Raw genomic sequence first — 56,871 nt, forward strand, 5'->3', positions numbered from 1 at the left:
GAGAATCAAATTCGTTCGGATTTTTTTATGAGCAGAGTGAATGTAGGTTTCATATATGCAGTTATGCAGTGATTTTGTTATGTCTCGGCCTCTTTTTATTCATTCGTTAATTGTTCAAACCTTTTTACCGCTTCGCTTTTATCAAATGAACTAAACCATCGATAGTCTTGGTCATCTAAAATGCGATAGTGCTGACTAATCATATTTTGCTGCAGACGAAAAGAGCCTTCTTTTTGAATTTCTTTCCACCATACTCTTCCTCCGAGCGTTTTATCTTTTGGAGAAGATACGCCGTTATGAGCAATGATTTCTACTACTTCTAAAGGAACATCTCCTAAAACCGATTGAAGGATTTCACTGTCACCAAACAAACTGCATACTGCCACAGTAGTCGTCCACCCTGCTTCCGTGCGCCCTTTTTCAATTTGAACCAATGTTTTTTTGGAAATACCAATGACTTCAGCCATTCTGTCTTGTGAATAGTTTCTTTCTAAACGAATTAATCGTATTTTATCCGATACTGATTTAATCACTTCTTGTTTATTCATTTTCACAGCCCTTTCTTTCTATACACGCACATTTCTTTAGTGTAATATTACACCTAATTAAAGAAGAGTTTCAAGCGTTTCCCTTCGTCACAAGACGGGGAAATATACTTAAATGATTTTTGTACACTAAAACAATTAAAAGGAGTTGAGAATATGTATATCATTGTATGGGCTATGCTTGTACTATACGCCTTTCTGCTAGCTCCGGGAGCAAGCGCCTCTGATGATTTGCTGTTTAAAAAACTTATCACAGGAAATTTTCAACAGGTAGATCCGCTCGTGGTTATGGTATTCTCTTTTTTAGGACTTTTCCCAGTATTGTTTATGATAATGATCTGTAAAAAAGATACATATAAACTGCCTGGATGGCCATTTTCTCTTCTATCATTTGCGCTTGGAGCTTTTTCTCTTTTGTTCTATTATCATTGGACAGGACAAAAAGTTCGAACACGTTCGCGTATTCCTTCACGTTTCATTGCTATCATTTCTTCTCGTCTATGGATCGGACTATGCTTAGCGCTCACGATTGCAGGTTACGCATACGGACTATCCGTAGGTTCAATAAAAGCTTATGGAGATGCTTTTATGCAGTCACAGCTTGTTAGCGTGATGACCGCTGATTTTTTTGTTTTAACGTGGCTTTCTTACTCCGTTATGACAAAAGAAAGGATCGCATCCCGGCCTTACCTTCTTTTATGTTTCATTCCAGTTGCCGGCCCTTTTCTTATTTTGTTACTGGATAACCGCCAAGATATTAGAGAAGAAAAACGTTAAATAAAAGTCTTGCGTTCCATTCATTATTCCGTTATAATCATTTCTTGTACGATGAAAGTTGATTAATTAGAAAACATTTATATATCGGCATCTTATTTACATTTGTTATACATACCTGCGCTGTGCGTATACTCATGTTGTCTTAAACCTTTGAGTGTTAAAAGGGAGCTCAAAATTTAGCTGCAGATAGCACGCCCTTCTTGGGACGCTAAACCCGGCTATGAGGGCACCCACCTAGTAGATCTGGGTATTTAAGACACTTAGGGTTACGGCAGTGCGGGCTTATTTTTTAGTTAGCTGTAGCTAGCTTTTTTTATTTTTTATTTTATTAGTTTACATAATTATTTTATTGTTAACTTATATTTTTTTTAGACATGTATGTTTTATTTATCTTTGATTGAGGAACATAAAAAGTAATAAAGGAGATGGATAAAATGAATGAACAAAAAATTGCTAAAAAAGTAAACGAAGTATTAGAAGGAAATCGTGTAGGAACATTAGCCACAGTTGTAAACAACAAACCCCACTCTCGCTATATGACATTCTTTAGCGATGAAGATGGTATCGCTCTTTACACACCAACAAATATCAATACACATAAGGCAGAAGAAATCGAAGCCAATCCGAACGTGCACGTACTATTGGGCTATAGCGGCGAAGGATATGGCGATCAATACTTAGAATTATCTGGTACAGCTGTCCTTCGTACTGGTGATCAATTAAAAGGACGTATATGGAACGATCACATGAAAGAATGGTTTGACGGTCCAAATGACCCTGAGTATGTTGTTCTTGAAATTACGCCGAACGAAATTCGCTTTATGAATGAAGGCGAAGAAACTCCTCAAACTGTTCAGCTATAATAAAAAAAGCGCACACTGTGCGCTTTTTTTATTTTCCTACCGCTTCTTTCAATTGAGCTGCTTTTTCTTTTGGAGACGCTGCTAAGCTAATCGCGGTAATAATAGAAACGCCATCTGCACCTGCTTCTACTACTTGTTTGGCATTTTCAGGCGTGATCCCGCCGATTCCTACAATTGGAAAGTCAATATTCTGGTTTCGCACTTCTTCAATTAACTTTGTACCTTGCACTGCTTTTGCGTCTTTTTTTGTAGAAGTAGGAAAAACAGGTCCCATTCCTACATAATCCGCCCCGTCTTTCATCGCTTGCTGCAGCTCTTGTACATTATGAACAGAGACGCCTACAATTCCTTTTCCTATTTTCTCTCGAACAATATGAGCTTTTTCATCTTCTTGGCCAATATGAACGCCATCTGCTTGTAAGCGGATCGCTAAGTCAAGATCATCATTCACAACAAAAGGAACGCTGTGCTGCTGACAAATTTGCTGAAGTTCCTTCGCCAGCTGATATTTCGCTTCTCCTGTTAGGGCACCTTCGCCTTTTTCACGGAATTGAAACACAGTAACGCCGCCTTCAATTGCTTCTTTCAACACTTCTCTCGGATCTTTTGTACAGTTATTGCTGCCCATTATAAAATAAACTTGCAGCAGCTTTTTGATTTCTTCATTTGTCATTTTCCCGCTCCTTTTAACGTTGATGTACTCTTGCATATGATTCAATATCCTGCCCAGATAAAAGATGAAGCTGATTTAACAGCTCAATTTGAAAGCTTCCCGGCCCTTCTTCACCTTTTTTCTCTGCGGCGATTTCACCCGCCACTCCATAAAAACTTAAAGCAGCAACGCTTGCCTCGACATATTCTTTTTCTACAGCAGCGAAAGCTCCTATAATTGATGTCAGCAGACATCCAGTCCCCGTCACTTTCGTAAATAACGGGTGACCGTTGTCTACTGTATACGTTGTGTTTCCATCTGTGATTACATCTTGTTTACCCGTGATAACAATCACTGTATCTAATTTGTTCGCTGCTTTCTCAGCAAGTTCAATGACGTCTCCTTGCCCTTCTAATGAATCAACGCCTTTAATGAGCCATGACTCGCCTACTACATTCGCAACTTCAGCAGCGTTACCACGAATAACTGCCATATTTAATTCTTCTACAAGCTGACGTGCTACTTCTGTACGAAACGGTGTCGCTCCGGCTCCTACAGGATCGAAAATAACCGGCACGCCATTTTCATTTGCTGATTTTCCTGCTATTCTCATCGCTTCTACTTCTTGAGCCGTCAGTGTACCCATATTTAAGACAAGCGCTCCAGCGATTCGTGCCATGTCAGCCACTTCTTCTTTCGCATAAGCCATAACAGGTGAAGCTCCTAGTGCAAGCAGTCCATTTGCTGTAAAGTTGGTTACCACAACATTCGTAATATTATGAACAATCGGACTTATGTCTCTTACTTTCTCTAATTGAGCTGAAATTTTACTAATATCCATGTTTTTTCACTCTTTTCATTTAGTTTTAACACTGCAAAAAAGACAAAAAAGCACCTTGCATGCGCAAAGTGCTTTGGTATGTACTCACATTCCCTGCGCTGGCATTATCCAACAGGTTCAAATGGTCAACAGGCGGCCCTGTACTCTCAGCCTGCCCCGCGCAAGCTCCCATACTATTCTTGTTACGTTTAAAGTTTACTATTAACCTTTTTTATTTGCAACCATTTCATTGTTTTGCCGATAAAATAAAGCTTCTCTATAGACTGAGTGGCGCTTTAAACCTTACACCATTCCTAAAAGAATAATCAAAAGACCTCCAGTAAGCTACTGGAGGTCTTCTATTCCCTAAGAATTCTATCATTTTTCCTTATCGTTATTTCTCTTGAACCGCTTGATTTCTCACAGCTGTTTTTCTGTCCTTCCCTGCTCTTAAAGATAAAAGAAAACAAAGAAGCAGTACAAGTGCAGCTGATACGTACGGATAATTAATGTTTATATCAAAAAGAAAGCCTGCTACAACGGGGCCAATAATATTTCCAAGACTTGTATAAGCAGAATTTAGTCCGGCTACATATCCTTGGTCGTCTTGTGCCATCATCGACATTTGCGTGCTGATTGCCGGACGTAAAATATCTGTTGCTAAAAAAACGATAAATGTCACAACAATAATAAGCCAGTACGTGTGCACAAATAGCGTAAGTAAAATAAAAAGTCCCGTCATCATCAAGCAAAAAGAAATCACTCTTTTTTCACCAAATTTATTTAAAATCCACCCGAAAATCGTAACCTGCACTACAGCCCCCGCAATAGAGCCGAACGTAATAACAAACGCAATATCTTTTGGCGTAAAGCTAAATTTATGATCAACGAATAGTGAAAAAATCGTTTCATAATTGGATAATCCAAACGATGTCACAAAAACAATAATTAAACTTAAAAAATAAGGTTCTTTATAAGAATTCATAAGCTGCAGTAGCAGCCGCTCTTCTTTTGGATTCTCATGGTTTGAAACAGCAGGATTTTGTACAGGGCGAGACTCTGGCAAAACAAGAAGCGTAATCACTGCAGCCAAGCCTCCTGCTACTGCGGCCATATAAAATGGTACACGCATGCCGTATTCAGCTAAAAAGCCGCCGATACCGGGTCCAATAATAAATCCTGTTGTAATCGCCGCCGTCACATAGCCCATTCCTTTAGCACGTTCTTTAGCAGACGTCACGTCCGCTGTATAGGCCATAACAGCAGGCATAATGAGCGCGGCCCCAACCCCGCCTAACATTCTCGATACAAATAATAAAAGAGGTGTACTCACTGAACCAAAGAACCATTCAGACAGGGCAAAAACAATCATTCCCGCTACAATAATTTTCTTTCTCCCTAACGAATCTGATAACCGTCCTGCTAAAGGTGAAAACAAAAATTGAGTTAGTGAAAACACCGCTACTAAAAGCCCCATCACGCTACCGTTGATATGAAGCTCTGTCATATACGTTGGCATAATTGGAATTACAAGACCGATTCCTGTAAAAACAATAAAAATATTTAGCATGAGCAGCAAAATCGCCGCTCGATTTCTTAACAATAATGACATATAAACCTCCTGATTACAAAAATACTGAACGTTCGGTCTATAAAAATACAAAATAATGAGGGATTACTCATTACCTCAATAAGCATCCCCGATTATTTAAGAAGACCTTGGTATAATTCCGTTTAAAAATACATCGATTGCTGAATGGTAAAGCTGCAGGGCATTTTCGGTGTTCGTTTTTCGAGACATGCGGCTCATTCCAACAAACAGCCCTTCTAAAATCACTGCAAGCTGTTCTGCATTTTTAGGAGAAAACTCTCCTTCATCAATGCCTTTTTGCAAAAGTTCTCGGTTAAACTCTACGTGTCGTCTCACCATCTCATCAATTCGCTCTTCGATGTCGCTGCCCTTTTCCTCGTTGTTAAAAAACTCATCGGCAGCTTTCGTAAGAGGATGATTTAGATCATCTAAAATGATTTGCTCCGCAATTCCAAAAAGCTTATCTCTTGTTGTTTTGTAAAGAGACTCTCTTTCTTTCCAGTTTCGTTCCCACTCGAGATCCCATTCGTCTATTAAATAAAGAAAAAGCCCTTCTTTACTTTTAAAGTGATAATAAATATTCCCTTTACTGCTTCCCGTAGCTTCTACAATTTCCTCAATAGACGTAGCTTTATAGCCTTTTTGAGAAAACAACGCTTTAGCGGCATCTGCCACTTTTCTTTTGGTTTGTTCACTTTGAAGCTTTTTTTTATTCAAGCTATTTCCACCGCCCGGCACATTTATTATTTATACTGAACATTCGTTTTGTATTATCTGACACCTATACTACATAGGAAAAACCCTTTTGTCTAGTGAGAAAACCTAGTTTATACCTTTTTATATGAATCGTGACAAAATAAAAAAACAAAGAGATTGTGACTTAACGAAATGAATCCAATCTAAAGACGAACAAATGGGATACATGAAACCTACCACCATTACCATGAAAAAATCCGAACGAATTTGATTCTCCATCAAGAATCTCAATTCCTCGTTCGGATTTTCCTTCAACGAAACTACTTTTGCCCCAGCCTTGTTTAATCATTCAATTTCTTTGTCATAAATACACTGTATGGATCTTCTTTGTAGGTAGAAAACGGTTCGCACTCGTAAAATCCAAAACTGGCGTATAGCTTTCTAGCCGGTTCAAAAGCGGGTGCGGATCCTGTTTCTAAGCTTAAGCGTCGGTACCCTCGTTTTTGTGCTTCATTTATTATGTACTGCAGCAGCTCTCTAGCAATTCCTTTCCGCAAATGAGCCGTGGCTGTTCGCATCGATTTAATTTCTCCGTGATGCTCATCTAGCTCTTTTATAGCCCCGCATCCTGCTAGCTGACTGCATTCCCACACGCTCCAAAACGTAATGTCCTGTTGTTTTAAGCTTTCAATATCTAGAGCATGAATACTTTCAGGCGGCGAATGTAAGTTCATTCCTTGAAGGTGTGAACTTACTAATTCAATAACTTCATTGTTCGTTAAGTGGTCTCTTTTTATTTTAATCATTTTCTCTTCCTTCCTGCTACTAACGGGTGGTCAACTACAAACCTACTTATGAATAAATTCACTGTCAACCTTTAAAAATCCTTTTATACACTCCCTTCTTTTTCTCAGTTATTAAAACCGACTTTGCCAAGCAGATGTTTCATACATTGTTAAACGGAGGTGAAATTCGTTGAAGAAGGTTTTATTTTGTCTTGTCCCTCTTTTGTTTTTATTATCCGCCTGCTTTAGTGATCCTGTTCAAGATGATTTAATCAACTATAACAATCAAGATTTAAAAAAAGCCGCTCAGCTTGAAAAAGAAGCGATTGACGCATATGATTCTGTTACGGGCGCTAACTACACAAGTGACGCAGTGATGTATGATACGATGACGAGTGAAGTCATTCCTACCTATCGTAAATTTGTCGACGAACTGGAAAACATCGATGTAGAAACCGACGAGCTTCGAAAGGTTCATGAAGGCTATATAAAGGCTGCCAATACCCAGTATAATGCTTTCATTAAAATTGTCAGCGCTTTAGAAAAGCAGGACCGCAACCTTATTGCTGAGGCAAACGCTATGCTTGATGAGGCACGAAAAGGGATACGCGATTACAATGCAGCTATTAAAAAGTTGGCTAAAGAACATGATGTGAAAATTGAAGAACCAAAAACACAGCGAGAAAACAGCCTATAGTTTTGATGCAAAAAGAAGGTCTCTAAAAATAGTAAGAGACCTTCTTTCGTATGGTGTTTCACTTTTTCTACGTTCAATAAATAAAGATGAGTGTTAAGAAATATTGCTTAAAGAAGCATAATAAGAGGCAATAATTTCTTCGTCTGAATGCGGAATTTCCTTTCCTTTTACAAGCTGAGCGCCGTTAATACAGCCGCTTGTAAGTAAAATAATATCATTCGGCTTTCCTAAAGAAAGCGACTTTAATACTCCTTCCGTTCGAGTAGGGGCGCGGTGAATATTGCTTGCGCTCGGATTCGAAAAACCTGTCATCACTTGATCTACGATTATGTTCGGATCATGATGACCTGGATGATCAACCGTTACGATAATTTCATCAGCTTTTCCTTCAATGGTGCGCGCCATTTTAGGCATTTTGTTAAAATCTCGAATGCCGATCCCTGCAATCATGACAATCAGCTGGTTGTACTCCATTTTTTTTACTTCTTCGACCAAACGAGTAAGAGCAACAGGCGTATGGGCATAGTCTAAGATCACTTTTTGGTTATTAGGACCTTCTATCACTTGAAAGCGCCCTTCTGGACTTTCCAATTGAGGAAGCACGCTAATAATATCTTCAATGTGGTATTCAAAGTAAAGGGCTGTACCAATGGCCGCTAACACGTTGGCAATGTTGTAATCGCCATATACAGGCACTGCTACTTTGTATGACTGTCCTTTATAAAGTAAATCAAAGAAAGAGCCTCCTTCTTTGACAATAATGTTTTCTGCTTGCAGAGTTGCTTCCGCATTATTTAATAAACTATACGTGACTTTAGGTCCTTTAAATACCCTGCTTAAGTCTTTACCCATGTCCTGATCATCTATATTAATAACGGCATGTTTGGCCTGTTGAAATAATTTCATCTTGCATTTTTTATAGTGCTCAAACGTTTTATGATACTCTAAATGCTCTTCGGATAAGTTTGTGTGAATGGCTACATCAAAATAAATATTTTCTACTCGCTGCTGATCAATCGCAATTGACGACACTTCCATCACTGCTGCTTCATCACCTCTTGTATACAAATCATTAAAGATTTTATGCAAGTCTACCGATTCCGGCGTTGTAGGCGTACTTTTTTTATAAACTAACTTCTCCTTCGATGACCAAATCCCAGTCGTTCCAATCGCTCCTGTCGGCAATTTTAAAAGAGTTAACAGCGACCTCACGTAAGCTGCTACGGTTGTTTTACCATTTGTACCTGTAACGCCAATTGTCTCAATTTTTTCATCCGTATAATCAAAATACATTTTAGAAAAAGATGCCATTACTTTACGGACGTCGTCAACAGCTAAAAACGTACAGTGAGCATACTGAGTGCTTAAAAGACGAAGCTGCTCAACGCTTGTCCCAAATACTGCTACCGCTCCTCTAGATATAGCTTCTTTAATATATTGATGTCCATCTTCATTTTCACCTTTTATACTAAAAAATACGGATCCGTCGTGAACTTGCTTTGAATGATATGTGAGATGGGTGATTGTTTGAGATGCAGGCCCAAAAATATGTTTAATTGATAAGTCGGTTAATGTATCAAAGTGGATGTTCATAGCTATTCCTCACAGTATATAAATTTTATTTTTAATATGTTCTAAAATCCCTTAAATACTCTTTGAAGGATATTTTTTCTTTATTTCCATTTATAAAGAACTTTCTACAATTCAATCTTTTTATTTTGCTTTCATGTGTAGAACGAAAATAAAGAAAAGACGGATCACTATTTTTTAAAACTAAAAGCATGTAAAATATGGATGAACTGTGTATACCATACCAGCAGAAAAAGCAAAGCATTGTAGTAAAATATTCCCCCTATACGTGCAAAATGAAACTCTTCTTTAAAATAACTTCATAGAGTGAGTTGAATCATGATAAATACTTGAACGTGGGATAAGAAAGGTTACTGTATTAATCGGCCCCTCCTTTTGCAAAATAATAAAGAAAACATCATAATAAAAGGTGCGCATAACAGCGTGAATGACTCTGTTTTGAAAGGATGGACTACAGCAAATGACGCGTTCTCTTTTAGCAATTGAACCACTTCCTCTTTTATTTTATCAACAGCCTACACTTGAATTAGCTCAGTCGCTGTTAGGATGTCTTCTTGTTCACGAAACGGCAGAAGGAACTGCATCTGGTTTTATTGTAGAAACGGAGGCTTATAAAGGGCCTTTCGACCGAGCAGCTCATAGCTTTAATAACCGGCGCACAAAAAGAACGGAGGTAATGTTCGGTCCTCCTGGTCATGCCTATACGCATACAATGCATACACATTGTTTACTCAATGTTGTAAGTAGCGACATCGATTGCCCAGAAGGCGTCCTCATTCGAGCTATTGAGCCATTTAGCGGAAAAAATTTGATGAAAAATAGACGTCGAGGGATGGAAAATGAAATAAATTGGACAAACGGTCCTGGGAAACTAACAAAAGCACTAGGGGTTTCAATGGATTTGTACGGTCATGATTTAACTAGCCCTCCTCTTTATATTGCTCGTGGCTTCACTCCTTCAGAGATTTCCGCCGGACCTCGCGTTGGCATTGATAATTCTGGTGAAGCGAAGGATTACCCTTGGCGCTTTTGGGTTACCAATCACCCGTTTGTATCGAAGTTCAGGTGAACAAAAAACGAAGTGATTTATTAACGAAAATAAAAGAAGCACCTCTTTTTAGAGATGCTTCTTTTTGCTTACGCCCACCACATTTGTGAGGGAGTTTCTTCAATTAATACACTTTGTAAGTTTGTAACCGCGCGTTTAAATCCTTCTTCAATCGACATGATTGGATCTTCATGCTCGATGCTGACTACATAGTCGTATCCGTATGTGCGGAGTGCACTCATCATATCAGACCACTCTTTCACATCATGTCCGCATCCTACGGATCTAAACGTCCATGCACGCGTTTGGACTTCTCCGTATGGCTGCATATCCGTCAGTCCATACATATTAATATTATCCTGGTCCAAGTACGTATCCTTTGCATGGAAATGATGAATCGCATTTTCTTTTGCTAAAATTTTAATAGCTCCTACCGGATCAATTCCTTGCCACCATAAATGACTTGGATCAAGGTTAGCGCCAATCGCTGGACTTGTTTTTTCGCGAAGCTTTAGCAGCGTATACGGAGTATGAACTAAAAATCCACCGTGAAGTTCTAAACCAATTTTCACGTTATGCTCCTCCGCTAGCTCTCCGATTTCTTTCCAATAAGGAACAAGCTTATTTTCCCACTGCCAATTCAATACGTCTCCATACTCGTTAGGCCAGGGAGTAACAGGCCAGTTTGGGTACTTCGCTTCTTCGTGATCTCCTGCTGTTCCAGAGAAGCAGTTAACCACTGGAACACCTACTAGTGATGCTAGTTGGATGGTCTTGCGAAGCGTTTCGTCAGATTCTTTTGCAAAACGTGCCTCAGGTGAAATAGGATTGCCGTGGCAGCTGAATGCACTGATTGTAAGTCCGCGGTCTTTTATCTGCTTCATATAGGCTTCTCTTTTTTGTTCATCTTCAAGCAGCTCATCTAACGGACAATGACTGTTTCCCGGATAGCCCCCCGTTCCGATTTCAACAGCATGAAGACCTGCTGCTTTTACTTTATCTAACATCTCTTCAAAAGAAAGATCCGCAAATAAGACCGTGAATACTCCAAGTTTCATTTTAATTTCCCCCTGTGCGATATATTTCGTCAATAATAGCTGAGACTTGAAGCGCTTCTTGTGGCTTTACCACTAATTCAGCATTTCCTTTACACGCTTCAACGAAATTTTTAGCCTGACTTAGGCTGTAATCATCTTCTCCATCTATCCAAGGTGACGTACTGTTCATGAGCATACCGTTTTTAGACGTGTATAGTTCAAACGGAAACACGCTTAAACCGCCATCTACCCCTGATATGCTTACGTGCTCTTCATCATCTTCGATATTAGCAGCCCAAGAAGTTTCTAAAAGAAGCGACGCTCCATTTTCAAATTTAATATAGGCCGTTACATGATCATCCACGCTGAATGCTTCATGATCAAATGCTCCCCATTGATTTAATTGGTTAGGCGTTTTACTCAGGTCATTATAGGTACTTCCCAGCACTTCAGTATGCTTTGGGTTTCCCATCAGCCAAAGCGTTAAATCAAGCAAATGGCAGCCGTAATCAATTAAGCTGCCTCCTCCTTGAAGATCTTTGTTCGTAAATACCCCCCAACCCGGAACCTTTCGGCGACGCATTGCTCTGACACGTGCAACTAATGGGCGCCCTACCTCTGTCATCATTTTTTTCGCTGCCTGTGCTTCTTTCATGAATCGGTAATGATACGCAATCGCTAACTGCTTACCTGATTCTCTAGCAGCAGCAAGCATTTCTTCACCTTGCTCTTTAGACATCGCCATTGGCTTTTCACATAGGACGTGAACGCCTGCTTTTAGCGCTTCTACTGCAAACTCTGCGTGAAATTTATTCGGTGTACAAATACATACAGCATCCACTTCTTTAAACATATCTTTGTAATCAACAAATACGTGAGGGATATTATGCTCATTGGCTACCTCTGTGGCTCTTTCACTATTAATATCGCTAAGCCCCCAAATCACACATTCATCACCCAGCTGTTTGAATGCCGGAATATGCCTGCTTACAGCAATCCCTCCTGCTCCGATTATGCCAATTCTCACGTTTTTCACCTCTTACACGCGCGTAATTTGTTTCGTTTGACTTGATTTTAAAGCTGCTAAAATAACAGCAAGTGATTTTAATCCTTCTTCACCAGGAACAGGAGATTCTTTATCTTCTGCAACTGCATCTACAAATTGTTCAATGACGTGAGAATTACCTTGGCCGCCCTCATCGTTCGACTGAATTTTTCCTAATTCATAGTTCACCACTTCACCCGTTGCATATTGTGCAACTAATGAATACGTCGGGTCGTCCTCCAAACGAAGAATCCCTTTCTCTCCGTAAACAATCGTGGAGTTATCTTCTTTTCCATTGTAAGCCCAGCTTGCCGCAAGCGTCCCGATAATCCCGCTTTCCGTTTTTAATACGCACACAGCATTGTCGTCTACATTTGCAAAGTCTTTTGCATTGCTTTCTACAAATGCACCGACTTCTACAATTTCTTCATTCAATATGTAGCGGAGCATATCGGTTTTATGAACGCCTAAATCCCCCATAGCCCCAATAAACGCTTCGTCTTTTTTGAAGAACCAGCTGTCTTTTCCGTCCACGCTCCAACCTTCAGGACCACCATGGCCAAAAGCCGTACGGAAACTGTAAATTTTACCGATTTCCCCTTTTTCAATAAGTTCACGAGCTTTTTGATGAGAAGCTACAAAGCGCTGATTATGTCCGATCATTAGTTTTTTACCGTTTGTTTTTGCTGCTTCAATCATGGCTTTCGCTTCTTCTTCTGATGTTGCCATCGGCTTTTCACACAGGACATGAACTCCGCTGTTTAACGCTGCAACCGAAATAGGCGCATGAAGATAATTGGGCGTACATACGCTCACTGCTTCCACTGTACCGCTTGCTAAAAGTTCTTCATAGTTTGTGTAAGCTTTTACACCGTACTGCTGTGCTACGCTGTTTGCACGTTCTGTGTTTATATCGCAAACGGCTACTAATTCTACTTGTTCATTCATCTTATATTCTGGTAAGTGACGGTGTTGCGCAATGCTTCCACACCCAATAACGCCAATTTTTACTTTTGCCATCTTCCCTATCCCCTTTGCTTAAGCATTATTAATTAGTTTTTAACAGCGATTGATTCAAGCGGTTGCGCATTGCCATAAACAGGACGTTTTCTCTCTGCTGGCTTCGCCCATTTAATAGCATTCATAATGACACGCTGAATGTCTTTGTTATGGTATGTTGGGTATGTTTCATGTCCAGGTCTGAAATAAAATACTTTTCCGTTTCCGCGTTTGTACGTGCAGCCGCTTCTGAAAATTTCTCCGCCTTCAAACCAGCTCGTGAAAACCAGTTCATCAGGTGCTGGAATATCAAAGTGCTCTCCATACATTTCTTCGCGCTCAAGCTCGATAAATTCACCAATACCTTCCACAATCGGATGACTCGGTTCTACTACCCACAAGCGCTCTTTTTCATCTGCTTCACGCCATTTTAAGTCGCAGCTTGTGCCCATTAACGTTTTGAAAATTTTAGAAAAGTGACCTGAGTGTAAGACAATAAGCCCCATACCGTCTAGCACGCGCTGCTTTACTTTCTCAACGATCTCATCTTTTACTTCGTCATGTGCTAAATGACCCCACCATACTAAAACATCCGTTTGATTTAATACTTCTTCAGTCAACCCGTGTTCTACTTCGTCTAATGTGGCGGTGTGCGTGCGAAACCCTCCTTCTTCTAAAAAAGAAGCGATGGCACCATGGATGCCTTCAGAGTAAATTTCTCTTACAACCGGATTTTTCTGTTCATGACGATTTTCATTCCATACTGTAACATTAATCATTTTCATATCCCCTTTTTTTGTGAATGCTAACTTATATCCCCTTTTTTTATAAACGCTAAACTTTGGTTAACCGGTTAACTTACTGTGATTCACCCGCGCTTAGCAGTCGAATCTCGAATAATAAGTTCAACCGATAACTTCACATGCTGCAGCGTGCTGAAACGGTGTTCAATTGCTTGAATAACAGACGTAGCGGCGACGACTCCTTTGTTAAATACATCTTGACGAATGGTTGTTAGACTTGGAGATGCATAGCTGCTAAACGTTATGTCATCAAACCCTACGATTGAGTAGTCCTGCGGAATTTTTTTCCCCTTTTCTTGCAGTGCTTTCATAATCCCAAGCGCCAGCGTATCAGAGGATGCAAAAACCGCCCGAATATCCTTATGATCTTGCAGCAGCTTGTTCCCTAAATTGTAACCGTTATCAAAAGAACTTTCGTTCACTTCAAAAACAAATGTCTTTGATGGTGTAATGCCCGCTTCTTTTAATGCTTTCTCGTAGCCTATATACCTTTTTTTATCCACTGGACTATTGACGAGGTGATGCGCAACAAACGCAATTTCTTTGTGCCCCAAATTCACTAAATGTGTTGTAGCTAGATATCCTCCATACTCATCGTCTACGGAAATATGATGATAATCACGTTCGTACCTTTCGTATGTATCTACTAGCACAATCGGATTCGATAACGCTTTCATTTTCTCATACAATCGATGAGGGAAGGCTCCTAAAAACAGAAGACCATCAATATTTCTCGTTCGAATCCATTTTAGGCAATCAACTGGGCTACTCGCTCCAGATATGACTAGATCATAACCATGCTTACGGATTACATATTCAATTCCACTAATCATTTCGCTGTAATAATGGTTATCTTTAAATATAGTAGAAAGTGAATCATCTGTAAGCGGGAACATAACGCCAATCATATTTGACTTTTGTTTCGAAAGACTAACGGCGGTTAAATTTGGTTCGTAGTTTAATTCTTTTACCGCTGTTAAAATTCGCTCTTTTGTTTCATCGGATACTTTGTTAATTCCGTTTAAGACGTAAGATACTGAAGCTGCAGACACCCCTGCATGCTTTGCTACATCACGAATCGTTATCTTTTCTCCCATAAAATCTCTCCAGTTAAACGGTTAACTATTTACTCGTTCATTATAATTCACTCCTTTATTATCAGTCAACGTATTTTTTTAAATTATCTGTTAACTATTATAATATCTTCCTAGATTGGTATGTTTTAAGCAGTGACAAGATGTATTGACACCTGTTAATCTTTGAAACGTACATATAAAGTTCGGTGCACAGCACGCACCGATCCGTGATAAAAGGGGCGTTCAAAAGGATTTCAGGAGGTACTTACTTTATGTTTAAGAAACTAGCAATTATTGGAGCACTAGCAGTTCCTATGTTCGGCATGAGTCACGGGGCAAATGCCGCTGAAACAACTCATCGCGTAAAATCCGGAGAGACTCTTTACAAGATTGGCGCTGAATACGGCGTTACGGTTAAACAGTTAAAAGAAGCGAATCACAAATCTACCGACTCTATTAATGCAAATGAAACATTAACAATCCCTAACTCTATTAGCGAAAGTGATAAAGATCTGTTAGCTCGCCTTGTACAAGCTGAAGCAAAAGGCGAACCTTACGCTGGCAAAGTGGCTGTAGCAACAGTCGTTTTAAACCGCGTGGATAGCGATTCTTTCCCAAACTCTATTCATGATGTCATTTATCAAGGTACACAGTTTACACCTGTACAAAACGGTGAAATTAATAAAGCAGCGGATGCTGAAGCAAAAAAAGCTGTAAATGAAGCACTAGCTTTTAGAGGTCAAGGAAAAGGTTCGTTATTCTTCTTTAATCCAGATAAAACAAGCGACCAATGGCTTCGTCAAAAACAGGTTACGATTACAATCGGAAATCACGTTTTTGCAAAATAAACAAAAAAAGCACTCAGATGAGTGCTTTTTTTAATATGCAACAAGTAAGCTTAATAGAACAGCTATAATAATAATAGGCAATACGTATTTAACTAGAAAGAACCATGTGTTGAATAATTTAGCGCCTTTTGTACTTCCTGAAATAAACTCTTCATACACGGCTTCTTTTTTCATTTTAAATGTCACAAAAATCGCAATGGCTAAACTTCCAAGAGGCAGCATTAAGTTGCTCACAAAAAAGTCAGCTACGTCAAATATACTTCTGCCAAAAAGTGAGACATGTTTTAGTACACCAAACGAAAGCGCTGATGGGATACCTACCACAAACACAAGAATCCCTGATAAAGAAGCGTAGCGAGTTCGTTTTGTCTGATCGTCTTTGGTTAAAGCAGCTACGATAATTTCCAGCAGTGAAAAAGCGGACGTAAGCGTAGCGAATAGAAATAAAATTAAAAACAGTGCTAAAAAGACGGTACCAAACGGCATTTTCTCAAATACTGTTGGCAAGACCACAAACAAAAGTCCAGGTCCTTCAGTTGGCTTTAATCCAAACGAAAAAACGGCTGGAAAAATAGCCAAGCCCGCCAGCAGCGAAACAAACAAGTTCAAAATAGCAATGGTGCCAGCTGAACGCGTCAAGCTTACTTTTTTCCCTAAATAAGAGCTATATGTCACCATGCAGGATAAACCTACGCAAAGCGAGAAAAACGACTGACCAAGCGCATAGAGAACAGATGACCCTGTAATGGCTGAAAAATCCGGTTTCAAAAAGAACTTTACTCCGTCCATTGCTCCGTCTAACGTTAAAGAACGCACCACGATAATGATAAAACAAATAAATAACAGCGGCATCATGTATTTATTAGCACGCTCTATTCCTTTTTGTACGCCTTTTGAAATAACAAACACTGTAATTAGTAAAAACAGCGCCTGTGCACCTAATACTACATAAGGTTGGCTAATGACGGCATTAAACAACGGGCCGTACTCTTTTCCGCTTAGCATACCGGTTACGCTCATAATCGTATATAAAATCACCCAGCCGCCAACGACGCTGTAAAAGGAAAGCAAAACGACACAGCTTAGTACTCCCAGCCTGCCAATCCATACCCAAGCGGATTTTGGAGCAATTGCCTTATAAGCACTAATCGCTTCTTTCCCCGTATGTCTTCCAATGATAAATTCTGCCAACAGAAGCGGCAATCCAATAAAAATCGTAAATAAAATAAACAACGCAAAAAACGCTCCACCGCCACTGGTTCCCGTTACGTATGGAAACTTCCATATCGCTCCTAGACCAATTGCTGCCCCAGCAGATGCTAAAATAAAACCGAGGCGTGAAGACCACTGATTTCCTTTACTCATATAATGTTACTCTCTCCTCTTCTAAACTCAAAACTCACCTGATTAGTACTGTACCATAAATGCAGAAGAAAATCATTCCCGTTTTACTTTTTTCTATAAAACGATATCTATATAGAATAGAAAAAATGAAGAAGCAGCTGCTTCTTCATTTTAAGGTCGGTGTTTCTATTCAAAATTTATTCTCTGTACGATGATTCATCTCCACGGTAGGCTTCTTGATTTGAAATTTCTTCAATATGCATATGCCCTTCTCTCTCTAAACGAAGGACCGTACGCTCTGCATCTTCATAGCTCTCGCACGTCACTTGTTTATATTCCATATCATCTTTATCTGTGTAGGCGACTAAATATGTTTCCATTTTAACTCCTCCTATATAACCTGTATGTAACGTATGTTGCCTTTTTCGTTTATTTCTAAACATATAGGCTCCAAACATAAAGCCTAGCATACTATAATAGCGGAACTTCAATTTAAAAAAGTTGAATTTTTCATTATGCGCCGATGCAACATGGAGGTTACACTTATGACATTTATTTTATCATTCGTACCAATTGTTGTTCCTTTTGGTATTTTAATTAGCTTAATTGCTTTTACAGCTGCTTTTTTACAATCAAAAGAGCATCATAAAAAGCTCTAGCTTACAAAAGCTAGAGCTTCTTTTTAAAAACGTCTATAACGTTTAATCAGTCCCACAATAATGGCAATTGCTAATAAAACAATCGAAATGATAACAGTAATGACAATTGGCTGATTTCCACTTTGCTTCACTGCAATGGCAACATAAGCCCAGATAAAAACAAGCGGATAAACAGCGTCTCGGTTTTTTAATGTAAACACAATGCCCAGCGCAGCTCCTACCAGCAGCATAATGATCGTCCATGCTAACTCGTTTAGGCCAAGCAAGCGCTGTATTCCATTTGCTTGAAATACGACAAACACATTGACGATAGTCGCAACAGAAATCCATCCAAGATAAAGCGAAATTGGCAGACGCATAAACCATGTCGTCATCCGAGAATGCTGAATAATGGAATACACAATCATTAATGTACCTAAAATAAAGAGCATAACTAAAAGGGATAACTTATAGTAATCGTTTTGGAAAATAAAGATCCACGCACTATTTAACAAACAGTTTAGAAAAAACCAAATGCCGATACGTGCATATATTTCCTTTTGATCTTCTCTTGCAAAAAATTGGCGTATAACCCAAATGGTTAATAACAAATAAATAACGCCCCAGATAGCAAAGGCATAACCCGCTGGTGTAAACAACGTAGGAACTTGCGCAGAAGCCTCTGCCGTTGTTTTTCCTCCTATTGGAATGGCATTTGCTAAATAATTCACAAGCAGTGTAATAGCCAAGCCTACTGCATTTAATATAGCATACAAACGAAATTTCGCCATTTTGTTCTCTCCTTTCTTCTATTTATATGGGAATGTTTCGGAGACGAAAACGGCTCTTCCCTTCATTAATACCTCTTCTTCCCTAAAAATATGCATTTTTAAACAAAAATGATTAAAAATAGCTTTAAGAAGCTCCCTCTTTAAGAAATTTAAGAAATAAAAACGGTTAGCGCACATTTTCCCATAACGCTTTCTATTTTTCAGAATATATGGTAAGTTAAACATAGATTAATAGGAAGTCCACTAGGGGTGCCCACCGGCTGAGACAAGTTTTCTTGATCCCTTTGAACCTGATCTGGCTCATACCAGCGTAGGAAAGTGGCAATGTTCAGTTTTTTACTGTCCTTTGCCACTCCGTTTATAAACGGAGTGTTTTTTATTTCCTTTATGTGCTTGTTTGTGACTTCCTCATATTAAAGGAGGATTTTGATGTCATTTTCATCTCAATTAAGACAAGAAGCAAACTATATTTACGAAGCCATTTTTAACCATCCTTTTATTAAAGGAATTGCTGAAGGAAACGTGCCAAAAGAAGCGCTGATTCACTACGTTTCTCAAGATTACGAATACTTAACAGCATTTGTTCGCATTTACGGGGCTGCTTTAACAAAATGCCGCACGCGTACCGAAATGGAAGCCTTTAATGCCGGCATTTCTACGGTATTACATAGTGAAGTACATCCTCACAATAATTTTTGTGAAGTAGCAGGCGTACGTTATGAAGACCTTCACACTGAGACGCTTTCACCGACGGCCAGCCACTACATTAACCATATGACAAGTGTTGCGCACACAGGCAGCTTAGCGGAAATCATTGCAGTGCTTCTTCCATGTCCATGGACGTACGTTGAAATTGGCCAGCGCATTACAGAACAAGTAAATCCATCTCCTTCTCATCCTTTTTATGAATGGATTCAGTTTTATAATAATGAAGAAATGAATGGCACAACACAATGGTTTTGTAACAAGCTTGATGAACTCGCCGAACAAGCGACTGAAGAAGAACGTAACCGTATGAAAGATCACTTCATCAAAAGCTGTGAACTGGAGTATTTATTTTGGGAAATGGCATATACCCAAGAAAAATGGCCGCTTTCTCAGCTTTCACTTTCAAAATAACGAAAAAGCCTCCTGTCAGGAGGCTCTTTTATTTCAATAATTTTTTGATCATTTTCAAGCTTTGTTTTTCCGAAGGATAGCGGAATGACAAATCAAACTTGGTTGTTTGAGACAGCATGCTTTTAAAATGAGTGAATGTCTGAAAGCTGTCTTTTCCATGATATTGACCCGTGCCGCTTTCTCCCACTCCGCCAAACGGCAAATATGGCGTAGCGATATGCATAAGCGTATCGTTTATACAGCCTCCTCCAAATGAAAGGCGCTCCGTTATGACGTTTTGCACATCTTCACTTTCTGTAAATAAGTAAAGAGCTAACGGCTTAGCTTTTTCTTGAACTTTATGAATGACTTCGTCTAGTGTTTCATATTCAATCATAGGAAGAATAGGTCCAAAGATTTCTTCTTGCATAACATCTGATGTCCAGCTTACTTCACTTAACAACGTAGGTTCTATTGTTAGCGTGTCCTTATTGTACCCGCCTCCAACTATAGCATTTCCGTCTTTTAAAAACTCAACTAGCCGAGTAAAATGGCGCTCACTGACAATACGGCCGTAGCGGTCGCTTTCAAGCGGATTGTTACCGTAAAATTGAGAAATTGCTTCGCGAAGTTTTTCTACAAGCTGCGCTTTTACCTTTTTATGCACGAGCAAATAATCGGGAGCAACGCACGTTTGGCCTGCATTCATCCCTTTCCCAAACATAATTCGCTTCGCTGCAAGATCTAGATTTGCGTCTTCATGTACAATGCACGGACTTTTTCCGCCTAGCTCAAGCGTGACGGGGATAAGCTGCTTCCCTGCTTCTTGCATAATAATTTTCCCTACATTTACACTTCCCGTAAAGAAAATATAATCAAGGGGCTGTTTTAAAAGCAGGCTTGTCGTGTCTACAGCCCCTTCAACCACCGTCACAAATGCTGGGTCAAAAGCTTCAGCAAGTAATTCTTGTATAACGCGAGATACGCTAGGCGTTAGTTCAGAAGGTTTTATAATCGCCGTGTTTCCAGCGGCAATCGCTCCTACTAAAGGAGACAGTGCTAATTGAAACGGATAGTTCCACGGAGCAATAATTAACGCGACTCCATACGGTTCAGGAACAATTTTCCCTTTAGAGCCCACATGTGTTAAAGCGGTTTTTACTTTTTTAGGCTTCATCCATTTTGCTAAATGCTTAAGCGTAAACCGAATTTCCTCTAGTAAAATCCCAATTTCCGACGTGTACGCCTCTACTTCAGATTTATTTAAATCTTGTTTTAAAGTATCCATAATTCTCTGCTCGTTTTGTTTGACTGCGTCTCTTAGCTTTTTCAGCGCTTGAATGCGGCTGCTGATACTCTTTGTCTTTTGCGCATAGAAGTATTGTTTTTGTGTAGAGACAATATGCTCAATGACCGTTTCATCTGTGATATAAAATTGCTCGTGGTTCATCTCTTTCATCTCCCTATAAACATTCGCTTTCAACTGTAGCAAGCAAGTTTTTTAATAGCTCAACTGCCTCATTTAAAGCTAATGAATAATATCTCTGCGTTCCTTTTTGCTCAATTTGCACAAGCTTTTGATCGCGTAAAATTTTCAAATGATGAGAAATTGCCGGTCGTGATAGCGTAGACTCGTTTGCAATTTCATTTACGGTTAAAGGCTCTTTTTCCGCAAGCAGCAAAATAATATCTTGTCTTGCTGAATCACTTAGCGCCTGAAAAATAGGAATGCTGGCACGAAATAACTCGACTGCTTTTTCACTCATATAGATTCCCCTTTATTTAATTTCTTGTGTTCTTCGGACAACGGATGTAAGCCACTTTCTTGGCACGAAGCGCGGGATGAACGTGGCGAGACGAAACTGCACTCCTGGTACGATAACCGTCTGCCCTTTCATAAATTTTTTATAGCCAACTTTCGTTACTGTTTCTACATCCATTGCACCGCTTTGAAAAAGCTTGGAGCTGCTTAGCTGGGCGCGGTCGCTAAAACCCGTTTTAGTTGGACCCGGGCATAGAGCGCTTACCGTTACATTGGTACCTTTTAATTCATTTTCAAGGGCCTCTGTGAAAGACAATACGTACGCTTTTGTTGCATAATACACCGTCATAAGCGGACCCGGCATAAATGCAGCAACGGACGCAATGTTTAAAATTTTACCGTGATTTCGTCTGACCATATCCGGTAAAAATAATTTTGTTAAATGAGTTAATGATCGGATATTTAAGTCAATCATGTTTAACTCGTCGTCTAAAGCTGTTTCAATAAATTTGCCGTATAGTCCAAAACCAGCATTATTCACTAAATAGTCAACGTGCATTTTTTTATTTTTAAGTTCTTCATATAGTGACTGTATCTCTTCTTCTCTTGATAAATCCTTAACAACCGTTATCACGTCAATATTATAAGTAGATTTTAAATTCTCTCTAATCGCTGTTAGTTTATCAGCGCTTCTGGCAACTAAAATTACAGGATGCCCATCCTTTGCGAATTGATAAGCTAACTCTTTACCTATTCCTCCGGACGCACCGGTGATAAGTGCATAATGCTGTGACATAGTGTTCACTCCTTATGTTTATATGTTCAAGAACTTAAACGTTTAAACTTATCTTATAGGATTCATTTTTTCCCGTCAACTGTTTTCTATACTCTCCTTTTCTTTTATGTTTTCCATTTTTGCCATTTGCGCATTTCTGTACATTTTTTTACAAAATATGCGTTTTCTTTACATAGAAGGCTAATGTCGTCTAGTTTTGACAACCTTTGTCACCTAGCAGGAAAACAAGTGAAGATATGGTGAATACAACATACAACAAATAATCCATTACATAGTTGGATGAAAATAGATAAGGGAGGAAATGAAAAATGATGGAGACATATACAATTAAAAAAGTAAGTGATCAATTAGAGGTAGAAAAGAAAACGCTAAAACAATGGGAAAAATTATTGGGCAGCTATTTAACAATTGAACGAGTAGATGGGGCCCGTGTCTATACAGAGGAACAAATTGAATTATTTAATGATATTAAACAGCTGTTTGATGAACAATGTACGTTAGATGAAGTCAAAGAATATGTTCAGCTGCTGATAAAGGAACAAGAAGAGCAGGAACATTTAGTGATGGAATCAGAGGCAGCGGTTTCAAAAGAAGAAGAACCGCCACAGTTGAAAACAACAGCTAAAAAAGAAAATGTCATTGATTTTCAAGAACATTCCAATAAACAAATGAAACAAGAAAAGAAAAAGGCTGCCGAAAAGCAGGAAAGCATTTCAGAAAACAAGCAAGAGAAGACCCCTCCTATACCTGAAGCACGATTAGCTACTGAAGAAGAAAAGCAGGCTATTTCTGCTTCTATTGAAGAGCCAAAACCAAACGACCTTGTTGTGAATGAAAAAGAACTGCTTCAAGGGGAATTAGTAGAAGCTGTTCGCCGCTATGAAGATGTGTTTGAGGTACTTGATACGTTTAAAGCTGATTTGTTAAAAGAAATGCGAGAAGGTATGCGAAATGAAGTTCGCGAAGAAATTGTAGGAGAAGTAAAAAGAGAGCTTGAAAAAAGTGCTACTCAAACTGTAGAAATGGTGGAGTCGGTCGGGGCATACATCTCTGAGTCTTCAGAACGCAGCGCAAGAGATGTAGAAAATATGTCTAAAAAAATTATCCGTTCTAACGAAAAATCGTTTGATGAAGTCACTTCTTTGATTGAAGATTATTCAACAATCGCTGAAGAGAAAACTGAGGATATGCGCCTGTTCATGAAAGATGTGATGGAGAATGCGGATGAATCCTCTAAAGAAATGCAGTATTTATTAGACCGATTCTCAAGCAATTCCACCGTTGCGATGAATCAAGTAAAATTTATGGTTGAAAAATTAAACAATTCTTCAACTAATACAACAGAAGAGCTTCGTGATTTAATTGATTCAATGAATGAGGAACGAGTCTATTATTTAAAAGAAATGGAGAAAGAACGTAAGCTTCATCGTCAAAGCGTAGCTGAACGCGAAGAGATGTTTAGTGATTTTGTCCAAACCTTTAGACAAACCGCCGCTGCTGATATGAAGCGAAAAAGGAAGTGGTGGAAGCTGTTTCTCTCCTGAAAACACCGGCCCTATGGTAATAGGGCCGGTGTTTTTTAATAGTATGAACAATCGTAGTTTGTATGTAAGAAATGTTAAGGTAACGCGTGGCGATGAGACGTTATACTTTGAAAAACATGATAGCCGCTTACCGATACGCCTATAGTTCCTGCTCCTGGAAATACTGTATCTCCGCATAACCACATTCCTTGTAAGCCAGATCGATGCGAAATGCTGTTGAACAAGGCATGATCTAACGTTTGCGGAAAGCCTCCCACTCCGCCGCTTGGGCGAGAAGTGAACCTTTCCCATGCTTTAGGAGCTCCCGAAATTTGATGCTCTGCTTTTTCAATGCTAGGAATAATGGTTTTAATGCCTGCTACCATTTTTTCTTCAAGAACTTGTTTTTGAAGATCATAGGCTTCTTTGGTACTCCACTTGCTAAGATCAATGTGAGTAGACGCTGTAATTGTACGCTTGCCTTCAGGCGCTCGAAAACGATCATCAGGATGAGAGACTGAGAGAAATAAATGATTTCCTTCCGTCATTTCCCCTTGTTCGGATTGAAGTACTTGCTGAAACAACTCTACCTTTTGCGGCAGATCTCTTTCATCAATCGCAAAATACATCGAAAACGTTCCCCACTGCGGAAGCTCGCTTTTTTCTTTTGCCCGCTTATGAATATGCTGGTAATCTTCATCATGCAGCAAAGACTTTAAGCTTTGAACCGGCGCGTTGCATACAACGTCTGATGCACGGTAATGGTTACCTCTATGATCATGTACGATCCACCCGTCATTATCACGCTCTATCTTTACTACTTTCCTTCCTAGAGTGGTTTTTCCTCCGTTGGCTTTAATCGATTTTTGCAGCGCTTCTGCGACTTTGTATAAGCCGCCTTTTACATAAAAAGCACCTTCGTGATAAATATCCAACGCTAAACATCCAATAAGCATTGAACAGTTCTCACTCGTTGTCTGCATGCTGTCTATTAATTGACCATCAACAAAATGAAGAAAGTCCGCTTCGTCTACCAAGCTGTGTTTTTTTAGTAAATAACTAAACGATTGATGAAAATAAGGCAACAGCTTCACAGAACCAACATTCAACGAACTTACCAGCCTGCTCCACTCACCGACTGTTAGAGGAGGAAGAACCGGCAGAGACTGCATAAGCTTGCGAATTTCTTTTGCAATTCTAAAAACATTTTCATAAAAGCTCCTAATATTTTTTGCTTTATGAGGAAATTGTTTTTGAAGATAGGAAATATGCTGATACCGGTCTTGATAATAAATCAGTGTACGATGAGGAAGATGAACTTTCATGATTTTCTCAAGAGAAACCTTTTCAATTTCTAGGCCAAGGTACGTGCCGATTCGCTCATGTACCCCTCCGTGCTCAAATCCCATTCCAAGCGTCGCCCCAACAGGAAACGTATACAAATGACGCTGAAATTTCCCTGCACAGCCTCCCCATTCTCGAGAAGCTTCTAAAACCGTCACTTCATAGTCATGTTTAGCTAAAAGCGCTCCCGCTGTTAACCCACCTATTCCTCCGCCTATTACGACAACTTGCTTATGCATGTTTTCACCTTCTTTTAGCTCTTTCTTCTATTGTGCAAAAAAAAGAAGCTCACCGCAATTTAGAAGCGGCTCGTTACTGAAATAAAAAAGCCGTGAATGATCTCACAGCTTTTTGGCTTATTTTGTAATCACTCCACAAACAATCCGATCTCCTGAGTTTCCTGAAGGATCCGTTGTGTAATCGTCGACTTTATCATGTATCACTAATGCCGATCCATCCATATCCAAAAGAGAATTCGGCTTTCCTTCTTGCAGAGTGACAAGAGAAGCAAAAATTTCTGTATCTACTTTGCCATTTGGAGCAACTTCTAGATTGGGCAAATCACCTGCATGCGGGCCTTTTGTATTTTTAAAGCCGTGTTCACGTTTAAAAGGATTAAAATGGGCACCCGCTGTTTTAAAATCCGGCACCTCACATTTTCCTATTTCATGAATATGAAATCCATGTCTCCCCGGTGAAAGACCTTGAGCAGTTAATTTAATGTGCACGCCGTTCTTTGCTTCTGACAGGGTAGCCTCTCCTACTTTTTTGCCCGATGTATTTGTTAAATCCACTTTAACAGGTTCTACCGATACTTCGCTTGTTTCTTTTGCTTCCTCTGTTTTCAGGTGGTTTTCATGAGCGTTATTTTGCTCTTTTACCATGCTGCATGCTCCTAACCATAACAGAACAAAGACTACGCATCCGTTCATTATCAACTTTTGCATCCGTGATTCCTCCTTTTTCTTATTTATCACCATCCTTTCACTATTTTCCTTTTTTTAGACATCAAAAATAAGATTAAGACATACGTTCACCTTACCAATAAAAAAACCCGAACGAGTTGGATTCTTAATGAAGAACCTCGATTCATCGTTCGGATTTTCCTTCAACTAAAATACTTTGCTTTAACGTCTTACTTCTGTTTAAAGTTGTATTCTTTTTCCGTTCCGTTTGAAAAACGAACTTCTAATTCAAACGACTGAAAATCTTTTTTTAGACCAAACGCATCGATTACTTCCTTTTTTACATCTTCATTGGGCGTGCGCTGATCAAAATTTAACTTTTTAAATTTTGAAGATAATTTATTAAAAGCTTTGTCTCCGTTCAAGTGCTCATCGTTAATATTATCATCCACTTTGGCTTCTATCTCATCATTTTCATTTTCGTAGTCGGCTTCATAATCATTGTTGAGCCCCTTATAGTCTACTTCTAAATCAAATTTCGAAAAGTTAAAAGATGTGTTTTCGCTTTGATTATCATAGCTCATCGGCGTTCCGCCATTCGTCACGCCTTGTTTATTTTGAGCTTCTTTTGCCGGCGCTGCATCATCATTGTGGCATGCTGAAAGTACGCTAATACTTATAAGGGAAAAGAATATGAAAAAGGGTCGTTTCTTCACTGTATTTCCTCCTTTGACTTCACTCTTCCTTCCCTTTATGTCCACAAATTTGATTTTTATACGCCTCCACTAGAAAACCCCGCTCTCTAAAAAGAAAGCGGGGTTTTTCGTCTTGTTTATTTTACATTCGAATAAGAAATACTGTACATGCTGTTAAAATACGTATTGTAAAGAGCTTGAACGGCACGGTCTAAAGCGTCTGCTTTCACACCAAACATCATGCTCACCTCAGAAGAACCTTGGTTGATCATTTCAAGATTCACTTCAGCACGAGCAAAAGCTTCTGTAGCTTTTGCAGCAATTCCTACTGTGCTATTCATTCCTTCTCCTACTACCATAACCATAGCAAGATCACGTTCAATAAAGATTTCATCTACTTCAAGTTCTTTTTCAATTCGAGCAAATACACGCTTTTCCACATCTGGCGTAAGCTGATGCTCGCGCATGATGACAGAGATATTATCAATTCCTGAAGGGGTATGTTCGTATGAAATGCCTTCATCTTCTAAAATTTCAAGCAATCTTCTGCCAAAACCAATTTCACGGTTTAATAAGTATTTGCTCACATGAATATTGCAAAAACCTTTGTCGCCAGCGATTCCAACCACCGGCGTATCGCCGTGAGGACGCTCAGCTACAATAAATGTCCCCTTTGCTTCCGGATTATTTGTATTCTTTACACATACAGGAATGCCTAGTTTATAAACCGGCTCTAGCGCTTCATCATGGAAGACAGAAAAACCTGCATAAGAGAGTTCACGCATTTCTCTGTATGTGACTTCTTTCATTTCATGAGGCTTTTCCACAAGTCGTGGATCTACGCTATAAATAGCATCTACGTCGGTAAAGTTTTCATACAAGTCAGCTTTGACTCCCGCTGCTACAATTGAGCCTGTGATATCTGACCCACCGCGCGAGAACGTAACCATGTTCCCTTCTTCAGAGTAGCCAAAGAATCCTGGAATCACCAAAATGCCCGAACGCTCTCTTAGCTGCGGCAGTTTTTCGTAAGACAGTGGAAGCACTCTTGCTCTTCCGGGTTCATCAGAAACAAAAATACCTGCTTCTTTTGGATTTACATAATGAGCTTCAAATCCTAAATGGTTTAAATAAGCGGCCATTACCTTTGCGTTATTATCTTCTCCACTTGCTTTTAGACAGTCTAATAAGCGAAACGGATCGTTTTTATGTAAATCAATAAGTGATTGTAAATTCGTAATAATGTCCGTAATAATCGTTTCTGGCATAGACAAGTCCACAACGATTTCACGATAGCGATCAATTACTTGCCCAAACTCATCGACGTAATCTTCTCCAAGCTGTATTTTGGCAGAAAGTGCGATTAGCAAATCTGTCATTTTTGTATCTTCTCCGTATCGCTTGCCCGGAGCTGATACAACCACCAGCTTTCTCTCTTTATCAGACGTTACAATATGCGCAACCTGTTTAAATTTCTCTGCGCTTGCAACTGAACTCCCGCCAAACTTCGCAACCTTCATGTTTGAGACACTTCCTTACTTTGTTTTTAATATTCGATTATTGTACCATATTTTATCAAGTAGAAAAGCTTATCTATCTAACTTTTCTAAAAATTAAAGGAATACTACCGTAATTGTACTCCCATAAAGAACAAATGTCTACCACAAAAACACAAAAAGACTGATTTTACATGATGTAAAATCAGTCTTTATTTGTTATTCTGCTTTTGGCTTTTTTAATACACCTACAAGGACCGCTGTTACAATTGCACCAATTAAAATTGCTAGTGCATATAAAAGAGGATTTCCTTGTACAATTCCGATAACGAATACGCCGCCGTGTGGTGCTGGTAAACCGATGTGGAACATCATTGTTAAAGCACCTGCTACTGCAGCACCGATAACCGATGCGGGAATCACACGGCCTGGGTCAGCTGCTGCGAATGGAATCGCACCTTCTGTGATAAATGAAAGACCCATTACATAACACGTTTTACCTGTTTCGCGCTCTTGGCGAGTAAATTTGTTTTTGAACAAAGTTGTCGCAATAGCCATACCTAATGGTGGAACCATACCGCCTGCCATAATCGCTGCGTGTGGTGCATAGTTTCCAGCATCAATCATTGCAATACCAAATGTAAAGGCTGCTTTATTAATAGGGCCACCCATATCAATCGCCATCATACCGCCTAAGATAATACCTAATAATACTAAGTTACCTGTACCAAATCCACTTAACCAGTGCGTTAATCCTTTGTTAATTGCACTAACTGGCTCATTTACAACATAAAGCATAATCAATCCTGAGATAAAAATCCCAAATAGCGGATAAAGAAGAACTGGCTTAATTCCATCAAGCGCTTGCGGCAGGCCGCTGAATAATTTCTTTAACCCCACTACTACATAACCCGCTAAGAAACCAGCGATTAAACCACCTAAGAAACCGCCTCCGCCAGAAGCTGCTAAAAGACCTGCAACCATACCGGGAGCTAAACCAGGACGATCAGCAATACTCATTGCAATAAACCCTGCTAGTACTGGTACTAGTAAGAAAAATGCATTATCTCCGCCAATTGTTTTTAGCGCCGCCGCAAATGCATTGTACGTCGGATCTTTCGGTTCTGCTGAGTGAATGCCAAACATGAATGAAATGGCAATTAAGATCCCGCCCCCTACAACAAACGGAAGCATTGCTGATACACCGCTCATTAGGTGTTTGTAAAACCCTGTACGCTCTGATCCTTTACTTTCTCCGCCTTCTTTGCTGCCACCGCCGCCGCTGTATATAGGAGCGTCTCCTTTTAACGCGCGGTTAATTAATTCTTCAGGCTTGCGAATCCCTTCAGCTACTGGAACTTGAATGACTTTTTTACCTGCAAAACGTTCCATTTCTACTTGCTTGTCCGCTGCAACAATAATAGCGGTAGCGTTTTCAATTTCTTCCTTCGTCAACGCGTTTTTAACCCCGCTGGAACCATTTGTTTCAACTTTGAGCGTCACGTTCATATCTTTCGCTTTTGCTTTTAAGCTGTCCGCTGCCATATATGTGTGTGCAATTCCCGTTGGACAAGCCGTTACAGCAAGCACTAATTGATCTGAAGCTGTATCTACTTCCTCTTCCGGCGCTTCATTTTCAGTTTCTTTATCATCAATTGCTTTAATGACTTCATCAATTGATGATGCTGTTAGCAACGTTTTTCGGAATGATTCGTCCATTAATAACGTAGACAAACGAGATAGTGTTTCTAAGTGAGCGTTATTTGCGCCTGCACTCGCTGCAATCATGAAGAATAAGTGTGCAGGCTGTCCGTCTAATGATTCATAATCGATACCTTCTGTTGAGCGTCCAAATGCAATGGCCGGTGTTTTTACCGAGCTTGTTTTTGCATGCGGAATGGCAATGCCTTCTCCAATTCCCGTTGTACTTTGAGATTCACGATTTAAAATTGCTTCTTTATAGCCAGCTCGGTCGCTTAAGCGACCAGCTTCGTCTAATTTTCCAACTAATTCATCAATAACATCAGCTTTTGACGTGCTTTTTAAATCAAGAATGATTGTATCTTTTTTTAATAATTCAGTAATTCTCATTCTCGTTTCCCCCTACTCTACCTTTGTGATTGACACTTGTTCACGAAGCGTCTTTACATCTTCTGCTGTACATAATTCAAGTGAGAATGCTGTGGCACTTCCTGAAGCTACTCCTGTTTGAAAAGCTTCTAATAAATCCCCTTGTTTTACATAAGAAGCAATAAATCCAGCTACAAGTGAATCGCCAGCTCCAACAGAATTTTTTACCGTTCCTTTAGGGACTGTGGCACTGTAGACACCGCTTTCGTTAATAAGCAGTGCTCCATCACCTGCCATAGACACAACGACGTTTTGCGCTCCTTGTTCCACGAGCTTCTTACCGTATACTAGCGCATCTTCTGCACTGTTTACTTCTACATCAAACAATTCTGCAAGTTCATGATGATTCGGTTTGATAAAAAACGGGTTGTGGGACACGACGTCTAGCAAAGTTTTTCCACTTGCATCTACTACAACTTTTACTCCGTTCGCTGCTGCTAGTTCAGTTAACGTTTCATACACAGAACTTGGAAGCGTTTTCGGTATACTCCCCGCTAATACGAAGATATCGCCTTCAGTCATTTGCTTTACTTGAGTCAATAAAGACTGAAGCGCTTCGTCTGTAATAGCAGGTCCTTGACCGTTAATTTCTGTTTCTTTTTCTGTTTTTAACTTTACGTTAATACGGGTATCTCCCTCAACTCTTGTAAAAGCTGTTTCGATATTCTCCGCTTTTAAGTAGTCTTCGATATAGGTTCCTGTAAAGCCGGCTACAAAACCGAGGGCTTTATTATCAACACCTAATCGCTTTAAAACGCGAGAGACGTTAATGCCTTTTCCTCCTGGAAACTTGGCTTCATTCGTTGTGCGGTTAAGCCCGCCTTCTTCGAATGCTGAAACATGTACTACGTAATCAACGGATGGGTTCAACGTACATGTATAAATCATGATTTCACAACCTTTATGTCTGTTTTGTTTGCATACTGTATAAGTACATCGCTAGGTACGTCATTTGTTATAATTTTTGCTTCATGTAAATCGGCTATTTTCGCAAAGCTTGTTTCAAAAAACTTAGTGGAATCTGATAAAATATAAGATTCTCTAGACAGCTTCATTGCCGTTTGCTTGATCAATGCTTCTTCTGGGTCAGGAGTGGTATATCCATATTGATGATGAATCCCATTCGCTCCCATAAAGCACTTATCAAAACGATATTGCTCAAGACTTAAAAGAGCTCCATTGCCAATTAAAGCGCCCGTTTTATGTTTAACAGATCCCCCAATTAAATAGAGGGTGATACCTTGTTCTAGCATCGGGTTTAAATGCATTAAACCATTTGTCACGACAACTACATCTTTTTGCTTTAAAAAAGGAATCATTTCATACGTTGTAGTTCCTGCATCTAAAAAAATACAGTCACCTTCATTTATAATGGAAGCCGCATACTCTGCAATGTTTCGTTTATCTTGAACATTTTTAGCAGATTTTTCGATAACGCTCAGTTCGATTCGTTTACTGCGAATAAGCGAAGCGCCACCGTGAACACGTTTGAGCATTTGCTCTTCTTCTAGTTGACTTAAGTCTCTTCTAATGGTGGATTCCGAAGCGCCTGTAACTTCGATAAACTCTTGCACTTTTACAAGTTCTTTCTCTTTTAAAAGTTTTAAGATTAGTTGATGTCTCTCCGGCGTTAACATGTTCTAGCTCCTTTTTCAAAAAAGCGTTTTCATTTATTTCATGTACTTACTTTATCACGGTTTACATTCAAAATCAATCATAAAAAATCAAAAACATTCATTTTTTTAATTACAAAATAAAGTTTTTTGAACGAACAATTAAATTTGCATTTGGTTTAATAATAGTTACTACAAAAGGAAATATGCTGGTAATTCAAGAATTTGTCTACTTTTCTCATTATATGTAAAGGTTTTCTTCTACTCAATTAGCTATGACTGTTTTTGACTATTTCTTGACCGATTGAATTTTTCTGACTGAATCAGCCATAGCTTGTCCTGATTTCGTAAAAGCCTACACACCAAAAAAGTTGTCCACCTTTTTGGACAACTCAAAGTGACCCATCATTTAAATAAAAACAGAAGCATATATAATATGGAAGCAAGGGCAGAAGAAATAGCTAAACTTGAGATAAAACGAACGAGTCTTTTCTTAATGAACTGCGTTAATTCGATTTCTCTTACTTGAGTTTTTTCATTTTGCATACAATGATCCCTTCTTTAATTAAAATTTCCTAGTAGCTAGAAGTTACTACTCGCAGAATATGCTTTTATGTATTGTATGCATGCGTTAAAAAAAAGATACAAAACGAACAAAAAAGCTACTCTTAGCTAGAGTAGCTTTCATCTTTCCATACATCTGCTTCAATTACTGCATCCGCTCGAATCGAATATGTATAACAAGGGCCTGTAACCATCAGCGTATTCGACTGCAGCGAGACTTTATCAATCGTCACTCGTTCATACCTTTGAATATGTCCTGCTTCATAGACGTGAAGCGTTACTGGATGATGCTCCGAGTAACTGTTCATAATGACATTTTCAATATGCTCAATCTTTTCTTTTTTCAACCCTAAGGACTGCTTATGCGCATCGGGACTGTACATTTTCTTCATTTTCTCTAAATGCTCGGGCATTACTAACTTCGCATACTGTTTTAATTCATCTTGATACACGTTCATTCTCCCCCTTGACTCTTGCTTCTATTTTACCGAACGAACATTCTCATTGCAAAACTTTTTAATCAAAATAAAAGCAAACAATTCATTTTTTCATATTAGATAAAAACTGTCAAAAGATTTTATGATGATAGCAGAAACTGATTTTTTTAAAAATAATAATATCTCATCTTTAATTCGGTCTCTAGAGTTGGTATAATACATTGTCATGACTGTGTTTTCGGAGTTTTTGATGATTGGAGGTAACGTTCATGATTAATAAAATAAAAGAAATTATCCTTATTATTCTAGGAAGCCTTATTTTTGCACTTGCCATTAATTACTTTGCTATTCCAAATGAATTAGCAGAAGGCGGCGTAACCGGTGTAACAATGATTACCTATTATGTATTAGGCTGGTCTCCGGGTATCACAAACTTTATATTAAACGGTTTGCTGGTACTAATCGGATACAAATTGCTTCACAAACGTGTGATTGCTTACACAATTATATGTATTGTTTTCACATCTCTATTCCTACATATAACTGAAGGACTGGGAAATCCTCTTGATGATACGCTGCTGGGGGCTATTTTTGCTGGTATTTTAGCTGGTGTAGGACTCGGACTTGTGTTTAGAGGAGGCGGAACTTCCGGAGGCTCTGCAGTTATTGCCCGCTTAGCTAATCAATATCTAGACTGGAATATTAGCAAAACGATGCTGGCAATTGATTTATTGGTTGTAGCAAGCGCCTATTTTGTCATCGGAGGAGAAAAGACGATGTATACGGTTATTTCTCTTTACATCGGAACGAAAGTGCTTGATTATATCATTGAAGGACTCAATCCTCGCAAAGCAATTACTATTATTTCACACCGTTCCGCTGAAGTGGCCGAACAAGTTAATAAAAAGATGCAGCGAGGAGTCACTGTTTTTTCCGCTCATGGAAGCTATACAAAAGAAGCAAAAGACGTATTGTACGTAGTTGTGAACAAACAAGAACTGCTAGAATTAAAACGCATTATTCATAAAGTCGACGAACAGGCTTTTGTGGTTGTCCACGATGTGCGCGACGTATTTGGAGTAGGCTTTACTATTCCAAAAGCCAGCTGAAAACCCGCTGTAAAAAAGCGGGTTTTTTCTATTATATATGTTTGCGCTGAAAATACAGTAAACCTGCTGCTCCAAAAAGCAGAAAGCTGCTTATAACAACCACTAAGAAATTCTGTGTAGTCAGCATCAACCCCCATGATGCTTTTCCGTTTACACCTAACATTCCATACATTGGCTGAGTCCATGGGTACCAGGGGCCAAATCGTTCAGAATTAGCAACGAATAAATTCGGTAGTGTTAAAATGACGTTGACTGTCAAAGATGCTCCAAAGCTAGAACATGCCATTGACACAGCTAGCATAAACGCAAGAATGGGCAACACCGCAACCCATCCGCCTAGCATATTTCCAGCTATCATCTTTAATGGCACAGCGCTCGGATAGTCTTTTAACATGCTAACTCCTAATAAAACAACAAATACAAGCACTTGAAGAATTCCCATGAAAGCTGCTGCTGTAATCAATTTTGCTCCGTATACCGATGTCCTTGTCACAGGAAGAGATAATAATTGCTTCCACCCTCCCGCTTCGTGTTCATACCGACAGATGAAGGATGTTACTAACCCGCCAATTAACGGATAAAACAGCAATCCGTGAACATTGGCAATCAAGGCATCTGCCATTGCCCATTTCATTCTCCCGCTTGGCATTGCCTGATCACCTACAAAAAGGATAATAGCGATTAGAATAGGACTCACAAAAAGGTACGTCCAGGCTTTTGTTTTAAACAATTTAAACGATTCTATCTTACATAATTGCAAAAACATTTAGGCCACATCCTTTTTGATAAAGTGCAAGGCGCCTGCAGCATATAAGAAAATACCGATAATTACACCTGCTATCATGTACATATTCCGATAGTCAGAAAACGCTAACATTGGCCATTGCCAGAAAAACCAGCTCGGCAATTCTCTCATACCACTCATCGTCACACTCATCACAATACCTAGTGCAAGAGAGCGGCCTTGATTTTTAAAAAGCATAGATAACCATATTTGAATAGCTACAAATGGAATGGCAGAAAAAAACGGATAAAAGGTATACACGAAAAGATTTTTCCAAGAAGACGGAAAACCAAATCCTAACCACCATCCTAACCCAATTATACCGATTAATAGAACAGCAGAAGCGATAAGTAGCATAAACATAACTACTACAAATTTTGCTGTATAAACACTCAGTCTGCTCACAGGTAAGCTCAGCAGCTGCTTCCATGAGCTTCTATGATATTCAATATGCGCTACATTTGAAGCAAGAATCGTTCCTCCCAGTAAAAAAGCTATTGGAAGCGTGATGTTTAGTTCATGTAAAAGACCTTCCCACACATTCGGATTTTGCTGAATTAAATATTCATATCGAACGCTATAATCAACTAGCGTTAAGCCAATTACACCCGCTGGACCTAAAAATAGTAAAAACCAGAGCCATTTTCTTTTTAACTTTATACACTCAGCCTGCAGTATTTTTGCGAACATATCTATTCTCCTCGCTCGTCAGCTTTAAAAAGATATCTTCTAATGACTTCGATTTTTCTTCAACTCGGTAGATTGAGACATTTTCTTGCACAAGCTGATAAACAAGATGTGCCACTTGCTCATGATCAATATAATCTAAAAGAAGACTATGTTCATCGATAGTAGGTACAAACCCGTTTGCTAATAGGATTGTTTTAGCCTTTTCTATCTCTCCCGTTGTAAATGCCACTTGATGCTTAGCTTTTTTGCGAAGCGATTCAATCGATCCATTAAATAGCATCTTTCCTTTTGTAATAATACCTACTTGAGTCGCTAAATGGTCAATTTCATAGAGTAAATGACTTGAAATCAATACGGTAACTCCGTTTTCCCCTGGCATTTCTTTAATTAATGAACGAATTTCTTGAATTCCTGCAGGATCCAGTCCGTTGGTTGGTTCGTCTAAGATTAATAAACGAGGATTTCCGAGGAGTGCAGAAGCAATACCAAGCCGCTGTTTCATCCCAAGAGAAAAGCCTTTGACTGGACGATTTGCTTCTTTTGTTAATTTTACAATATTTAGTACTTCATCCACTCTGTTTTTAGATACACCTAGTATTTTACGAAGTACCTCTAGATTTTCTCTTGCAGTTAAATGCGCATAATAGGAAGGGCTCTCTACAAGTGAACCTATCTTTTTTAAGGCTTGAATATGCTGCCTGTGATTTTTTATTCTTTCTCCAAACAGCTCAATTTCCCCGCTCGTTGGCTTCATTAGCCCGAGCAGCATTCTAATCGTTGTCGTCTTCCCTGCTCCGTTAGGTCCTAAAAACCCGTAGATTTCTCCTTCTTTAATGGATAAATCCACTTCATTTACAGCTTCTGCTCCTTTAAATACTTTTATCAGCTGAGTCGTTTTAACTATTTCCACTTTTATCACCTCTCCTTTACTATAAACAGCCAAAGTTAAGAGGACGGAAAAGAAAGGTTAAAATTTGTTTAAAAAAGCGAGTGAATTAATCACTCGCTTTGTACACAATTTGAATATCCGTTCCATGTTTTGTAGAATGAATTGACCACGTTAACCCCATTTCTTTAATCATCGCATCCACAATCGCTAGACCTACACCGTTTTGCTTCGTATGGCTATTCTTTTTAAAGCCTGACCCTTTATCAGAAATGGTGAGAGAAGATAAATCATGCTCTTGAACAAGGCGAAAGCCAATAAAGTTACCTTCTTTGGCATGACGAATGACATTTTGACATAAATTATCTATTATTCTTTCTAACCACTGAACATCTCCGCGCCAATATATGGACTGAGAAGGCAGTTGAATATCCACTTCCATATTCTCTTCTTCAAATAGTGGATACCATTGTGCAATGCTTTTTCTAAGAAATCGAGCCATATCAACTTCCTCTTCCCGATATGGATATTTTCCATTTAACAGCAGCGTATAGGAAAATAAATTATCTATTAAATCACTAACAAATTCTACTTTTGTATCAATTACCTCAAGAGATTGTTGAACGTTCAAGGCCATTTCTTCGTTTTTCAGCTGATAAATATGCGTTCGAACAGTCGTGAGCGGTGTTCGTAAGTCATGCGACAGACTCATAATTAAGTCTTGCCGCAGCTGTTCTTCTTGCTTCTCTCAGTCCCGGCTTTCATGAAGCTGTTTAACCATTTGATTGAACGATTGTTCTAGCTGACCAATTTCATCCGTGGACTCAGATACAACAGGTAAAGGAATTCCTTGCTCGCCTTTGTTGTTCATAGCAGCTTGTAACACTCGCAGCCTTTTTCGAATTCGAAGAAAAAAGAACAGAGAAAGTACAATAAAAGAAAGCACAATGATAAAAACAAATCCTAAATAAATATTATAGTAGGCTGGGTCTAGCCTTTGAATAGGAGGCTCAACGGCTTTTTCTGGCACTTCAATGACCATAAAACCTTGCTTTTTATCTGTTCCAATAAAGGTAATAACCGTATACGGATCGTTTCCGTATCGTTTTTTTATAAATTCAGCCGTATAAGACGATGACCATTGCTTCGGAAGGGCTTCATGATAAGGAAGCGGAAGCTGTGTTTGTCCAGCTTCGTTTACCCAGAATATTGAAGCTTCAGGGTATTTTGCTTTTAATAATTTTAGCTTTTGATTAATTGTTTTCTCATTTGCTCCTTCTAGCTTTTGGGCTTCTTCATTCCACATTTGTTCGTAGTAGCTTTTTCCTTTATACTCTTCATTTAATAATCCTTGAATATGCATAAAAGGGACGGTGATCAGCCATGAGCCTGCAAAAAATGATACCGGTATAATTAGTACAGCTGCAATCATAATTAAGATATACTTCGTGATAAGAGACTGTGTAACGTTCATTGCTTCACCCTGTACCCAATCCCTCGTATTGTTTCAATAATTTCAGGCTTAGCTGCATTTTTCTCCAATTTTTCTCGTAAATAGCGAATATGTACCATTAATGTTTTATCTCCTTCTATATAACGCTCTTTCCATACCCCTTCATAAATTTGTTCTTTTGTTAAAATTTGATTTAAATGCTGAAGGAAATAAGTAAAAATATGAAATTGCTTACCTGTTAAACTAATTTCTTCACTTGTCTCTCTGTTCATCACGCGATAGTCTATCATCGAAATATGCAAATGTTTTACAATAAGCTCTTCTTTCTTTCTTGAAAATCTTCTTAACAATACTTCAAGCCTTGCAAGCAGCTCTTCTGGATGAAACGGCTTTGTGACATAGTCATCGGCAAACTCTAGCCCCATGATCTTATCTTCTAGGGCTGTACGAGCTGAAAGCATTAAAATCGGGACATCAGGTGCTAGTTTTTTAAGCTTTTTTCCCACTGTAAATCCATCTAACCCAGGCAGCATTACATCTAGAATGACAATATCCGCTTGTTTAATAAACTGACTGGCGATATCTCCTGATTGTAACCAAGTAACTTCATAGTTTTGCTTTTTAAGCTCATTTTGAATCATTAATCCAATTTCTTCATTGTCTTCAATGTATAAAACGTGATTCATATGCACACCCCCTTTACTTCTTTTTCCATTTTATCGAATTCTTCTTAGCAGTAAAAGACAAAAAAAGCTAAAAGGCCATGCCTTTTAGCTTTTTTCTTTACACATCCATTTAATTAACAAGCCGCAGTGCGTTAATCCTCCTCCAAACCCATAGAGAATAAGGAGGTCATTATCCTGTACTTTTCCTGTCATTATTCCTTCGTTTAAAGCAAGCGGAATAGAAGCTGAAGATGTATTTCCGCAGTATTGCACACTCGTTAACGTTTTATCCATTGAAACACCTGTTTTAGCACAAATAGCTTCAATCATTCGAAGGTTTGCACTATGCGGAATAAACCAATTTACATCAGAAAGAGAAATAGAAGTATTCTTTAATAATGCTTCTACTCCTTTTGGAATCGTTCGGACAGCAAAGCGGTATACTTCACGTCCGTTTTGAACTAAATTTCCGCTCGAGTTAATTTCTTTTCCCGAAAGAGTATTAGATAAATTAGAGCGATATAAATTTCCCCCTCCGCTTCCGTCCGTTCCGTAGTGACATCCTAAAAAACTTGGATTATGCTCATCGTACTCTACAAGCATGGCTCCCGCTCCGTCACCAAACAGCACACATGTGGCCCGGTCCGTATAATCTGTAATTTTCGTCATGACTTCAGCACCAATAACTAAAATCTTTTTATGCAATTCCGACGTCACTAAGCCGTTCGCCATATGAAGGCCATATGTAAACCCGGCGCATGCTGCACTTAAGTCAAATGCAGCAGCTTGCTCAATATGAAAGTAATCTTGAACCTGACATGCTACGCTAGGAAAAAAGTGATCCGGCGTTGTGGTCGAAACAATAATTGCATCTACATCTTCTATTTCTACAGCATATCGGTTAAGCAAATTTTCAACGGCTTGAATGGCAAGCGTAGACGTGTATTCGCCTTCACCAGCCATTCGTCGCTCTTTCATTCCCGTACGCTGCATAATCCATTCGTCACTTGTATCAACCATTTCTTTTAAATGGTCGTTCGTTAATTTTTGCTTTGGTGTATACGTCCCCATTCCCGTAATTCTAGCTTTTGACTGTATCATTTCTCCACCTCAAATCAGTTGATACTTAATTATAACACCTACTTTTAATATCTGGTACTAATTTATTACAGATAAAAAGCGCAAAGCCATATCCTTTACGCTTTTTTATTGGATATAAATTTTTCTATGCCTTACCTACTGCGTGCCTGATACTCTTTTTCTAAGTCAGAAAGTGTGAGTTCAAAAAGATGATGGTTTTCTTTTTTGTAAATCCCTTTTTTCAATAACTCTTCAATGAGGTATTGTTTTCTTTGCCGCACCGCTGCTCGTAATAAATTTTCCATCTTTATTCCTCCTATTACATTAATTTAAGAATAAAAAAAGACTCCTAACACAGGTCAGAAGCCTTCGGTAATCCGATCAGCACAGGGATAAAACTGCCAGATCTTTATCATTTTAAAAAGTGTAAAGCTGCTGCTTCAGCAGCTTTACACTTTTCATCGTCATACTCATACAACCTATAACACAATTTAAATTCAAAAAATTCTAAATCTTCGACCGGAAAGAAAGTCAATTTTTCTTCGAATACGCACGTTTTCTATATTTAGTACAGTACTTGCTTGCCCCGCCGTCAAGCGTTCGCTATCTAGGCTGGCCCTTCAGTTTCTCTAAATACGTATTCAAATAGACTTATTTGTGGCTTGCTACTTTACTTTTAGCTAAAAAGCGGTTTTTTTCCGTGCTGTCCACTTGAGTAATTTGTCCGTCGTGAAGAGTAATTAGTACAGATCCATAGTTGATTTCAGTTAGTAATTTAACAATATAGTCTAATTTTTCTTGTGTAATTGAAGCCATTTTATCATTCTCCTATTCATAGATAAATTTATATTTTAGTTGCAGTTGAATAAACAAAGCGAACAACATCTATAAGTACTTGTATAATGTGCAGAAGATAAATACATGGTAATCCTCCCCATATGTTCAGTTGAAGATTGAGATTTTAATGACCACAACCAATGTACAGAAAAGGCCCACACTAGTAGCGAACAAGTATGAGCCTTCGGTTGACCGATCAGCTTCTTTAGCATCCCAATTTTTTCAAAAGATTTATACTATCTATATTATTTACACTTTACCTATATGTCAAGTAGGGATTAAAAAAATAAATAGATATTATTAAATTTTTTTATATCTTCGACCTAATAAAAAAGACTCATCTGCATGAAGTTACACAGACGAGTCTTTTTCAGTTCTATTTTTTTGGATAGGCAGGGTTACCGTAAAGATGCTTCCTTGTTCTTTTTTGCTTTCAACATGTATTGCGCCCTCATGCAGCCGAACAATTTTTTTTGTGATGGCTAGACCGAGGCCGCTTCCTTTTAACGTTCTCGATTTATCTACTTTATAAAAGCTTTCAAAAATATATTTTTGATCTTCTTGGGCAATACCAATTCCATTGTCCTTTATTTTCACGTCTATTTCTTCGTTTTTTAGAGAAATGGATATTTTCACAAATCCATGTTCAGGCGTATATTTAATAGCATTTGTTATTAAGTTTAGCCACACTTGCTCTAACAAATCTTTATCTGCTTCCATTTGAACATTGGATAAATCAAGGTCAATTTCTATGTTCTTTTTTGTCCACTGAGGTTCTAAAGCCATGACCACATGCCTGATTTGTTCATCTAACCGGTATGGCTGTAGGATTAGCGTTTGATGTTCAGAGTCTAGAGAAGCAAGTTTTAGCAAATTGGAACTCAGCTGAGAAAGTCTTGTACTTTCTTTTTCAATAATCGTTAAATATTGTATCTTTTTATCTTCACTGACGATATCATCTTTAAGTGCCGCTGAAAAACCGCGAATAGAGGTCAGCGGTGATTGAATCTCATGCGAAACGCTAGCAATGAACTCTTGCCTCATCGTTTCTATTTTGTCTAATTCTTTAGTCATTTGATTGAAATTTTTAGTTAACAGACCGATTTCATCATTCGCTGCGTACTCGACTTGCACATTGTATTCACCTTGTCCGACAACTTTCATCGCTGTACTGAGACGCTTAATCGGTTTAATAATAATCATTGAAACATATGCAAATAATACAATACCCACTAATAAAATCGTAATAAGCTGGATATTTTGCACATCTTGAATAACTGAAAATTGCCGCTGAGGATGAGACTGAATAAATAGAGCATACGACCGTCCATTTTCTTTAAAAGGAAGACCCACTACGTTTGGCTGTGGACGATCATCTTTTTCCTCGTTTAAATTAGAATAACGCTTCCCGTCTAATACTTGATCTACTTCTTTCGGTGTAATTGGAATAGGCGGTCCTGGCTGTCCTAATACTTTTTCTTCATGCTGATCATCAATAATAATAAACGAAAAATGAATGAATGATGAATTAGATAAAAACCTTGCAGCTTTGTCGGAGTCTTCTGCTCCGTACAAATCGATAAAATCTTCGCCCATCTTCACCATATCCTGACCTAATCGCATTTCGAGCTTCTGCTTGCTAAGAAATGTCGTAACGACAACGGTAATCACAACGCTCAATAAAATTGTAATGATGAACGACAGAACCAGCTTTACATAAATTGATTTCACGTTAACACCCTTCTGCTCTATAGCCTAATCCGCGAATTGTTTTGATTTCCATACCGACGTTTTTCATATGATTAAGCCTCTCTCGCAGACGTTTTATGTGAACGTCTACCGTGCGCTCATCGCCTTCATAATCATATCCCCAAATTAATTGAATAAGCTGATCACGAGTAAAAATCTTTCCTGGAGAACTAACGAGCGTGAACAGTAGTTCAAACTCTTTTAACGGCAGCTGTTCGCTTGTTTCTCCTGCACTCATCTCTAATTTGGTACGGTCTAGTTTTATATTCCCCATATAGATTACATTGTTAGCTTCTACTCGGTACCTGCGTAAAAGAGCCTTTACACGAGCAACCATTTCCTGAGGATCAAAAGGCTTCACGACATAGTCGTCTGTTCCGATATCAAATCCTTTTAGCTTATCATGTGATTCGCCTCTAGCTGTTACCATTAAAACCGGTATATCAAAATACTCCTTAATTTCCTTTGTTAGTTCCCATCCGTCTTTAAATGGCATCATGATATCAACGACTGCTAGATCAATTCGAAACTCTTCCATTTTCGTCCATGCTTCTTCACCATCTGATGCTTTTATAATTTTAAATCCTTGATTTTCTAAATATAATGATATCAGCTCTCGAATATGTTGATCATCATCTGCAACTAATATTTGAATCATACATGTCTCTCCCTATTCCTAAGTTTGTCCAGCTTTTACGCACAGTAAGCTCTCTGTTTATACCAAACAGAGAGCCGCATAAGATCATACAATGATTTTATACTTCAGATATGAACTGAATATGAACAAACTGATTAACTCTTAGTAACTGAAGTTGTTTGCTCGTTCTTTTTCTACAATTCCCTCCAAATACGATAAAAACGTGTGACGTAAATCTCTGCGCTTTAACGCAACTTCTACCATCGCTTTCATATAGCCTACCTTATCTCCAATATCAAAGCGCTGCCCTTCCAGTTCAAGAGCAAACAATCGCTCTTTTTCACATACCACACGCAGTGCATCTGTTAATTGTAATTCATTTCCTACCCCTCTTTCAATCGTTTTTAGATAAGAAAAAATAGAAGGATTTAAAATGTAGCGGCCCATAACGGCAATAGTTGACGGAGCTTGTTCTATCGATGGTTTTTCAATCAAGTCATTCACTTCATGAAGGCTGCCAGATTTATTTTTCGGCTGAATGATTCCGTATTTTGATACCTCTTCAACATCCACTTTTTGAACTCCGATAACTGATTGATTAGTCGTTTCATACGCTTGGATCATCTGTTTGAGCGCAGGTTCTTCAGAAGTCATAATATCGTCTCCAAGAAGAACAGCAAACGGCTCATCTCCAATAAACTGTTCGGCACAAAGAATAGCATGACCGAGTCCTAACGGCTCTTTTTGACGAATATAGTGAATGCTGGCCATTGATGAGATCGTTTGTACTTCCTTTAACATGTCAAACTTGTGTTTTTCTTCAAGCATTTGCTCTAACTCAATTGATTTATCAAAATGGTCTTCAATTGATTTTTTGTTTCGTCCTGTAATAAAAATAATACTTTCAATGCCTGATTTCACAGCTTCTTCTACAATATATTGTACAGCAGGCTTATCGACAATTGGCAGCATTTCTTTCGGCTGCGCTTTTGTCGCTGGCAAAAATCGAGTTCCTAAACCGCCTACTGGAATAACTGCTTTTTTTATCGTCATATATGAATCCCTCTTTCTTTTTTAGTAGTAAATACAAATAATTTAGTACCAATAAAGTTGATACCGACACTTGCGATTGCAATTAAAAGTTTACTGATTAGCAGCGATATACCCCATTTATTATATAGAACAGTCAACAGAAATGATGTTAGGGATAAAGTGATCAAATTTACGATCACGAATGAAATCACTTCACGCTTACTGCTTTTTTCTTTTCTCTCAAACGTCCATTTGCGATTCATGACATAACTGTTTAAGATGCCCGCACTGTATGAAATCCACTGCGCTAGTATGTAGTTAACACCGATTGTTGTTAAAAGTGCGTATACTACAAAATCAATCAGTGTATTTACAACTCCTACTAACGCAAATTTAATAAAAGATACCCATTTGTTAGTCACGAAGTGATACTTCCTTGCGTGGTTCAAGCTGATACTTTTCACGGACGATATAGAGTGGACGATTTTTTGTTTCATCGTAAATGCGGCCAATATATTCTCCAATCATACCAAGAATAATTAAAATGATGCCGCTAAAGAATAGCTGAATGACAATTAATGACGACCACCCGGTGATGGTGCTGTCTGTAAATAACTTCAAATACAGCACTACTAAAAGATAAATAAAGCCGATACCAGATAGAGTTACACCAGCATAGCTAGCTAGCTTTAATGGCTTATATGAAAAAGATGTAATACCATCCATTGAAAGCTTCAGCATCTTTTTCAAAGGATATTTCGACTCCCCGGCCAAACGCTCGTCTCGCTCATATTCTACTGCTGTTTGCTTAAAGCCAACCCAGCTTACTAATCCGCGAACAAAGCGATTTTTTTCTTGAATGCTATTCATTTGATTGCACACTTTACGATCTAGCAAACGGAAATCCCCTGTGTCAAGTGGAATATCAATATCGGTCATCGCGCGTAAGAAGCGATAAAACATAGCAGCCGTTTGTTTTTTAAAATATGTTTCTCCTTTTCGCTTTGTACGCTTAGCGTATACAACGTCAAACCCTTGCTTCCATTTTTCAATCATCTCTAAAATCAATTCGGGCGGATCTTGCAAATCAGCATCAATCACAACGACCGCCTCTCCTCTTGCATAATCCATACCGGCTGTAATAGCAATTTGATGACCAAAGTTACGGGCAAAATCTAATAAAACAACCGCTGGGTCTTGCTCACTGTACTCTTTAATGATTTCTACTGTTCGATCTCTACTGCCGTCGTTCACGAAAAGAAGCTCGTAAGCTTCTTTCGTTGAACGCATCACTTCTGTGAGACGGCGGTAGGTTTCATGAATCACTTCTTCTTCGTTGTAGACAGGAATAACAATAGAATATTTAACAATTGAACTCATGTTCATGCCCTCCTTATTTAAGCGTTATTTCGTATAATGTTCCGTTTCCAGATGGCCCTTGCTGAGCACTTGATGAAGTAGACTGCCATTTGGAAGAAGGAATCTCCTTACTATTTTCTTTAATCCACGTGATAACGTCAGATTGACCTCCCTTGCCCATTCCAGACAAGTAGAAATATTTCACTTCACCTTTTTTAATTATGGCTTTTAATTTACTTACCGTTAAAATTGGATCTGAACCGCTAAATCCACCCATTGCCATTACTGGCTTGCCCGTTTTGATAATGTAAGGCGCAGCTGAAGTTGAATCCGTTGTGGCAAATAAATATTTTTCACCTGTATTATTTTTTGTTAAATAGTTTAGTAGCTTTTGGTTTACTTCTGCGTTCATCCCTCCACTTTTTCGTTTTGAAGATGATGATTTGCTTGAAGAGCTATTTGGCATTTGACTATTATTAGATGAACCGCCTGGCATTTGCATTTGACCATTATTGGACGAACCGCCCGGCATTTGACCGCCGTTCGATGAACCGCTTGGCGGCTGCATTTGATTGTTCGATGATGAATTGCCGCTAGAGCTTCCTGGAGGCTGCATGCCGTTAAAGCCAGACTGTTTGCTATTTGTAGCTGTGCTTGGAGGTCCTCCCATACCGCTTGAAGAATCAGGACCTGCTGATGGAAGCATGCTATTTCCACCATAAATAATTGGTGTCATCGCCCAGTACGCCGGCATCGCAAGTAAGACAACCATCGCTGCGGCTCCTAGGTAGTTCGTCAACGAATTTTTACGCTGTTTACGAACAGCTAAAACAAGAGCTAAAATGACGCCCAGTGCTCCTACACCTGCAATTGGCGCTACGCCGATTGAGCTGACATAAGGAGACATAATATATACTTGAAGTGCTGCTGTTGTTAAAACACCACCTGGCAGCAGACATGATTTCCAACCATTATGCTGTTTGTACATGCTCCATAAAGCTACTGCTCCCGCTCCGGCAAATGCAGCGATTGGAGGTGCCAGCATAATTAAATAATACTGATGGAAAAATCCTGCGATACTAAAGAAGACAGCTACTGGTAGCAGCCACGCTAACCAAAATAAACTTTCTTTTTGTTTTGTCGTGTAAGGGCCTTTAAATTTTACTCCGGCAAATAAACCCACGATTGAAAAGATTACAAATGGTAATAACCAGCTGATTTGATCTGATAACCCTTTTTGAAATAGTCGGAATGGACCAGGATTCCCCGTGTTGAACATTCCGTTTTGATTCCCTCCACCTGGAGCCTGCATCTTTTGAGAAGAGCTGCTCTTTCTTTGATTTGAGCTTTGTGAAGAATCAGCACTTGAATTACTAGTTTGTTTTGTTTCACTGCTTGCTGTTTGCTGCTCAGTTTGAGCAGGCTGTTTATGACTGCTTCCCGTCACGCTTGTATTTCCAGTTAAACGATTAATACCGTTATATCCGAAAGCAAGCTCTAGAACTGAATTTGTTTGACTGCTTCCCATATAAGGTCGCTTATCAGCAGAAGTTGAATCCACTACAACTGCCCATGAGACAGAAACGGCGAGCATTAGTGCAGTCGCTGTTGTTAAAAAAGCAATTTTCTTTTTCCAAGTGATTTTGGTTGCCACTACATAGAAAACATAAAATGCTGGTAAAACCATGTATGCTTGAAGCATTTTCATATTAAATGCAACACCAATCATCGCAAAAGCTGCTAACACCCAGCCAAATTTAGCCGTACGCACAGCACGAAATAACATCCACGTTGCTACTAGTAATGTAAATACAAGCATACTATCGATATTATTTGTTCGGCTTACCGCAGGTACAATTGGCGTAAGAGCCATGGCAAGAGCAGCAAATCTCCCAGCCCATACGCCAAACGTACGTTTTACGAGTACGTATAGTAAAAGGACTGAACCGATGCCTGCTAATGCTTGCGGTAGAATGACGCTCCATCCGTGAAATCCAAATATTTTGGCACTAATTGTCTGAATCCAAAATACAACCGGCGGCTTATCAATCGTTACATAGCCTCCTGGATCAAAAGATGCATAAAAGAAATTATGAAAACTTTGAAGCATACTTTTGACAGCTGCCGTGTAATAAGCGTTGGCGTATTCATCTGTCCAAATTTTAAATAAGTTCAAAAACGCTGCAATTAAAACAATGGGAACTAAAAATAAGTCTATTCTTTTTTTATTTGAAGTTCGTTCTTCTTTCACTTCACTGTTCATGTGTTTCATTTCACTCCTTCGTAATTTCTGACTTTAGTCTAACAAGCATATGTGAACTGATTATGAACAGGAAAAATAATTTTTTATTTTTTAAAAACCGATTTGACCTCTTACGCTCACCAATGAAATATTTTACAATTAAAGAATCAAGCACATGAAATAGAAAGCATATTCTTGGAATGCTGCCGCTTCTATGAAACATTATTATCAACACTTCATCCACTTCTTGCTGAGAAAGGAGACAACTTTATGATTCAAGTAAAAGATATATACGGAAATTTACCCACACTAGAAACAGAAAGACTCCGCTTGCGGAAAGTTACCAAAAAAGATGTGCGTGACATGTTTGAATATGCCTCCAATGAAAAGGTAAGCAGATATGTAAATTGGGAAAAGCACCGAAAGCTTCAAGATACAAAAGAGTTTGTTTCCTTCGTTTTAAAGCAGTACAGCAACCAATCCATTTCTCCTTGGGCTATGGAAATCAAAGCCTTAAAAAAATGTATTGGCACCATTGACTTTGTCACTTGGAACCCTACTCATCGCATTGCGGAAATTGGCTATGCGATTTCTGAAGAATATTGGAATAAGGGATTTGTAACGGAAGCAGCTGAAAAAGTAATTGCGTTTGGATTTGAAGAAATGGATTTAGTCCGCATTCAGGCGAGGTGCTTTGTTGAAAATGCTGCATCTGAGAAAGTAATGAAAAAAATCGGTATGTCTTATGAAGGAACGATTCGAAAAGCCATGTTTATTAAGGGAGCTCATCAAGACTTAAAGTTATATTCAATCTTGCGAGAAGAATATACACGCAACGCGTAGAAAATGTATAAAATACTTTCCATGACATAGGCTAACTTCAACACTAACTCTTCCTTTTGAGGTGAAAAATGTTGGAACAAGCAATTCAGCATTTAGACTTATCTGCACATGGTTTGTGGTTTCCGATTACCGTTAGTTTATGTTTATTTATTCTTGCCCTTGTTTTATTTAAACGACAGCTAACTTGGCGAGATTTTTATATCACGTTTTGCATAGTTGGATTTGTCGGATGGCTTTGTGATGTTATCATTACGCGTGTTTTTAACATGATTGATTTGGGAGATCCAAAAGTTACAGGACTTGGAGATATTCTAAGCTATACATTTATTCCACCTTCCCTTTCCATTTTATTTTTAACTTACCTAACAGCTAAAAATAAATGGGTTTTATCACTTCTCTTTTGCGCTGGTTCACTACTTATAGAATACGGAATGATTAAAAGTGGCTATATGCATTTAAACGGCTGGTTTTTTATCTATTCAATAGTGGTATACTTCCTCGTTTATGCTTTTGTTCTACCATGGCATATGGCATTTATTAAGTAAAAAAGCAGATGTTGATTAACATCCGCTTTTTTACTATGCGCTTACTTTCTATCTGCTGAAATCCATATTTCATACCGACGTTTAGAAGAAAGAATATCTCCATTGCATGTTCATAACCGGTCATTTTATGCGCCGTGATGACACATGCGCGCGGCTATGTTCTTCAGGACGTCTAAACCCAATTTTTAAAAGCGCTGCTTCTAAATTTGCTTCTGTTTTAATTTGATTAAAATCAATTCCCAGTTTCACTACCGTTTGGGCAATTTCCGGTCGTATCCCTGTTACAATAGCTTCCACTCCTACTAATTTGAGAGATCGATGAATTTTGAACAGATTGTCTGCTACCATTGTATCAATAATCACGACACCTGAAATATCCAAAATAAGATAGGATAATTGAAGGCTTGTCCCTTTTTTCAAGCAAGTTTCCATAATAACTTGCGAGCGATGAGTATCAATTTCTCCAATAATCGGCATAATAGCGATACCTTTTGTGACAGGTACGAGCGGAACTGACAGTTCTTCTAGTGACGTGTAAGCTAAATTCATCATATATCGATTATGCTCATCATAAATTTGACCAAAAACACATGTTACCGTATCTAAAAGCGGATCAATTCGTTCACTGACATGCAGCATGGTAATTGCAGCAAACTGATGCTCCTCTAGTTCTCGTGTAAATACATCCCAAATAACGCTGCGATAGATTGGTAAGGTACCCAGTGCTTTTTCTAAAGGAATATTTTTTTCTACCGCATATTTTCCCGTTTCTAGTGCCCATTCTTTAACAAGTTTAAGTACATCCTCTTGTTCTTCAAATAGCGCTCTTCCAAAGTACTCCATAATTGACACTCGCCACTTCAAAATTTTCTTTTCTTTTAATTCCTCTATACTTAGCGTATGTGTAGAATCTAAACGTTGGGCTAATTTTTCTGACAAGCTATATTTATGTTCAAGAATCTTTTTTCCTATATACACGAGTTCCTCTTTCATAAAATACGCTCAGCTCCTCTTTTCTGCTATTTTTACTGCGTATATAACCTTGACTAAGCCTACTTACCCAACCGACAATTGACTAGCCTTCCTAAAAATAACAAAAAAGCGGTTATTTTATGAATTTTCTTTCTTTTTATTATAGTACCAGAGTAAGAGCCGCACAACTGAAAGTTTGCTGCGAATAAAATTCGTAATTTGACATAGAAAACAATCCTGTTTGAACGCAAACAGGATTGTTTTCTGTATTTACTTATCTCACTTTACACTTGGAATAGCCAGACAACAATCGGCCCAAAAACCGAGCCCAGTACAGCGCTTAACGTCATTGATACTGAACTCATCGATACCGTTAGTTCACCGTATTCAAATGCTTTAGAAGTTCCTAGGGCATGAGAAGCGCTGCCTAGTGCAATTCCTTTTCCTAAAGAACTTTTAATACGAATCCACTTTAAAAGTAAAGGTCCAAGAATTACTCCCGAAAAGCCTGCAATCATAACAAATACCACAGTCATGGATGGAACCCCTCCTAGTCCTGTGGCAATTTGAATTGCAACGGGAGTGGTAATAGACTTAGGAACAATGGATAAAATCAGGCTTCGGTCAATGCCGAATACTTCAGCGAACACAAGTCCGCTAATCATGCCTGCAAATAATCCTACAAACACTCCTCCAATAATAGGAATGCTGTATTTTACTAGCATCTCACGCTGTTTATACAGTGGATACGCTAATGCAACAACCGCTGGCCCCAGAAGTGAATTAATCCATTTGCCTCCAATCATATACTCGTCATAGGAAATATGAAAAGCAAGCAAAAGAAGAATAACGAATACGGTTGTAGTTAAAACTGGAATAAGGATTGGGTAGGAGAACCGTACGTATAGTTTTGCCATGACTAGATACAGAGCAACTGTAGCTATAATTATAAAGAGCGCGATAAAGAATTCTTGCACTGTTGTTTCTCCTTTCGTTTGTTCGCTTTCTTTTCTAAAAGTTGACTGGCAGCCCCCGCGGCGGCCATCGTAATGATTGTACTAAGCACAATAATTAAAAACAAAATCGCTCCGCTGCTTGAAAGAAGCGAAGGATAATTCATCACTCCCGCCATAGCTGGTATAAATAATAAAGGTAAAAAAGATAACAAGAAGCTTGCTCCGTCTTCAATCACTTTGATGGGAACAACTTTGCAGGTTAAGCAAATGAGCATTAAAATTAAGCCTATAATACTACCTGGAATAGGCAGGTGAAGCATGTGGTGAACAGCTTCGCCAATCATAGAAAAAGCATAAAGAATCGCAATTTGTAAAATGATTCGTATCACTTTCATTATAGGTCGCTGTCCTATAGATAAAGAACAGCTGTCCTCCTCTCTTTATTTTGTCATGTTGTCTAACATTTAACTATATAAACATCCTTTACTTTACCTACTTTTACTTGTACTATACAACTATATATACATTTGTATTATACAAGTATATATTTCTTTGTCAATGAATGATTTTGTAAGGAGAGATTATAATGCAAGAAAAAAATTCAATTGAATTGATTGAATATGAACTTACTACCTTTATTAGACGAGCCGTCTATCTTGATAATTCTGAAAATAAAATAGGAAATCTAGAAAGATCAGCTTATTTATTATTGCGGCAATTAGATGAATTTGGACCAGCTCGTGTAAAAGAGCTGGCAGAAGCATTTAAACTCGACATTTCAACTCTGTCTAGACAAGCAGCTGCTTTAGAAAATAAAAAGCTTATTTCTCGCTCTTCTGATCCTTCGGATGGACGCGTCAGCCTATTTGACATCACACCAGGCGGAAAACAAATGCTGGAAACTGATAAACAAATGCGCCTTGAACGCTATCATAGTATGTTAAAGGAATGGTCAAATGAAGAAAAGGAGCTGTTTGGCAAACTATTAATGCGGATGAATGACGCATTTATCGATTAAATAGAAATTCATGAAAATTAGGCTGCTGCTACAAGGTGTTTGTCCCTGTCTCTTTTCTCTTTTTTGCATTTAATGTAAAGAGACTATTGAAAAGGATGTATGATTATGTCTGTTCCGAACAAATGGAAAGCCACGCCCTGCCTCTTTCCCGGCTATAAATGGTGTGGTCCCGGATGCAGTGGTCCCGGATGTCCGGTAAACGATGTAGACTGCTGCTGCAAATACCATGATTTATGCTATGAAGATTATGGATCATGCCGCTCATGTGATGAGCAATTTCTTGACTGTCTTTGCTCCAAAGCAAATCCGTACAGTTTAAAAGGAAGACAGGCATACGCCATGTATACCTATATGCGGCTGAAGTTAGCTTTAAAACAATATGACTAAGCATAAAAGAGGAGAATTGAAAAATTCACCTCTTTCTTATGCCATTTTATCCGTATGAATCCAAAAGCGTTGAACAACAGTTCCGTCCTCTTCTATATAATCCTCGTCTTGTATACCACCGTTTGCCACAATAGTTCGACGAGAAGCCGTGTTCCAATCATCACACACAACTAATGCCCGTTGAACTCCCAGCTTTTTAATCTCTTGAAGAGATAACTTCAGTAGCAGCTTCGCATATCCTTTTTGTCTTTCGCTCGGCCGAATACCATAACCTATATGTCCTCCGCTGTTTCGCAGTATTTCACTTAGCTCATGGCGGATATTAACTACGCCTATTACTTCTTCGTGATGCATTAGCCAGTAGGTGGAATCGGGTACATATCCTTTTTTTAATCCGATTCCTTTTTCTGCATCTAACAACTCTTGAACCATTTTTTCAAAGTAAGCAGGTTCTTTATCAATTACCCACGGAATCATTTTTTCTCCACTTGCTTTCCATTCATGATAAAAGCTCATATAAGCCTTTTTATAAGCTGCATCTGGTTTCATTAAAACGGGGGTTTCCACGTGTCTTCCTCCTTTTTGTTTATTATGTTTATACTACCTAGTTTTCCCAATAAATAAAAGAGGATAATTTACGTTATGTGATAAGTTTGTTTATGCATTTATTTATAAGATATGTAACAAAAAGCACCCAATGGATATACCATTGAGTGCTTTTTGTTCTACTGCCGGTTGTTTAAATAAATTCCTTAAAAAACCTTGTCACTTTTGCAAGGGCGTATAGGAAGGTCCGCTTCATAACAGGTTCTTCTTTCTTTTGGATGTCAGGAGATTTAATCCATCGCTTATGGTTAGCAACAAGGACACTTTTATCCATTTTGTTTTCCATCGCCATCGTCAGCTTTTTTGCAAATTCTTGACTATCGATAAGGACCATGGATTCATTATTCAAAAATGTAGAACGGGAATCTAAATTAAAAGAGCCTACGGCACTGAGTCTTTGATCATAAATCACAGACTTTGCATGAATCGAATAAGGTCCTTGGTATTCGTAAAGCTTTACACCTGTTTTCACAATCGTATCACGCATACTTATATACCCGGAAAAAGCCAACACATTGGGCGTAGATGTAACTGAATTTGTGAGTAGCGTCCATTGAACAGCTGGATTCTTTTTCATTGCTATATACTTTCTCATCGCATTGGTTGGCACCACATAAGGACTTTGAATAAGAACAGAGCGGTTAGCTGCTTCTGCCAAATTAATAAACGTTTTCCACATAAAAGGTCGTTTATTAAAGCGTTCAATTGGATTATGAATAAAAGAAACACGCTTTGTAGGAACGGTGGAAGTATTCCAATTAATCTTAGGCGTCGCAAACGTTTCTCCTACTTGCTTAGCTTTATCATATTGCTGCAGCAGCAAAGCTTTCATCCTCTTTCCCTGATCGACCTGGTACTGCGTGAGATGATAAAAAGCTTTTTTAGTGTAAGGATGAGCCCATAATTCATTTATATAATTTTGCATTTGAGTGATGACGCTATCTTGTTTATGTTTGCTGTTTGTAATAAAGACATCACGATCATAGACGAAGTCTGGAGGAGGCTTTTTAGCCAAATATTTGTCCCCTATATTCCGTCCTCCTATTATACCTAGTCTACCGTCTACAATCATTATTTTGTCATGCATACGATTTTGCCACGCCCAAGGTTTAAACAATTGAAGCGGTTCGTAATACTTCACTTTAATATTAGGATGTGAAGCTAATGCATAGAGCACGCCTCTTCGATTTCCTCGTAAGCCGTTAGCTATCCCATCTAAAAGAACGCGAGTATGGACGCCTCGATCAGCTGCTTTAAAAAGAGCGGCCATAATTAAATCAGTTGACTCTCCTTTTCCTATTGAGTAATAAGCAATATCAATCGATTTCTCAGCTTCTTGAATCATTTGAATACGAACTCTTCCTGCCTCATAACCATCTTCAAGAAGTCTCACTCGGTCCGTAGACTCCCTGTGACCAAAAAAGCTAGCCGGTTTAATTGAGGTCGTTCCCTCTCCTGTTTTTAAAGGTACATAAAAGAGAACCACCGCCGCTATAACCACGTACAGAATATATAAAGATAAAATAATAAGTAATCCTTTGAATGCTATTTTTATCATCGCAACTCCAGCTTCTTGTCTTTTTCTGTTATCGTTCACAAATAAGGACCATTACATGCAAGAAACTGCTTCCTTGATTGCTTTGCGCTTTGTCTTTTTGACACATTTATTTTTTCTGATTCACTATTTGTATAGTATGCTAGTACATATCATAGAAAAAAGGATGATGGTGATGGAGGAATATTCTTTTCGTTTTCATATCACAGATTCTTACCCTTTGCAAAATGAAAACGATAAAATAGAAGCTGTGGTACGCACCAAAATCAAGCATGCGGAGCGGGGATGCTTGTATGAGGGTTATCTTCGTGTTCATATCACTAAAATCGGGGTATTCCCTGTAGCAAAAGATATTGCTGAAGCGATTAGCGTTCGTTCGCTTCGTCAGCAGTTAGCGGCCGAATTAAAAAGATACGTACGGCCGCACCGCAATTTTTTATAACTTTATCCAAACATTTGTCCAAGTGGACTTTCATCTTCAATAATATCTTGAATAGCGTAGATAGAAATTGGAAAGTAAGGAATTCCATATGCGTAAGGAGCCAGGTCATACAGCTGATAAAAGAGCACAAGTGATTTATCGGCGATATAAAAATCTTGATCTGGTTTAATTCCTTTATACTCTCCAAGAACCATAATATCGCGCTCTTTTATTTGCTCTCCTACTATTTTAGAAAGAATGCTCACGTAATTACTGTCTTTTTTAAATAGATCTTTGAGTTGATACGTTTTTCCAGTCAGCACATTAAACGTTAACGGAACGACCACGGTCAAACCATGCGCTCCCCCGGAATAAGCAAAATTGACAAGTGTTAAGCTGAGCACATTTCGCTCGTTCGTTTTCAACTCATAATAACCCGTTTCTTCTGTATCCGGATTTTCTCCATATCCTTGCTGACGAATTAATTCATTCGTGCGCTGCAAAATTTTACTGTTCATGGTGTGCTGAACAGCTTGATTAGTCAAATGTACAACTGGATAATAAACGTTTAACTTTTTCTTCACCATTTGTTGAGAATATACGGTTGCAGGTAACGTAACCATCGCTTCCTCCTCTTTGTATACAGGTTGTTACATTCTATTCTTTTAGCCTCCATTCCATTACTGAAGCAAAGAAAGATTCAGACATAGCGAAATCAATCCAACCTAAAGACGAACAAACTGGATAAATGCTCTAGTATGGATTGCTTGTAACACCGCTATTGATTTCCACGGAAGTCTTCGGCTTGCCCTCCAATCACCAGCTAGAAGCACACTCATACATGAAACCTATGTTAACTTTATCAATGAAAAAATCCGAACAAGTTTGATTCTCAATCAAGAATCAAACTCGTTCGGATCTTCCTTCAACGAAAATACCTTTGTCTCAGCCTCTTTTTTACTTCTTGTTATTTTACGTTGTTAATTGTTTTAGCAGCGTCTACCGTATTTTTTAATAACATTGTGATGGTCATCGGGCCAACTCCGCCTGGTACTGGTGTGATATAACCTGCAACTTCTAAAGCCGCTTCGTAATCAACATCACCAACGAGTTTACCATTTTCCATTGTGTTACCTACATCAATTACAATCGCACCCGGCTTAATATCATCTGCTTTAATAAGTCTAGGTTGTCCTACAGCTGACACAAGAATATCAGCTTGTTTTGTTAAAGCAGATAAATCTTTTGTGCGAGAGTGAGCAATTGTTACCGTTGCACTTTCTTGAAGTAACAGCATGGATACTGGTTTACCAACAATATTGCTTCGGCCAATTACTACCGCATGTTTACCTGAAATTTCTTCACCTGAACGTTTAATTAACTCAACGATGCCGTGTGGTGTACATGGTAAATAGCACTCATCGCCAATAACCATATTCCCTACGCTTACTGGGTGGAAGCCATCTACATCTTTTTTAGGAGATACAGCATTTAATACTGCTTTTTCATCAATATGTTTTGGTAATGGAAGTTGAATAAGAATACCATGAACAGATGGATTTCCATTCAAGTGATGGATTTCGTTTAAAAGCTCTTCTTCAGTAATCGTTACGTCACGTTTGATAATTTCAGATGCAACACCTATTTCTTCACAAGCCTTTGCTTTTGCTTTTACATATGATTGCGAAGCAGGATTTTCTCCTACTAAAATCACAGTTAAACCAGGAACGATACCTTTTGTTTTTAATTGAGCTACCTCTTCTTTTAATGCGGCGCGCAGTTCTTGCGCTACTTCTTTTCCTTTAATTACTTTCGCTGTCATGATGTTTTTTGCTCCTTTCAACTGTAGCTATTTAATAAATGTACGAATTATAGTTATTAATCTAACACAAAAGTTCGGTTTTGTTCAATGTTTTTATTATTTTTATTTTAAATAGATGAAAATAAATAACAAATAACGTATATTCCGTTCTTATCGCACTATAATATTTTGCATGCACCAAAGGTGTTTTTATTCTAACATTGCTTTTCCAAATT

62 protein-coding genes, 1 other RNA gene and 2 riboswitches are annotated in these 56,871 nt (G+C 38.6%); of the genes, 14 read left to right on the forward strand and 49 right to left on the reverse strand.

Annotated features, from left to right (window positions below; translation table 11 throughout):
• Nucleotides 1–95: 95 nt before the first annotated feature.
• A complete protein-coding gene (locus AC2YJL_RS13515) occupies nt 96–548 on the reverse strand; it encodes a helix-turn-helix transcriptional regulator (RefSeq protein WP_050688724.1) in 453 nt (150 codons plus the stop codon).
• 153 nt (nt 549–701) lie between these two features.
• Here AC2YJL_RS13515 and AC2YJL_RS13520 point away from each other — a divergent pair, with 153 nt between their 5' ends.
• The 3 genes from AC2YJL_RS13520 to AC2YJL_RS13530 all read left to right on the forward strand — a co-directional run bounded on the left by AC2YJL_RS13520 (nt 702) and on the right by AC2YJL_RS13530 (nt 2,185).
• A complete protein-coding gene (locus AC2YJL_RS13520) occupies nt 702–1,322 on the forward strand; it encodes a hypothetical protein (RefSeq protein ID WP_251568011.1) in 621 nt (206 codons plus the stop codon).
• 109 nt (nt 1,323–1,431) lie between these two features.
• Nucleotides 1,432–1,609: non-coding RNA, 6S RNA (gene ssrS, locus AC2YJL_RS13525), on the forward strand.
• 147 nt (nt 1,610–1,756) lie between these two features.
• Entirely contained in the window at nt 1,757–2,185 is a 429-nt protein-coding gene (locus AC2YJL_RS13530; protein ID WP_013082985.1) for a pyridoxamine 5'-phosphate oxidase family protein, read from the forward strand.
• Between the two features lie 28 nt (nt 2,186–2,213).
• Here the strand turns inward: AC2YJL_RS13530 and thiE are convergent, their stop codons facing one another.
• The 5 genes from thiE to AC2YJL_RS13555 form a co-directional block, all read right to left on the reverse strand.
• Nucleotides 2,214–2,858, reverse strand: coding sequence for a thiamine phosphate synthase (gene thiE / locus AC2YJL_RS13535; protein ID WP_230932529.1), 645 nt, complete (start codon nt 2,856–2,858; stop codon nt 2,214–2,216).
• 13 nt (nt 2,859–2,871) lie between these two features.
• On the reverse strand, nt 2,872–3,678 hold the full coding sequence (thiM, locus tag AC2YJL_RS13540) for a hydroxyethylthiazole kinase (protein ID WP_251568008.1): 807 nt from the start codon (nt 3,676–3,678) through the stop codon (nt 2,872–2,874).
• Nucleotides 3,679–3,751: 73 nt separating this feature from the next.
• Nucleotides 3,752–3,860, reverse strand: a riboswitch (TPP riboswitch).
• A gap of 191 nt (nt 3,861–4,051) precedes the next feature.
• Entirely contained in the window at nt 4,052–5,269 is a 1,218-nt protein-coding gene (locus AC2YJL_RS13545; protein ID WP_195694182.1) for an MFS transporter, read from the reverse strand.
• Between the two features lie 96 nt (nt 5,270–5,365).
• Nucleotides 5,366–5,965 carry a TetR/AcrR family transcriptional regulator gene (locus AC2YJL_RS13550; protein WP_195694184.1) on the reverse strand — a complete coding sequence of 200 codons (600 nt, stop codon included), beginning with the start codon at nt 5,963–5,965 and terminating at the stop codon, nt 5,366–5,368.
• A 320-nt stretch (nt 5,966–6,285) separates the two neighbouring features.
• The gene (locus AC2YJL_RS13555) at nt 6,286–6,750 is read right to left on the reverse strand and encodes a GNAT family N-acetyltransferase (RefSeq protein ID WP_014460293.1); all 465 of its coding nucleotides are present in this window, start codon (nt 6,748–6,750) and stop codon (nt 6,286–6,288) included.
• Nucleotides 6,751–6,919: 169 nt separating this feature from the next.
• On the opposite strand from AC2YJL_RS13555, the gene AC2YJL_RS13560 reads away from it, so the two are divergent.
• Nucleotides 6,920–7,426: a hypothetical protein gene (locus tag AC2YJL_RS13560; protein WP_195694187.1), complete on the forward strand. Its 507-nt coding sequence runs from the start codon at nt 6,920–6,922 to the stop codon at nt 7,424–7,426.
• Between the two features lie 93 nt (nt 7,427–7,519).
• On the opposite strand, the gene AC2YJL_RS13565 is transcribed toward AC2YJL_RS13560, so the two are convergent.
• Nucleotides 7,520–9,019: a UDP-N-acetylmuramoyl-L-alanyl-D-glutamate--2,6-diaminopimelate ligase gene (locus AC2YJL_RS13565; RefSeq protein WP_487374780.1), complete on the reverse strand. Its 1,500-nt coding sequence runs from the start codon at nt 9,017–9,019 to the stop codon at nt 7,520–7,522.
• 457 nt (nt 9,020–9,476) lie between these two features.
• Between AC2YJL_RS13565 and AC2YJL_RS13570 the strand changes: the two genes are divergently transcribed.
• Entirely contained in the window at nt 9,477–10,085 is a 609-nt protein-coding gene (locus tag AC2YJL_RS13570) for a DNA-3-methyladenine glycosylase (RefSeq protein ID WP_098525120.1), read from the forward strand.
• Between the two features lie 68 nt (nt 10,086–10,153).
• Here the strand turns inward: AC2YJL_RS13570 and AC2YJL_RS13575 are convergent, their stop codons facing one another.
• The 5 genes from AC2YJL_RS13575 to AC2YJL_RS13595 all read right to left on the reverse strand — a co-directional run bounded on the left by AC2YJL_RS13575 (nt 10,154) and on the right by AC2YJL_RS13595 (nt 15,045).
• Nucleotides 10,154–11,122: a sugar phosphate isomerase/epimerase family protein gene (locus AC2YJL_RS13575; protein ID WP_195694191.1), complete on the reverse strand. Its 969-nt coding sequence runs from the start codon at nt 11,120–11,122 to the stop codon at nt 10,154–10,156.
• Nucleotide 11,123: 1 nt separating this feature from the next.
• Entirely contained in the window at nt 11,124–12,128 is a 1,005-nt protein-coding gene (locus AC2YJL_RS13580; protein ID WP_034275886.1) for a Gfo/Idh/MocA family protein, read from the reverse strand.
• A gap of 12 nt (nt 12,129–12,140) precedes the next feature.
• Nucleotides 12,141–13,166: a Gfo/Idh/MocA family protein gene (locus AC2YJL_RS13585; protein WP_098249833.1), complete on the reverse strand. Its 1,026-nt coding sequence runs from the start codon at nt 13,164–13,166 to the stop codon at nt 12,141–12,143.
• Between the two features lie 32 nt (nt 13,167–13,198).
• Nucleotides 13,199–13,924, reverse strand: coding sequence for a ThuA domain-containing protein (locus tag AC2YJL_RS13590; protein WP_230932527.1), 726 nt, complete (start codon nt 13,922–13,924; stop codon nt 13,199–13,201).
• A gap of 89 nt (nt 13,925–14,013) precedes the next feature.
• Nucleotides 14,014–15,045: a LacI family DNA-binding transcriptional regulator gene (locus AC2YJL_RS13595; RefSeq protein WP_251568006.1), complete on the reverse strand. Its 1,032-nt coding sequence runs from the start codon at nt 15,043–15,045 to the stop codon at nt 14,014–14,016.
• Between the two features lie 251 nt (nt 15,046–15,296).
• On the opposite strand from AC2YJL_RS13595, the gene AC2YJL_RS13600 reads away from it, so the two are divergent.
• Nucleotides 15,297–15,872 carry a cell wall hydrolase gene (locus AC2YJL_RS13600; protein ID WP_116515902.1) on the forward strand — a complete coding sequence of 192 codons (576 nt, stop codon included), beginning with the start codon at nt 15,297–15,299 and terminating at the stop codon, nt 15,870–15,872.
• A 30-nt stretch (nt 15,873–15,902) separates the two neighbouring features.
• Here the strand turns inward: AC2YJL_RS13600 and AC2YJL_RS13605 are convergent, their stop codons facing one another.
• The 3 genes from AC2YJL_RS13605 to AC2YJL_RS13615 form a co-directional block, all read right to left on the reverse strand.
• The gene (locus AC2YJL_RS13605; protein WP_230932526.1) at nt 15,903–17,237 is read right to left on the reverse strand and encodes a sodium-dependent transporter; all 1,335 of its coding nucleotides are present in this window, start codon (nt 17,235–17,237) and stop codon (nt 15,903–15,905) included.
• A gap of 176 nt (nt 17,238–17,413) precedes the next feature.
• Nucleotides 17,414–17,596, reverse strand: a complete 183-nt coding sequence (locus AC2YJL_RS13610; protein ID WP_013056847.1) for a hypothetical protein — start codon at nt 17,594–17,596, stop codon at nt 17,414–17,416.
• 302 nt (nt 17,597–17,898) lie between these two features.
• On the reverse strand, nt 17,899–18,645 hold the full coding sequence (locus AC2YJL_RS13615) for a TspO/MBR family protein (RefSeq protein WP_195694201.1): 747 nt from the start codon (nt 18,643–18,645) through the stop codon (nt 17,899–17,901).
• Nucleotides 18,646–18,880: 235 nt separating this feature from the next.
• Nucleotides 18,881–18,979: riboswitch (TPP riboswitch) on the forward strand.
• Nucleotides 18,980–19,074: 95 nt separating this feature from the next.
• Between AC2YJL_RS13615 and tenA the strand changes: the two genes are divergently transcribed.
• The gene (gene tenA, locus AC2YJL_RS13620) at nt 19,075–19,764 is read left to right on the forward strand and encodes a thiaminase II (RefSeq protein WP_013056845.1); all 690 of its coding nucleotides are present in this window, start codon (nt 19,075–19,077) and stop codon (nt 19,762–19,764) included.
• Between the two features lie 28 nt (nt 19,765–19,792).
• Here tenA and AC2YJL_RS13625 read toward each other — a convergent pair whose 3' ends face one another.
• Genes AC2YJL_RS13625 through AC2YJL_RS13635 form a run of 3 tightly spaced genes read right to left on the reverse strand, consistent with a single transcriptional unit; the run spans nt 19,793 to nt 22,301 of the window.
• Nucleotides 19,793–21,193 (reverse strand): aldehyde dehydrogenase, encoded by a 1,401-nt coding sequence (locus AC2YJL_RS13625; RefSeq protein ID WP_195694203.1) that lies wholly within the window; start codon nt 21,191–21,193, stop codon nt 19,793–19,795.
• A 13-nt stretch (nt 21,194–21,206) separates the two neighbouring features.
• Nucleotides 21,207–21,509, reverse strand: a complete 303-nt coding sequence (locus AC2YJL_RS13630) for an ArsR/SmtB family transcription factor (protein ID WP_057243764.1) — start codon at nt 21,507–21,509, stop codon at nt 21,207–21,209.
• Between the two features lie 12 nt (nt 21,510–21,521).
• Nucleotides 21,522–22,301 carry an SDR family NAD(P)-dependent oxidoreductase gene (locus tag AC2YJL_RS13635; protein ID WP_230932525.1) on the reverse strand — a complete coding sequence of 260 codons (780 nt, stop codon included), beginning with the start codon at nt 22,299–22,301 and terminating at the stop codon, nt 21,522–21,524.
• A 308-nt stretch (nt 22,302–22,609) separates the two neighbouring features.
• Here AC2YJL_RS13635 and AC2YJL_RS13640 point away from each other — a divergent pair, with 308 nt between their 5' ends.
• The gene (locus AC2YJL_RS13640) at nt 22,610–23,845 is read left to right on the forward strand and encodes a helix-turn-helix domain-containing protein (RefSeq protein ID WP_230932524.1); all 1,236 of its coding nucleotides are present in this window, start codon (nt 22,610–22,612) and stop codon (nt 23,843–23,845) included.
• Between the two features lie 74 nt (nt 23,846–23,919).
• On the opposite strand, the gene AC2YJL_RS13645 is transcribed toward AC2YJL_RS13640, so the two are convergent.
• The 9 genes from AC2YJL_RS13645 to AC2YJL_RS13685 form a co-directional block, all read right to left on the reverse strand.
• A complete protein-coding gene (locus AC2YJL_RS13645) occupies nt 23,920–25,407 on the reverse strand; it encodes a phytoene desaturase family protein (RefSeq protein ID WP_230932523.1) in 1,488 nt (495 codons plus the stop codon).
• A 117-nt stretch (nt 25,408–25,524) separates the two neighbouring features.
• Entirely contained in the window at nt 25,525–26,115 is a 591-nt protein-coding gene (locus tag AC2YJL_RS13650) for a superoxide dismutase family protein (RefSeq protein ID WP_195694211.1), read from the reverse strand.
• Nucleotides 26,116–26,303: 188 nt separating this feature from the next.
• On the reverse strand, nt 26,304–26,789 hold the full coding sequence (locus AC2YJL_RS13655) for a YusW family protein (RefSeq protein ID WP_195694213.1): 486 nt from the start codon (nt 26,787–26,789) through the stop codon (nt 26,304–26,306).
• 116 nt (nt 26,790–26,905) lie between these two features.
• Nucleotides 26,906–28,288 (reverse strand): aspartate kinase, encoded by a 1,383-nt coding sequence (locus AC2YJL_RS13660; RefSeq protein ID WP_013082960.1) that lies wholly within the window; start codon nt 28,286–28,288, stop codon nt 26,906–26,908.
• Between the two features lie 195 nt (nt 28,289–28,483).
• Complete coding sequence (locus tag AC2YJL_RS13665; RefSeq protein WP_487374781.1) at nt 28,484–30,355, reverse strand: PTS fructose transporter subunit IIABC; 1,872 nt, start codon at nt 30,353–30,355, stop codon at nt 28,484–28,486.
• 12 nt (nt 30,356–30,367) lie between these two features.
• Complete coding sequence (pfkB, locus tag AC2YJL_RS13670; RefSeq protein ID WP_230932520.1) at nt 30,368–31,282, reverse strand: 1-phosphofructokinase; 915 nt, start codon at nt 31,280–31,282, stop codon at nt 30,368–30,370.
• Nucleotides 31,279–32,031, reverse strand: coding sequence for a DeoR/GlpR family DNA-binding transcription regulator (locus tag AC2YJL_RS13675; RefSeq protein ID WP_013056834.1), 753 nt, complete (start codon nt 32,029–32,031; stop codon nt 31,279–31,281). Before AC2YJL_RS13675 ends, pfkB begins: the two co-directional genes overlap by 4 nt.
• Before the next feature lie 381 nt (nt 32,032–32,412).
• Nucleotides 32,413–32,553 (reverse strand): hypothetical protein, encoded by a 141-nt coding sequence (locus tag AC2YJL_RS13680; RefSeq protein WP_013056833.1) that lies wholly within the window; start codon nt 32,551–32,553, stop codon nt 32,413–32,415.
• A gap of 122 nt (nt 32,554–32,675) precedes the next feature.
• Entirely contained in the window at nt 32,676–33,029 is a 354-nt protein-coding gene (locus AC2YJL_RS13685) for a YolD-like family protein (protein WP_025752142.1), read from the reverse strand.
• 248 nt (nt 33,030–33,277) lie between these two features.
• On the opposite strand from AC2YJL_RS13685, the gene AC2YJL_RS13690 reads away from it, so the two are divergent.
• Nucleotides 33,278–34,117 (forward strand): YitT family protein, encoded by an 840-nt coding sequence (locus AC2YJL_RS13690; protein WP_195694217.1) that lies wholly within the window; start codon nt 33,278–33,280, stop codon nt 34,115–34,117.
• A gap of 31 nt (nt 34,118–34,148) precedes the next feature.
• On the opposite strand, the gene AC2YJL_RS13695 is transcribed toward AC2YJL_RS13690, so the two are convergent.
• The 15 genes from AC2YJL_RS13695 to AC2YJL_RS13765 all read right to left on the reverse strand — a co-directional run bounded on the left by AC2YJL_RS13695 (nt 34,149) and on the right by AC2YJL_RS13765 (nt 47,561).
• Entirely contained in the window at nt 34,149–34,883 is a 735-nt protein-coding gene (locus tag AC2YJL_RS13695; protein ID WP_251568002.1) for an ABC transporter permease, read from the reverse strand.
• A complete protein-coding gene (locus AC2YJL_RS13700) occupies nt 34,884–35,591 on the reverse strand; it encodes an ABC transporter permease (RefSeq protein WP_050691739.1) in 708 nt (235 codons plus the stop codon). It lies immediately after the preceding gene.
• Nucleotides 35,566–36,501, reverse strand: a complete 936-nt coding sequence (locus AC2YJL_RS13705; protein ID WP_487374782.1) for an ABC transporter ATP-binding protein — start codon at nt 36,499–36,501, stop codon at nt 35,566–35,568. The genes AC2YJL_RS13700 and AC2YJL_RS13705 overlap by 26 nt, the downstream gene beginning before the upstream one ends.
• Before the next feature lie 85 nt (nt 36,502–36,586).
• Nucleotides 36,587–37,207 carry a sensor histidine kinase gene (locus AC2YJL_RS13710; protein ID WP_487374873.1) on the reverse strand — a complete coding sequence of 207 codons (621 nt, stop codon included), beginning with the start codon at nt 37,205–37,207 and terminating at the stop codon, nt 36,587–36,589.
• Nucleotides 37,208–37,225: 18 nt separating this feature from the next.
• The gene (locus AC2YJL_RS13715; protein WP_487374783.1) at nt 37,226–37,951 is read right to left on the reverse strand and encodes a HAMP domain-containing protein; all 726 of its coding nucleotides are present in this window, start codon (nt 37,949–37,951) and stop codon (nt 37,226–37,228) included.
• A complete protein-coding gene (locus AC2YJL_RS13720; RefSeq protein ID WP_025752135.1) occupies nt 37,948–38,616 on the reverse strand; it encodes a response regulator transcription factor in 669 nt (222 codons plus the stop codon). The genes AC2YJL_RS13715 and AC2YJL_RS13720 overlap by 4 nt, the downstream gene beginning before the upstream one ends.
• Nucleotides 38,617–38,700: 84 nt before the next feature.
• A complete protein-coding gene (locus AC2YJL_RS13725) occupies nt 38,701–39,696 on the reverse strand; it encodes a ketoacyl-ACP synthase III (RefSeq protein WP_251567998.1) in 996 nt (331 codons plus the stop codon).
• A 131-nt stretch (nt 39,697–39,827) separates the two neighbouring features.
• Complete coding sequence (locus AC2YJL_RS13730) at nt 39,828–39,980, reverse strand: Fur-regulated basic protein FbpA (protein ID WP_195694232.1); 153 nt, start codon at nt 39,978–39,980, stop codon at nt 39,828–39,830.
• A 346-nt stretch (nt 39,981–40,326) separates the two neighbouring features.
• Nucleotides 40,327–40,491, reverse strand: a complete 165-nt coding sequence (locus AC2YJL_RS13735) for a YezD family protein (protein WP_013056824.1) — start codon at nt 40,489–40,491, stop codon at nt 40,327–40,329.
• A gap of 372 nt (nt 40,492–40,863) precedes the next feature.
• Nucleotides 40,864–42,243, reverse strand: coding sequence for a sensor histidine kinase (locus tag AC2YJL_RS13740; RefSeq protein ID WP_251567996.1), 1,380 nt, complete (start codon nt 42,241–42,243; stop codon nt 40,864–40,866).
• A gap of 1 nt (nt 42,244) precedes the next feature.
• Nucleotides 42,245–42,919 carry a response regulator transcription factor gene (locus AC2YJL_RS13745; RefSeq protein ID WP_195694236.1) on the reverse strand — a complete coding sequence of 225 codons (675 nt, stop codon included), beginning with the start codon at nt 42,917–42,919 and terminating at the stop codon, nt 42,245–42,247.
• Nucleotides 42,920–43,060: 141 nt separating this feature from the next.
• Entirely contained in the window at nt 43,061–43,951 is an 891-nt protein-coding gene (gene galU, locus AC2YJL_RS13750; protein ID WP_050689945.1) for a UTP--glucose-1-phosphate uridylyltransferase GalU, read from the reverse strand.
• Nucleotides 43,948–44,352, reverse strand: coding sequence for a GtrA family protein (locus AC2YJL_RS13755; protein ID WP_230932515.1), 405 nt, complete (start codon nt 44,350–44,352; stop codon nt 43,948–43,950). The genes galU and AC2YJL_RS13755 overlap by 4 nt, the downstream gene beginning before the upstream one ends.
• Nucleotides 44,345–45,310, reverse strand: coding sequence for a glycosyltransferase family 2 protein (locus AC2YJL_RS13760; RefSeq protein ID WP_195694240.1), 966 nt, complete (start codon nt 45,308–45,310; stop codon nt 44,345–44,347). The genes AC2YJL_RS13755 and AC2YJL_RS13760 overlap by 8 nt, the downstream gene beginning before the upstream one ends.
• 13 nt (nt 45,311–45,323) lie before the next feature.
• A complete protein-coding gene (locus AC2YJL_RS13765; protein WP_230932513.1) occupies nt 45,324–47,561 on the reverse strand; it encodes an ArnT family glycosyltransferase in 2,238 nt (745 codons plus the stop codon).
• A gap of 240 nt (nt 47,562–47,801) precedes the next feature.
• On the opposite strand from AC2YJL_RS13765, the gene AC2YJL_RS13770 reads away from it, so the two are divergent.
• Nucleotides 47,802–48,374 carry a GNAT family N-acetyltransferase gene (locus tag AC2YJL_RS13770; RefSeq protein WP_013082944.1) on the forward strand — a complete coding sequence of 191 codons (573 nt, stop codon included), beginning with the start codon at nt 47,802–47,804 and terminating at the stop codon, nt 48,372–48,374.
• Nucleotides 48,375–48,442: 68 nt separating this feature from the next.
• The gene (locus tag AC2YJL_RS13775) at nt 48,443–48,919 is read left to right on the forward strand and encodes a hypothetical protein (protein ID WP_230932511.1); all 477 of its coding nucleotides are present in this window, start codon (nt 48,443–48,445) and stop codon (nt 48,917–48,919) included.
• Between the two features lie 120 nt (nt 48,920–49,039).
• Here the strand turns inward: AC2YJL_RS13775 and AC2YJL_RS13780 are convergent, their stop codons facing one another.
• The 3 genes from AC2YJL_RS13780 to AC2YJL_RS13790 form a co-directional block, all read right to left on the reverse strand.
• Nucleotides 49,040–49,912, reverse strand: a complete 873-nt coding sequence (locus AC2YJL_RS13780) for an STAS domain-containing protein (protein ID WP_195694246.1) — start codon at nt 49,910–49,912, stop codon at nt 49,040–49,042.
• 263 nt (nt 49,913–50,175) lie between these two features.
• Nucleotides 50,176–50,868 (reverse strand): LrgB family protein, encoded by a 693-nt coding sequence (locus AC2YJL_RS13785; RefSeq protein ID WP_230932510.1) that lies wholly within the window; start codon nt 50,866–50,868, stop codon nt 50,176–50,178.
• Nucleotides 50,838–51,242 (reverse strand): CidA/LrgA family protein, encoded by a 405-nt coding sequence (locus AC2YJL_RS13790; RefSeq protein ID WP_043982144.1) that lies wholly within the window; start codon nt 51,240–51,242, stop codon nt 50,838–50,840. Before AC2YJL_RS13790 ends, AC2YJL_RS13785 begins: the two co-directional genes overlap by 31 nt.
• A 191-nt stretch (nt 51,243–51,433) precedes the next feature.
• Here AC2YJL_RS13790 and AC2YJL_RS13795 point away from each other — a divergent pair, with 191 nt between their 5' ends.
• Nucleotides 51,434–51,865, forward strand: coding sequence for a MarR family winged helix-turn-helix transcriptional regulator (locus AC2YJL_RS13795; RefSeq protein WP_195694250.1), 432 nt, complete (start codon nt 51,434–51,436; stop codon nt 51,863–51,865).
• 105 nt (nt 51,866–51,970) lie between these two features.
• Entirely contained in the window at nt 51,971–52,252 is a 282-nt protein-coding gene (locus AC2YJL_RS13800; protein ID WP_244658333.1) for a phospholipase, read from the forward strand.
• A 36-nt stretch (nt 52,253–52,288) separates the two neighbouring features.
• Here AC2YJL_RS13800 and AC2YJL_RS13805 read toward each other — a convergent pair whose 3' ends face one another.
• Nucleotides 52,289–52,801 (reverse strand): GNAT family N-acetyltransferase, encoded by a 513-nt coding sequence (locus AC2YJL_RS13805; protein WP_251568356.1) that lies wholly within the window; start codon nt 52,799–52,801, stop codon nt 52,289–52,291.
• A gap of 190 nt (nt 52,802–52,991) precedes the next feature.
• Nucleotides 52,992–54,416, reverse strand: coding sequence for a phospholipase D-like domain-containing protein (locus AC2YJL_RS13810; protein WP_195697060.1), 1,425 nt, complete (start codon nt 54,414–54,416; stop codon nt 52,992–52,994).
• 172 nt (nt 54,417–54,588) lie between these two features.
• On the opposite strand from AC2YJL_RS13810, the gene AC2YJL_RS13815 reads away from it, so the two are divergent.
• Nucleotides 54,589–54,855 (forward strand): hypothetical protein, encoded by a 267-nt coding sequence (locus tag AC2YJL_RS13815; protein WP_014460351.1) that lies wholly within the window; start codon nt 54,589–54,591, stop codon nt 54,853–54,855.
• Between the two features lie 2 nt (nt 54,856–54,857).
• On the opposite strand, the gene AC2YJL_RS13820 is transcribed toward AC2YJL_RS13815, so the two are convergent.
• Together AC2YJL_RS13820 and folD are read right to left on the reverse strand one after the other, a co-directional pair.
• Complete coding sequence (locus AC2YJL_RS13820) at nt 54,858–55,457, reverse strand: DUF3298 and DUF4163 domain-containing protein (RefSeq protein WP_251567994.1); 600 nt, start codon at nt 55,455–55,457, stop codon at nt 54,858–54,860.
• A 344-nt stretch (nt 55,458–55,801) separates the two neighbouring features.
• Nucleotides 55,802–56,656, reverse strand: coding sequence for a bifunctional methylenetetrahydrofolate dehydrogenase/methenyltetrahydrofolate cyclohydrolase FolD (gene folD, locus AC2YJL_RS13825; protein ID WP_028408722.1), 855 nt, complete (start codon nt 56,654–56,656; stop codon nt 55,802–55,804).
• Nucleotides 56,657–56,871 lie beyond the last annotated feature (215 nt).

Source organism: Priestia sp. SRI_019, assembly GCF_057586255.1.

Excerpts from the sequence above, each read along its gene's own strand:
- AC2YJL_RS13515 (WP_050688724.1), bottom strand. The coding sequence starts at position 548 with ATGAATAAACAAGAAGTGATTAAATCAGTATCGGATAAAATACGATTA.
- AC2YJL_RS13520 (WP_251568011.1), top strand. The coding sequence starts at position 702 with ATGTATATCATTGTATGGGCTATGCTTGTACTATACGCCTTTCTGCTA.
- AC2YJL_RS13530 (WP_013082985.1), top strand. The coding sequence starts at position 1,757 with ATGAATGAACAAAAAATTGCTAAAAAAGTAAACGAAGTATTAGAAGGA.
- thiE (WP_230932529.1), bottom strand. The coding sequence starts at position 2,858 with ATGACAAATGAAGAAATCAAAAAGCTGCTGCAAGTTTATTTTATAATG.
- thiM (WP_251568008.1), bottom strand. The coding sequence starts at position 3,678 with ATGGATATTAGTAAAATTTCAGCTCAATTAGAGAAAGTAAGAGACATA.
- AC2YJL_RS13545 (WP_195694182.1), bottom strand. The coding sequence starts at position 5,269 with ATGTCATTATTGTTAAGAAATCGAGCGGCGATTTTGCTGCTCATGCTA.
- AC2YJL_RS13555 (WP_014460293.1), bottom strand. The coding sequence starts at position 6,750 with ATGATTAAAATAAAAAGAGACCACTTAACGAACAATGAAGTTATTGAA.
- AC2YJL_RS13565 (WP_487374780.1), bottom strand. The coding sequence starts at position 9,019 with ATGAACATCCACTTTGATACATTAACCGACTTATCAATTAAACATATT.
- AC2YJL_RS13570 (WP_098525120.1), top strand. The coding sequence starts at position 9,477 with ATGACGCGTTCTCTTTTAGCAATTGAACCACTTCCTCTTTTATTTTAT.
- AC2YJL_RS13575 (WP_195694191.1), bottom strand. The coding sequence starts at position 11,122 with ATGAAACTTGGAGTATTCACGGTCTTATTTGCGGATCTTTCTTTTGAA.
- AC2YJL_RS13585 (WP_098249833.1), bottom strand. The coding sequence starts at position 13,166 with ATGGCAAAAGTAAAAATTGGCGTTATTGGGTGTGGAAGCATTGCGCAA.
- AC2YJL_RS13590 (WP_230932527.1), bottom strand. The coding sequence starts at position 13,924 with ATGATTAATGTTACAGTATGGAATGAAAATCGTCATGAACAGAAAAAT.
- AC2YJL_RS13595 (WP_251568006.1), bottom strand. The coding sequence starts at position 15,045 with ATGGGAGAAAAGATAACGATTCGTGATGTAGCAAAGCATGCAGGGGTG.
- AC2YJL_RS13600 (WP_116515902.1), top strand. The coding sequence starts at position 15,297 with ATGTTTAAGAAACTAGCAATTATTGGAGCACTAGCAGTTCCTATGTTC.
- AC2YJL_RS13605 (WP_230932526.1), bottom strand. The coding sequence starts at position 17,237 with ATGAGTAAAGGAAATCAGTGGTCTTCACGCCTCGGTTTTATTTTAGCA.
- AC2YJL_RS13610 (WP_013056847.1), bottom strand. The coding sequence starts at position 17,596 with ATGGAAACATATTTAGTCGCCTACACAGATAAAGATGATATGGAATAT.
- AC2YJL_RS13615 (WP_195694201.1), bottom strand. The coding sequence starts at position 18,645 with ATGGCGAAATTTCGTTTGTATGCTATATTAAATGCAGTAGGCTTGGCT.
- tenA (WP_013056845.1), top strand. The coding sequence starts at position 19,075 with ATGTCATTTTCATCTCAATTAAGACAAGAAGCAAACTATATTTACGAA.
- AC2YJL_RS13625 (WP_195694203.1), bottom strand. The coding sequence starts at position 21,193 with ATGAACCACGAGCAATTTTATATCACAGATGAAACGGTCATTGAGCAT.
- AC2YJL_RS13630 (WP_057243764.1), bottom strand. The coding sequence starts at position 21,509 with ATGAGTGAAAAAGCAGTCGAGTTATTTCGTGCCAGCATTCCTATTTTT.
- AC2YJL_RS13635 (WP_230932525.1), bottom strand. The coding sequence starts at position 22,301 with ATGTCACAGCATTATGCACTTATCACCGGTGCGTCCGGAGGAATAGGT.
- AC2YJL_RS13640 (WP_230932524.1), top strand. The coding sequence starts at position 22,610 with ATGATGGAGACATATACAATTAAAAAAGTAAGTGATCAATTAGAGGTA.
- AC2YJL_RS13645 (WP_230932523.1), bottom strand. The coding sequence starts at position 25,407 with ATGCATAAGCAAGTTGTCGTAATAGGCGGAGGAATAGGTGGGTTAACA.
- AC2YJL_RS13650 (WP_195694211.1), bottom strand. The coding sequence starts at position 26,115 with ATGCAAAAGTTGATAATGAACGGATGCGTAGTCTTTGTTCTGTTATGG.
- AC2YJL_RS13660 (WP_013082960.1), bottom strand. The coding sequence starts at position 28,288 with ATGAAGGTTGCGAAGTTTGGCGGGAGTTCAGTTGCAAGCGCAGAGAAA.
- AC2YJL_RS13665 (WP_487374781.1), bottom strand. The coding sequence starts at position 30,355 with ATGAGAATTACTGAATTATTAAAAAAAGATACAATCATTCTTGATTTA.
- pfkB (WP_230932520.1), bottom strand. The coding sequence starts at position 31,282 with ATGATTTATACATGTACGTTGAACCCATCCGTTGATTACGTAGTACAT.
- AC2YJL_RS13675 (WP_013056834.1), bottom strand. The coding sequence starts at position 32,031 with ATGTTAACGCCGGAGAGACATCAACTAATCTTAAAACTTTTAAAAGAG.
- AC2YJL_RS13680 (WP_013056833.1), bottom strand. The coding sequence starts at position 32,553 with ATGCAAAATGAAAAAACTCAAGTAAGAGAAATCGAATTAACGCAGTTC.
- AC2YJL_RS13685 (WP_025752142.1), bottom strand. The coding sequence starts at position 33,029 with ATGAACGTGTATCAAGATGAATTAAAACAGTATGCGAAGTTAGTAATG.
- AC2YJL_RS13690 (WP_195694217.1), top strand. The coding sequence starts at position 33,278 with ATGATTAATAAAATAAAAGAAATTATCCTTATTATTCTAGGAAGCCTT.
- AC2YJL_RS13695 (WP_251568002.1), bottom strand. The coding sequence starts at position 34,883 with ATGTTTTTGCAATTATGTAAGATAGAATCGTTTAAATTGTTTAAAACA.
- AC2YJL_RS13700 (WP_050691739.1), bottom strand. The coding sequence starts at position 35,591 with ATGTTCGCAAAAATACTGCAGGCTGAGTGTATAAAGTTAAAAAGAAAA.
- AC2YJL_RS13715 (WP_487374783.1), bottom strand. The coding sequence starts at position 37,951 with ATGAACGTTACACAGTCTCTTATCACGAAGTATATCTTAATTATGATT.
- AC2YJL_RS13720 (WP_025752135.1), bottom strand. The coding sequence starts at position 38,616 with ATGAATCACGTTTTATACATTGAAGACAATGAAGAAATTGGATTAATG.
- AC2YJL_RS13725 (WP_251567998.1), bottom strand. The coding sequence starts at position 39,696 with ATGATACAGTCAAAAGCTAGAATTACGGGAATGGGGACGTATACACCA.
- AC2YJL_RS13730 (WP_195694232.1), bottom strand. The coding sequence starts at position 39,980 with ATGGAAAATTTATTACGAGCAGCGGTGCGGCAAAGAAAACAATACCTC.
- AC2YJL_RS13735 (WP_013056824.1), bottom strand. The coding sequence starts at position 40,491 with ATGGCTTCAATTACACAAGAAAAATTAGACTATATTGTTAAATTACTA.
- AC2YJL_RS13745 (WP_195694236.1), bottom strand. The coding sequence starts at position 42,919 with ATGATTCAAATATTAGTTGCAGATGATGATCAACATATTCGAGAGCTG.
- galU (WP_050689945.1), bottom strand. The coding sequence starts at position 43,951 with ATGACGATAAAAAAAGCAGTTATTCCAGTAGGCGGTTTAGGAACTCGA.
- AC2YJL_RS13760 (WP_195694240.1), bottom strand. The coding sequence starts at position 45,310 with ATGAGTTCAATTGTTAAATATTCTATTGTTATTCCTGTCTACAACGAA.
- AC2YJL_RS13765 (WP_230932513.1), bottom strand. The coding sequence starts at position 47,561 with ATGAAACACATGAACAGTGAAGTGAAAGAAGAACGAACTTCAAATAAA.
- AC2YJL_RS13770 (WP_013082944.1), top strand. The coding sequence starts at position 47,802 with ATGATTCAAGTAAAAGATATATACGGAAATTTACCCACACTAGAAACA.
- AC2YJL_RS13775 (WP_230932511.1), top strand. The coding sequence starts at position 48,443 with ATGTTGGAACAAGCAATTCAGCATTTAGACTTATCTGCACATGGTTTG.
- AC2YJL_RS13780 (WP_195694246.1), bottom strand. The coding sequence starts at position 49,912 with ATGAAAGAGGAACTCGTGTATATAGGAAAAAAGATTCTTGAACATAAA.
- AC2YJL_RS13790 (WP_043982144.1), bottom strand. The coding sequence starts at position 51,242 with ATGAAAGTGATACGAATCATTTTACAAATTGCGATTCTTTATGCTTTT.
- AC2YJL_RS13795 (WP_195694250.1), top strand. The coding sequence starts at position 51,434 with ATGCAAGAAAAAAATTCAATTGAATTGATTGAATATGAACTTACTACC.
- AC2YJL_RS13800 (WP_244658333.1), top strand. The coding sequence starts at position 51,971 with ATGTCTGTTCCGAACAAATGGAAAGCCACGCCCTGCCTCTTTCCCGGC.
- AC2YJL_RS13805 (WP_251568356.1), bottom strand. The coding sequence starts at position 52,801 with ATGAAACCAGATGCAGCTTATAAAAAGGCTTATATGAGCTTTTATCAT.
- AC2YJL_RS13810 (WP_195697060.1), bottom strand. The coding sequence starts at position 54,416 with ATGATAAAAATAGCATTCAAAGGATTACTTATTATTTTATCTTTATAT.
- AC2YJL_RS13815 (WP_014460351.1), top strand. The coding sequence starts at position 54,589 with ATGGAGGAATATTCTTTTCGTTTTCATATCACAGATTCTTACCCTTTG.
- AC2YJL_RS13820 (WP_251567994.1), bottom strand. The coding sequence starts at position 55,457 with ATGGTTACGTTACCTGCAACCGTATATTCTCAACAAATGGTGAAGAAA.
- folD (WP_028408722.1), bottom strand. The coding sequence starts at position 56,656 with ATGACAGCGAAAGTAATTAAAGGAAAAGAAGTAGCGCAAGAACTGCGC.